At 75.1% G+C, this 55,156-nt stretch carries 45 protein-coding genes and 1 tRNA gene; 30 read left to right on the top strand and 16 right to left on the bottom strand.

Going from position 1 to position 55,156, the window contains the following annotated elements; genetic code table 11:
• Positions 1 to 249 precede the first annotated feature (249 nt).
• A tRNA-Ala gene (locus VKV23_10640) sits at positions 250 to 322 on the top strand.
• A gap of 174 nt (positions 323 to 496) precedes the next feature.
• On the opposite strand, the gene VKV23_10635 is transcribed toward VKV23_10640, so the two are convergent.
• From VKV23_10635 to VKV23_10620, 4 genes are all read right to left on the bottom strand, one after another.
• The gene (locus VKV23_10635; GenBank protein ID HLI16490.1) at positions 497 to 742 is read right to left on the bottom strand and encodes a type II toxin-antitoxin system HicA family toxin; all 246 of its coding nucleotides are present in this window, start codon (positions 740 to 742) and stop codon (positions 497 to 499) included.
• Positions 739 to 951, bottom strand: coding sequence for a hypothetical protein (locus tag VKV23_10630; GenBank protein ID HLI16489.1), 213 nt, complete (start codon positions 949 to 951; stop codon positions 739 to 741). Before VKV23_10630 ends, VKV23_10635 begins: the two co-directional genes overlap by 4 nt.
• Before the next feature lie 454 nt (positions 952 to 1,405).
• Positions 1,406 to 1,567, bottom strand: a complete 162-nt coding sequence (locus tag VKV23_10625; GenBank protein HLI16488.1) for a hypothetical protein — start codon at positions 1,565 to 1,567, stop codon at positions 1,406 to 1,408.
• A gap of 758 nt (positions 1,568 to 2,325) precedes the next feature.
• The gene (locus VKV23_10620) at positions 2,326 to 3,186 is read right to left on the bottom strand and encodes an aquaporin (protein ID HLI16487.1); all 861 of its coding nucleotides are present in this window, start codon (positions 3,184 to 3,186) and stop codon (positions 2,326 to 2,328) included.
• 374 nt (positions 3,187 to 3,560) lie between these two features.
• Here VKV23_10620 and VKV23_10615 point away from each other — a divergent pair, with 374 nt between their 5' ends.
• The gene (locus VKV23_10615) at positions 3,561 to 5,258 is read left to right on the top strand and encodes a glycerol-3-phosphate dehydrogenase/oxidase (protein ID HLI16486.1); all 1,698 of its coding nucleotides are present in this window, start codon (positions 3,561 to 3,563) and stop codon (positions 5,256 to 5,258) included.
• Entirely contained in the window at positions 5,255 to 6,748 is a 1,494-nt protein-coding gene (gene glpK, locus VKV23_10610) for a glycerol kinase GlpK (GenBank protein ID HLI16485.1), read from the top strand. The genes VKV23_10615 and glpK overlap by 4 nt, the downstream gene beginning before the upstream one ends.
• Before the next feature lie 324 nt (positions 6,749 to 7,072).
• On the opposite strand, the gene VKV23_10605 is transcribed toward glpK, so the two are convergent.
• Genes VKV23_10605 through VKV23_10580 form a run of 6 tightly spaced genes read right to left on the bottom strand, consistent with a single transcriptional unit; the run spans position 7,073 to position 14,504 of the window.
• Entirely contained in the window at positions 7,073 to 9,106 is a 2,034-nt protein-coding gene (locus VKV23_10605) for a proton-conducting transporter membrane subunit (protein ID HLI16484.1), read from the bottom strand.
• Positions 9,103 to 9,903 (bottom strand): ferredoxin, encoded by an 801-nt coding sequence (locus VKV23_10600; protein HLI16483.1) that lies wholly within the window; start codon positions 9,901 to 9,903, stop codon positions 9,103 to 9,105. Before VKV23_10600 ends, VKV23_10605 begins: the two co-directional genes overlap by 4 nt.
• Entirely contained in the window at positions 9,903 to 11,396 is a 1,494-nt protein-coding gene (locus VKV23_10595) for an NADH-quinone oxidoreductase subunit C (GenBank protein HLI16482.1), read from the bottom strand. Before VKV23_10595 ends, VKV23_10600 begins: the two co-directional genes overlap by 1 nt.
• Complete coding sequence (locus VKV23_10590) at positions 11,393 to 12,847, bottom strand: proton-conducting transporter membrane subunit (GenBank protein HLI16481.1); 1,455 nt, start codon at positions 12,845 to 12,847, stop codon at positions 11,393 to 11,395. Before VKV23_10590 ends, VKV23_10595 begins: the two co-directional genes overlap by 4 nt.
• A gap of 2 nt (positions 12,848 to 12,849) precedes the next feature.
• A complete protein-coding gene (locus tag VKV23_10585; GenBank protein ID HLI16480.1) occupies positions 12,850 to 13,542 on the bottom strand; it encodes a hypothetical protein in 693 nt (230 codons plus the stop codon).
• Positions 13,542 to 14,504, bottom strand: a complete 963-nt coding sequence (locus VKV23_10580; protein HLI16479.1) for an NADH-quinone oxidoreductase subunit H — start codon at positions 14,502 to 14,504, stop codon at positions 13,542 to 13,544. The genes VKV23_10585 and VKV23_10580 overlap by 1 nt, the downstream gene beginning before the upstream one ends.
• Positions 14,505 to 15,488: 984 nt before the next feature.
• Between VKV23_10580 and VKV23_10575 the strand changes: the two genes are divergently transcribed.
• Positions 15,489 to 16,598, top strand: a complete 1,110-nt coding sequence (locus tag VKV23_10575; protein HLI16478.1) for a cobalamin-independent methionine synthase II family protein — start codon at positions 15,489 to 15,491, stop codon at positions 16,596 to 16,598.
• A 1,407-nt stretch (positions 16,599 to 18,005) separates the two neighbouring features.
• Here VKV23_10575 and VKV23_10570 read toward each other — a convergent pair.
• Entirely contained in the window at positions 18,006 to 18,410 is a 405-nt protein-coding gene (locus VKV23_10570; protein HLI16477.1) for a hypothetical protein, read from the bottom strand.
• A 335-nt stretch (positions 18,411 to 18,745) separates the two neighbouring features.
• On the opposite strand from VKV23_10570, the gene VKV23_10565 reads away from it, so the two are divergent.
• The 7 genes from VKV23_10565 (at position 18,746) to VKV23_10535 (ending at position 27,648) form a co-directional block, all read left to right on the top strand.
• The gene (locus VKV23_10565; protein HLI16476.1) at positions 18,746 to 20,290 is read left to right on the top strand and encodes a S53 family peptidase; all 1,545 of its coding nucleotides are present in this window, start codon (positions 18,746 to 18,748) and stop codon (positions 20,288 to 20,290) included.
• A complete protein-coding gene (locus tag VKV23_10560; protein ID HLI16475.1) occupies positions 20,287 to 21,471 on the top strand; it encodes a PrsW family glutamic-type intramembrane protease in 1,185 nt (394 codons plus the stop codon). Before VKV23_10565 ends, VKV23_10560 begins: the two co-directional genes overlap by 4 nt.
• Positions 21,468 to 22,274, top strand: coding sequence for a hypothetical protein (locus tag VKV23_10555; protein HLI16474.1), 807 nt, complete (start codon positions 21,468 to 21,470; stop codon positions 22,272 to 22,274). The genes VKV23_10560 and VKV23_10555 overlap by 4 nt, the downstream gene beginning before the upstream one ends.
• Before the next feature lie 43 nt (positions 22,275 to 22,317).
• Positions 22,318 to 23,466 carry a zinc ribbon domain-containing protein gene (locus VKV23_10550; GenBank protein ID HLI16473.1) on the top strand — a complete coding sequence of 383 codons (1,149 nt, stop codon included), beginning with the start codon at positions 22,318 to 22,320 and terminating at the stop codon, positions 23,464 to 23,466.
• A gap of 27 nt (positions 23,467 to 23,493) precedes the next feature.
• Positions 23,494 to 24,291 carry a hypothetical protein gene (locus VKV23_10545; GenBank protein ID HLI16472.1) on the top strand — a complete coding sequence of 266 codons (798 nt, stop codon included), beginning with the start codon at positions 23,494 to 23,496 and terminating at the stop codon, positions 24,289 to 24,291.
• 98 nt (positions 24,292 to 24,389) lie between these two features.
• The gene (locus VKV23_10540; protein HLI16471.1) at positions 24,390 to 25,280 is read left to right on the top strand and encodes a potassium channel family protein; all 891 of its coding nucleotides are present in this window, start codon (positions 24,390 to 24,392) and stop codon (positions 25,278 to 25,280) included.
• Positions 25,281 to 25,284: 4 nt separating this feature from the next.
• Positions 25,285 to 27,648, top strand: a complete 2,364-nt coding sequence (locus VKV23_10535) for a hypothetical protein (protein ID HLI16470.1) — start codon at positions 25,285 to 25,287, stop codon at positions 27,646 to 27,648.
• A gap of 30 nt (positions 27,649 to 27,678) precedes the next feature.
• Here the strand turns inward: VKV23_10535 and VKV23_10530 are convergent, their stop codons facing one another.
• Positions 27,679 to 28,377 (bottom strand): zinc ribbon domain-containing protein, encoded by a 699-nt coding sequence (locus VKV23_10530; GenBank protein HLI16469.1) that lies wholly within the window; start codon positions 28,375 to 28,377, stop codon positions 27,679 to 27,681.
• Between the two features lie 103 nt (positions 28,378 to 28,480).
• On the opposite strand from VKV23_10530, the gene VKV23_10525 reads away from it, so the two are divergent.
• From VKV23_10525 to VKV23_10490, 8 genes are all read left to right on the top strand, one after another.
• Positions 28,481 to 29,311, top strand: coding sequence for an LLM class F420-dependent oxidoreductase (locus VKV23_10525; GenBank protein HLI16468.1), 831 nt, complete (start codon positions 28,481 to 28,483; stop codon positions 29,309 to 29,311).
• A gap of 11 nt (positions 29,312 to 29,322) precedes the next feature.
• Entirely contained in the window at positions 29,323 to 29,742 is a 420-nt protein-coding gene (locus VKV23_10520; GenBank protein ID HLI16467.1) for a TIGR03668 family PPOX class F420-dependent oxidoreductase, read from the top strand.
• Positions 29,743 to 29,825: 83 nt separating this feature from the next.
• The gene (ygiD, locus tag VKV23_10515; GenBank protein HLI16466.1) at positions 29,826 to 30,710 is read left to right on the top strand and encodes a 4,5-DOPA dioxygenase extradiol; all 885 of its coding nucleotides are present in this window, start codon (positions 29,826 to 29,828) and stop codon (positions 30,708 to 30,710) included.
• A gap of 52 nt (positions 30,711 to 30,762) precedes the next feature.
• Positions 30,763 to 31,233 (top strand): YbhB/YbcL family Raf kinase inhibitor-like protein, encoded by a 471-nt coding sequence (locus tag VKV23_10510; protein HLI16465.1) that lies wholly within the window; start codon positions 30,763 to 30,765, stop codon positions 31,231 to 31,233.
• Positions 31,230 to 31,463, top strand: a complete 234-nt coding sequence (locus VKV23_10505; GenBank protein ID HLI16464.1) for a hypothetical protein — start codon at positions 31,230 to 31,232, stop codon at positions 31,461 to 31,463. Before VKV23_10510 ends, VKV23_10505 begins: the two co-directional genes overlap by 4 nt.
• Before the next feature lie 161 nt (positions 31,464 to 31,624).
• Positions 31,625 to 32,749, top strand: coding sequence for a hypothetical protein (locus VKV23_10500; GenBank protein ID HLI16463.1), 1,125 nt, complete (start codon positions 31,625 to 31,627; stop codon positions 32,747 to 32,749).
• Positions 32,750 to 32,847: 98 nt separating this feature from the next.
• Positions 32,848 to 33,741 (top strand): FKBP-type peptidyl-prolyl cis-trans isomerase, encoded by an 894-nt coding sequence (locus VKV23_10495; protein HLI16462.1) that lies wholly within the window; start codon positions 32,848 to 32,850, stop codon positions 33,739 to 33,741.
• 103 nt (positions 33,742 to 33,844) lie between these two features.
• Positions 33,845 to 37,222, top strand: a complete 3,378-nt coding sequence (locus VKV23_10490) for a pyruvate carboxylase (protein ID HLI16461.1) — start codon at positions 33,845 to 33,847, stop codon at positions 37,220 to 37,222.
• 3 nt (positions 37,223 to 37,225) lie between these two features.
• Here the strand turns inward: VKV23_10490 and VKV23_10485 are convergent, their stop codons facing one another.
• The gene (locus VKV23_10485) at positions 37,226 to 38,404 is read right to left on the bottom strand and encodes an acetyl-CoA C-acyltransferase (GenBank protein ID HLI16460.1); all 1,179 of its coding nucleotides are present in this window, start codon (positions 38,402 to 38,404) and stop codon (positions 37,226 to 37,228) included.
• Positions 38,405 to 38,533: 129 nt separating this feature from the next.
• Here VKV23_10485 and VKV23_10480 point away from each other — a divergent pair, with 129 nt between their 5' ends.
• The 5 genes from VKV23_10480 (at position 38,534) to VKV23_10460 (ending at position 43,178) form a co-directional block, all read left to right on the top strand.
• Positions 38,534 to 39,886, top strand: coding sequence for a pyridoxal-dependent decarboxylase (locus VKV23_10480; protein ID HLI16459.1), 1,353 nt, complete (start codon positions 38,534 to 38,536; stop codon positions 39,884 to 39,886).
• Between the two features lie 28 nt (positions 39,887 to 39,914).
• Positions 39,915 to 40,916, top strand: coding sequence for an agmatinase (speB, locus tag VKV23_10475; GenBank protein ID HLI16458.1), 1,002 nt, complete (start codon positions 39,915 to 39,917; stop codon positions 40,914 to 40,916).
• Positions 40,917 to 40,961: 45 nt separating this feature from the next.
• A complete protein-coding gene (locus tag VKV23_10470) occupies positions 40,962 to 41,969 on the top strand; it encodes a GGDEF domain-containing protein (protein ID HLI16457.1) in 1,008 nt (335 codons plus the stop codon).
• 74 nt (positions 41,970 to 42,043) lie between these two features.
• Positions 42,044 to 42,502 carry an Hsp20/alpha crystallin family protein gene (locus tag VKV23_10465; protein ID HLI16456.1) on the top strand — a complete coding sequence of 153 codons (459 nt, stop codon included), beginning with the start codon at positions 42,044 to 42,046 and terminating at the stop codon, positions 42,500 to 42,502.
• Positions 42,503 to 42,506: 4 nt separating this feature from the next.
• Positions 42,507 to 43,178, top strand: coding sequence for an XRE family transcriptional regulator (locus tag VKV23_10460; protein ID HLI16455.1), 672 nt, complete (start codon positions 42,507 to 42,509; stop codon positions 43,176 to 43,178).
• Here VKV23_10460 and VKV23_10455 read toward each other — a convergent pair.
• Both VKV23_10455 and VKV23_10450 read right to left on the bottom strand, forming a co-directional pair.
• On the bottom strand, positions 43,118 to 44,641 hold the full coding sequence (locus tag VKV23_10455) for an MFS transporter (protein HLI16454.1): 1,524 nt from the start codon (positions 44,639 to 44,641) through the stop codon (positions 43,118 to 43,120). The two genes, VKV23_10460 and VKV23_10455, sit on opposite strands and share 61 nt — an antisense overlap.
• Positions 44,642 to 44,761: 120 nt before the next feature.
• Positions 44,762 to 45,769, bottom strand: a complete 1,008-nt coding sequence (locus VKV23_10450) for an acyl-CoA dehydrogenase family protein (GenBank protein ID HLI16453.1) — start codon at positions 45,767 to 45,769, stop codon at positions 44,762 to 44,764.
• A gap of 57 nt (positions 45,770 to 45,826) precedes the next feature.
• Between VKV23_10450 and VKV23_10445 the strand changes: the two genes are divergently transcribed.
• Entirely contained in the window at positions 45,827 to 46,513 is a 687-nt protein-coding gene (locus VKV23_10445) for a GNAT family N-acetyltransferase (GenBank protein HLI16452.1), read from the top strand.
• Between the two features lie 19 nt (positions 46,514 to 46,532).
• On the opposite strand, the gene VKV23_10440 is transcribed toward VKV23_10445, so the two are convergent.
• Entirely contained in the window at positions 46,533 to 47,957 is a 1,425-nt protein-coding gene (locus VKV23_10440) for a M20/M25/M40 family metallo-hydrolase (protein HLI16451.1), read from the bottom strand.
• Between the two features lie 81 nt (positions 47,958 to 48,038).
• Between VKV23_10440 and VKV23_10435 the strand changes: the two genes are divergently transcribed.
• The 5 genes from VKV23_10435 (at position 48,039) to mfd (ending at position 54,986) form a co-directional block, all read left to right on the top strand.
• Positions 48,039 to 49,175 carry an NTP transferase domain-containing protein gene (locus VKV23_10435; protein HLI16450.1) on the top strand — a complete coding sequence of 379 codons (1,137 nt, stop codon included), beginning with the start codon at positions 48,039 to 48,041 and terminating at the stop codon, positions 49,173 to 49,175.
• A complete protein-coding gene (locus tag VKV23_10430; GenBank protein HLI16449.1) occupies positions 49,166 to 50,137 on the top strand; it encodes a ribose-phosphate diphosphokinase in 972 nt (323 codons plus the stop codon). Before VKV23_10435 ends, VKV23_10430 begins: the two co-directional genes overlap by 10 nt.
• A 126-nt stretch (positions 50,138 to 50,263) precedes the next feature.
• A complete protein-coding gene (locus VKV23_10425; protein ID HLI16448.1) occupies positions 50,264 to 50,872 on the top strand; it encodes a 50S ribosomal protein L25 in 609 nt (202 codons plus the stop codon).
• Positions 50,869 to 51,492 carry an aminoacyl-tRNA hydrolase gene (gene pth / locus VKV23_10420; GenBank protein HLI16447.1) on the top strand — a complete coding sequence of 208 codons (624 nt, stop codon included), beginning with the start codon at positions 50,869 to 50,871 and terminating at the stop codon, positions 51,490 to 51,492. Before VKV23_10425 ends, pth begins: the two co-directional genes overlap by 4 nt.
• Positions 51,489 to 54,986, top strand: a complete 3,498-nt coding sequence (gene mfd / locus VKV23_10415) for a transcription-repair coupling factor (GenBank protein ID HLI16446.1) — start codon at positions 51,489 to 51,491, stop codon at positions 54,984 to 54,986. The genes pth and mfd overlap by 4 nt, the downstream gene beginning before the upstream one ends.
• The last annotated feature ends 170 nt before the right edge of the window (positions 54,987 to 55,156 follow it).

Genomic DNA, 55,156 nt, shown 5'->3' with positions numbered 1-55,156 from the left:
CCGACGAGCAGCATCGCGACGATCCCGATCGTGATGCGCAGCGCGGACAGCGGGTTGAGCGCGGAGGCGTCGAAGCGGAGGGACTCGCGCAGGGATCGAGCGAGGAAGTGCGGGACGCTGCGCTGGCTCCTCCTCCGCCGGGTGGCCACCAGGACATCGTCGCAGGCCGGGGCGCAGCAGGCGCCCGATGCGGTGTGGCTATCCTTTCCGTGGCTGCTGGGCGCACCCGCGCGCAGGAGCCGGCACCCCGGGGGTGTAGCTCAGCTGGTAGAGCGCCACGTTCGCAACGTGGAAGTCGGCGGTTCGAGTCCGCTCACCTCCACAAATTCGGCCAACACGAACCGCCCCCGGTGCGCGGCGCCGGCCGGCGCTCTTGGTGTTCAACGCCTCGACCGCGAGGACGTGACTTGACCCGCGACTAGGACAAATGCGCGCGTGGCCGGGGGGGGTGCACGAGCCACCGTGGGCGGCCGATGGCGGCGAAACCGGGCCTCGGCTATGCGAAGAGGCGCTCCTCGAGCTCGGCCCGCGCGATCCCGTGGTGCGTGGCGATGTCGCCGGGTATGGCCGCCAGGGTACCGACCCGCAGTGGGCCGCCAGCAGGCACGGTGACGCGGTGCTCGCCGTTCACCAGGGTGGACAATCGAAGATGGCTTCCGGACTGGCGGACGATCTCGTAGCCGAAGTGCCGCCGCAGCAGCGTCGACAGCTCGCGTCCAGTCAGGTCACGAAAAAGCCTCACACGGCGAGCAGCTCATCGCGAACAACGTGGAGGCGGATGAGCCGTGGACGCTCGTCTTCGTCGAAATGACAGACGACCGCGTCGCGCACCATCTCCCGGAGCGCGCCGAGGTCGTCGGCCTCGGTGACGATCGTCTCGCCGAGAGCGCGGGCGATATAGCCACCCTCCGGCGCCTCCTCCACGACGAACACGATCTCCTGCACGTCCATCATCCCCATGCTACCGCCAAGGGTCGCGGACGGCCGTGGCGTCGGCTCACCGCTTCCGGCCGAGGGTGGTGGCGTCGGATGTGAGGAGGAGCACCCGGTTCGTATGCTGTCTGCCGAGGTCCACCACGAGGGCGGTCCTTCTGGAGCACCGCACAGAGGCGCTCTGTCGTGTAGGTGATCTGGCAGTAGGTGAGCACATGCGGCCCGGCCCGCCAGGCGGCCACCACCCCGAGGCGTTCTTGGTCGCACCGATCGAAACCACAAAAGGCGGCGTGCCACCGCCGTGAGGTGCGCGCTCTGGTGGCCGGTCGCAAGGCAGAGGCGCATCCCGACAAGAAGCGTGCGCAGCGCGCACTGCCGGGGCGCACCCCGACCGGGAGGCGTGCCTCGAGCTCGGCGATCTCGCTGGCGAGCTGTGGCTCATCGAGCGCGGCCTCGATGCGCCCGAGCAGGTTCATCGTGACGCGCCGGCACCGAGGGACGCGCCGGCACCGAGGAGGGCCACGGCCGTCTCCTCTGGCGGGGGCTCGAGGTGGGCGATGAGGTCGCCGAGGCGCTGGGAGCAGGTGATCCCCGCCGCGTCCATGAAGGCCTGAAGCCCGATCGCCTTGGCCACAGCGACGAGGCAGCTCGAGCGAAGCCGCGCCGGCTCGAGGCGGGGCAGGTCGAGCGCGCCCGAGAGAGAGCGGATGAGCGGGTTCGTCGATCCCGATGCGCACGAGGCCGGCGAAGGGGCCGTGGCTCGCACGGCCGTCGGCGACGACGCGCTCGATGATCGAGCCGACCGTTCGCCACCCGACGCGCAGCAGCTCGCAGATCTTCGACTTCGCCGTGTGGGTGACGAGCCAGGCACCCGGTCGTCGAAGCCCGGGTGTGGCCCGCACCGTGACGCGCCCAGGGAACGAGCGCGACCGTCGGCCCGTGGGTGGGACAGGCCACCCTCGGGGCGTCGGCCTCGAGGAAGCACTGGAGGGTCCCGAGATCGAGACAGCGCCACCTGCGTCGCCCCTCGCCTTGGTCATAGCCACAAGCATGCGCCCCGCAGCGCCCGCAGCGGCGCCGGGCGCCCTTGCGAAGGCGCACGTGCACGACGACCGCAGCCGTGTTGCCCTCGCTTTCGAGCTCCACGTCCTCGATCACGACGTGGTGGTCGACACCGACGATCCTGCGCCATACGTTGGACCCGAGCCACGCCGTTCTCCTCCGCCTCTCGTCTGGACCTTTGAACAGCCCAGAACCTAGGCAGGAAGCAGCGTTCCTCGCCTTTCAGCTGGTCACGGCACGCACGGATACGACAGGAGAGCCTCCCTTTCGGTGGTTGGTTCCGTAGAGAACCCAAGGTTCTCACCGGGGGGAGGCCTCGCTTCATGGCATTTAGTTGTCGCGGCTGCTGCTCCGATCGGCTCCCGGTGCTCGGGATTCGGGGAGGTTGCCGCCGAGGGCTTCCCCTTGGGCCACGATGTTGGCGGCCAGGCTCGGAGGCCCCCGCAGGATCCAGGCGACGGCGACGGCGAGCAGGCCACCGGCGACCGGTCCGGCGACGTACGCCCACCAACTCGTCCAGTCGTCGGTGACGAGCTGCGGACCGAAGGAGCGGGCCGGGTTCATCGATGCTCCGCTGATGGGGGCCGCCCACAGACCAGCGAGGGCGATGTACCCGCCGACTGCGAGCGCGGCGTTGGCGCCCACGTTGCGTGCCCCGGAAGCGGTTCCGAGGATGACGCTAATGAGGCCGAAGGTGAGCAGCGTCTCGATGAGGAAAGCTGTGCCCGAGGAGATGCCCGGGCCGGGGAGCGTCGCGCCGAGATGACCGACGGTTCCGAACAGCGCCCGTAGGAGGAGCGACGCGGCGGTGGCACCGATCAGCTGGGCGAGGATGTAGCCCGGCACCCGGCCCCAGGGAAAGTTGCCCCGGACGGCGAAGGACAGGGTCACCGCCGGGTTCAGGTGGGCGCCGCTCACCATGCCCATGAAGTAGATGATCGCCATCACCATGAGGCCCGGCGCGACCACCTGGGCGTCGAGGGGAACCCGGCCGTGGGAGACGGCGTCGACGACCGGGGCGCCGGCGGCAACGACGACGAGCAGGAAGGTGCCGAGCACCTCCGAGAAGAGGCGCCGCCACTCGTGGCGCCTGGCGCTCGGGTTGCGTACCCAGGGCGGCTCCGCCTCGTGCGGTCCCCGGCCGAGGAACGTTCCTCGCTCGAGGCTCACCTGTCCGTGGTCGTCGACCATGCCACGACGCTACGCCCTCCTCTCCCTGCTGGGGGCCGGAGGATGTCCCGGATCGCGTCGAACCTCGGTCCGAATCGGGGAGCGCTCGGCGCGGCACCTACTCCTCCGTGGTCCCACCTCAGGGGTGACGACGGCTTCGAGGACAGCCCGCGGGGCTGGCAGGTGGCGCCCGCCCCGCACTCGGTGGAACTGCTCGTCGGCGCAGCGCATCCTCGCGCTGCGTCGGTGCAGCACCATCATCTCGTCCCGTGAGCGCTTGAAGTCGCCCGCGTCGCCTTGGGCTGAGGCTCCGTCTGGTCATCGTGGCCGGCGCCGGGCGGCTCGGCTGGCGGCACGGCCGGGCCGAGAGGCGCCGTCGTATGGTGGATGGCGCGATGGCGCATTCGGCCCTGTCACCGCAGCAGTGGCAGCGTGACGTCGGCGCGCTCGCCGACGGGCGGCTGCTCGACGTCCTCGTCGTCGGAGGCGGCGTCGTCGGTGCTGGAGCGGCACTCGACGCTGCCTCGCGCGGGCTCTCGGTCGCCGTCGTCGAGGCGCAGGACTGGGCAGCGGGAACGTCCAGCCGTTCGAGCAAGCTCGTGCACGGCGGGCTGCGCTACCTCAAGATGCTCGACTTCCGCCTCGTGCGGGAGGCGCTCGTCGAGCGCGCACGTCTCCTGCAGCTGGCGCCGCACCTCGTTCGCCTGACGCCTTTCCTCTACCCGCTCCGGCGGCCGAGCGAGCGAGCGCTCGTCGGGATCGGCGTGTCCCTCTACGACCTCCTGGCGCGCTCGCCGAGCGCGGCGGCTGGCGTCCCGCGCCACCGCCCGCTCTCGCGCGCCGAAGCGCTCGACGTCGCGCCCGCCCTGCGCGCCGACGGGCTGATCGGTGCGGTGCAGTACTACGACGCCCAGGTCGACGACGCGAGGCTCGTCTCGACGCTCGTTCGCACCGCCGTGTCCTACGGCGCGATCGCAGCGAACCGGGTGGCGGTAACCGAGCTGCGGATCGGTCGGGGTGGCACCGTCGAGGCCCGCCTGCAGCTGACCGATCAAGACGGCTCCTTCGACGTGCGTGCCCGATCCGTCGTCGTGGCGAGCGGACCGTGGGGCGACCAGATCTCACCGTTCGCGCGCGCCGGGTCCCGCTTGCAGCCGTCGAAGGGCGTGCACGTCGTCCTCGAGCGCGACTGCATCGCCTCGTCGAGCGCGCTCATCGTCCCCACCGACAAGAGCGTGCTCCTGGCCGTGCCGTGGAACGGCCACTGGCTCGTCGGCACGACCGACACGCCGTGGCGCCTCGAGGTCGATCGGCCGGTGGCGTGCCGCGCCGACGTCGAGTACCTCGTCGACTGGGTCAACAGGGTCGTCGATCCCCCCGTCGAGCGCGGGCACGTCGTCGCCGTCTTCGCCGGGATCAGGCCGCTCGCGGGCCACGCGCGCGCCGACACGGCGCACGTGTCGCGTGAGCACGTCGTCGACGTCCCTGCGCCGGGCTTCGTCGTCGTCTCCGGCGGGAAGCTCACCACCTACCGCGTCATGGCGCGAGACGCGATCGACGCCGCCGTGGGCTCGGCGCGCCTTCGCGCTGGACCGTCGCGCACCGCGGAGATCGAGCTGGTCGGCGCCGCCGGTCTGGACGGCGCGCGAGCCGCGCTCAGGGGTGCAGCGGGATCGGCCGACGTGCCCGGGCCGGAGCTCGACCGGCTGCTCAGCCGCTACGGCGCGCTGGCGTCGGAGGTGCTGGAGCTCGGCGAGCGCGACCCGGCGCTGCGCCGGCGCCTCGACGGCCGTATTGCCTACACGTGCGCCGAGGTCGTGTACGCGGCGACCCACGAGGGGGCTCGCCACGTCGACGACGTGCTCGAGCGCCGGACCCGCGTCGCGCTCGAGCTGCCCGATCGAGGCAGCGCCCTCGCCGACGAGGTGGCCAGGCTCCTGGCCGGGCCGCTCGGCTGGTCGGATGCGCGCCAGCGCGCCGAGGCCGAGGCCTACCGTGCCGCCGCACGCGCCGAGATGGCGGCGGCGCAGGCACCCGACGACGCCTCGGCGGAGGCGATCGTGCGCTCGGCCCAGGTCCCGCCGCCCCGGTGAGATCGCTCCTGCTCGCCATCGATCAGGGCACGACGAGCACCCGTGCCCTCCTCGTCGATCCGGCGGGCGGGGTGCTCGCGCGCTGCAGTCGGGAGATCCGTCAGTACTACCCGCACCCATCCTGGGTCGAGCACGATCCCGAGGAGATCTGGCGGTCGGTCCTCGAGTGCGCGTTCGAGGTTCTCGACCAGGCCGGCCGCAGCGCTCGCGACCTCGCGGGCATCGGGATCGCGAACCAGCGAGAGACCACCGTCCTCTGGGAGCGGTCGACGGGTCGGCCCGTTCAGCGGGCCATCGTCTGGCAGGATCGCCGGAGCACGGCGATCTGCGAAGAGCTCCGCGCGAGCGGCGTGGCAGAGACGATCGCCGACCGCACCGGGCTGACCGTCGACCCGTACTTCTCGGCAACGAAGCTCGCCTGGAGCTTCCGCCACGATCCGCTGCTCGTGCAGCGCGCGCGCCGCGGCGAGATCTGCTTCGGCACCATCGACGCCTGGCTGGTATGGAAGCTCACCGGGGGCGCGTGCCACGTCACCGAACCGACGAACGCCTCGCGCACCCTCCTCCTCGACCTCCGAGCGCTCGCCTTCGCCCCCGACCTGCTCGATCTCTTCGGCATCCCCCCGGAGGTGCTCCCGACGATCGTCCCGTCGGGGACGCCCACGGGCGAGCGACCCGACGCGCACCTCGCAGGTGAGTCCGTGCCGATCCTCGCCGTCCTCGGCGACCAGCAGTCCGCGCTCTTCGCGCAGGCCTGCCTCGAGCCTGGGCTGGCCAAGAGCACGTACGGGACCGGCTCGTTCGTGCTCGGCCACGCTGGCGAGGGACGCGTCGCAGGGGGCGGCGAGCTGCTGTGCACCGTCGCCGTCGGCGAGCGGGCGGGGCGCTCGACCTACGCGCTCGAGGGCTCGATCCTCAGCACCGGCTCGGCCGTGCAGTGGCTGCGCGACGGGCTGGGTGTGATCCGGGCCGCGGCGGAGACCGAGCAGCTCGCCGCGAGCCTCCCCGGCAACGACGACGTCTGGTTCGTCCCGGCACTTGCAGGGCTCGGGGCTCCCTACTGGGACCCGGGCGCGCGGGGCACGCTCCTCGGGGTGACCCGGGCGACGACGCGCGCGCACGTCGCGCGCGCGGTGCTCGAGGGCATCGCCTGGCGCACCCGGGACGTTCTCGAGGCGATGGCCCGCGCCGGATCCCCGGTGCGCGAGCTGCGAGCCGACGGGGGAGCCACGGCCAACCGGTGGCTCATGCAGTTCCAGGCCGACGCGCTCGGGATCCCGGTCGACGTCGCCGCGAGCCGGGAGGCGACCGCTCTCGGCGTCGCCTACCTCGCGGGGATCGTCGCGGGGATCTGGCGTCGCGAGGACGTCGCTCGCCTCCGTCGGAGCGCCGGACGCTTCGAGCCGAATGCCAGCGACGACGAGCGCGAGTCCGCCTACCGCCGGTGGCAGGAGGCCGTGGCGCGAAGCGCCCGCTGGGCGCGCCCGTGACGGCCGCGGCTCGTCCGGCGCGATCCGCCTCGTCGGGCGCGAGCGGAGGCGGTCGCTCGCGCCCGGGCACCGCTCGCCGCTCGGCGGTGCCGCCGGCCCTCGTTGCGCCTCGGCGAGCAGCGGCGCGGCCGTTGCCTCGAACGCGGCGTGGCGTCCTCGGCCTCGAGCCGTGACTGACCGACGCGACGATCACCGCCGTCATTGCACGCGGAGCGCCCCGAGAGGGTCCTCGTGGCGCGAAGCGCCCGAGCAGGTCCCTCCATCCAGCGAAGCCGACGAGGAGGGGTCCGAACGGCTTCCTGCCCGTTCGCCCCGCGCCCTCCCCTACCGCATGGCCGCGACGATTGCGATCAGCGTGCACAGCACCCCTAGGAGGTACCCGACGTAGGCGAACAGGTGGCCGGACTGGAGCCGCGTCGCGGCTGCCGCCAGCCGCAGCCACGCCGCGTGCGCAGGTCGGTAGAGGTGGGCTTCGACAGGCTCCACGAGGTCGGTGCGCACCTCGAGGTGGGCCGATCCGGCGGCTCCAGCAGGTTCGAGGGCGTCCGTGGATGCCGCAACCGTGTGCCGCGGGCCGAGGACGTTCGCGAGCACGTAGCGCAGGATGTTCGCGTACCCGAAGGCGCCGTAGCCGGTCGGCCCCGCGACGCCCGGCGTCGCCGAGCGCCACGCCGGCACCCGCCTGGGACGGGCCAGGCTACCGCGCGAGAGCGCGAGCGCCACCAGGCTCACCGCGGCGAAGCCGGCGGGCAGGACGAGCGCGAGCCACGACGGCGACAGGCTCGAGAATCCCGAGACGACGGGCTGGATCACCCAAGGCGTCTTGAGCGCGCGCAGCACCACCGTTCGGGGGACGACGGGAGCGAGGCCGTCGGCGACGAAGCGCAGCACCCACGGTGCCGCCGCGGCGAGCCCGAGGCACGCCGATGCCAGGAGGAGGAGGCCGCCTCGCCCCGCCGCGCCGCCGTCGAGCGGCGGGCTGGCGCGCCGGCGTCGGTCGTGGCGCCCGAGGACGACGAGGCCAAGGAGCCGGGCGAAGCACAGCAGCGCCACCCCGACGCTCAGCGCCACCAGCGCGGCTGCGAGGGCCATCGCGAGGCGCAGCGCCAGGTCGTGGATCCGGAACTGCTGCAGCAGCGCCTCCAGGATGAACCACTCGGAGACGAAGCCGATCGTCGGTGGCAGCCCGGCCAAGGTGACCGAGCCGAGCGAGAAGGCAGCTGCGCTGACGGGGTGGCTCCGGTGGATGCCGCGCAGCGACTCGAGCTCCTCGGTGCCGAAGTCGGCCTCGAAGAAGGCGGCCGAGGCGAACAGCGACGACTTGGCGACGCCGTGGGCGAGGACCTGGAGGGTCGCCGCCACGAGCCCGGCCGCGACGACCTCGACGTTGCGCGTGGCGCCTCCGGCCAGGGCCACGCCGTAGCCGACGGTGATCAGGCCTGCGTTCTCGACGCTCGAGTAGGCGATGGTCCGGTCGAGCCTGGACTGCACGCTGGCGAAGGCGCTGCCGAGGAGCGCGCTCGTTCCTCCGAGGACGAGCAGCGCCACGGCGAGCCAGGCAGGCGGCGGACCCAGCAGGCCGAGGAAGCGCCACAGCCCGTAGAAGCCGACGTTCGCCGCGACCCCGGCGAGCGCGGCGCGTACCGGACCGGGCGCACCGGGGTAGCCGAGCGGGATCCACACCTCGAACGGGACGAGCCCGACCTTCGCGGCGAAGCCGACGACGACGAGGGCGAAGGCGGCGTCGCGCCCCGCGCCGGAGGGGAGCCGAGACCAGGACGCGAAGGCGCCGTCGTGCGCCTGCGCGGCGAGCAGGAGGAGCCCGAGGAGCAGCGCCGCCCCGCTCAGCTTGCCGGCCCCGAGCGTCGCCCAGGCCGACCGCACCCGTCCGCTGCGCCCTCCCGAGCCGACGAGGAGGTAGGACGCCAGGGTCAGGGCCTCGAAGCCGAAGAGGAAGGTGAAGGCATCCCCGGCGAGGATCGTGCCGCCCGCCGCCGCGAGGAGCAGCAGGTAGGAGGCACCGGTGCCACGCGCCGGGACACGCCCGGCCGGTCCGCACCAGCTGACGAGGCAGGCCGAGACCGCGACGCCGAGACCGCCGACGAGGGTGAGGAAGAGGCCGGCCAGCGGATCGAGCCGGAGCGAGGTCGCCCCCGTGCCGAGCGCCGAGCCGAGCTCGGCGGTGCGCGCCGGGCCGAGCACCATCGCCACGCCCGCTGCCGTCGCGAGGGCGCTGCCCGCCGCGCCGGCGGCGAAGGGGAGGGTGCGCCGCCACCCTCGCCGGGACCGACTGGCGAGGTCGAAGGTTGCGCCGAGCGCGAGGACGAGGGCGGCCGCGACGAGGAGCGCCTCGGTCATCGCGGCCTCGAGCTCCCGAGCAGGCCGACGCCGAGGAGGATGCCGTGGAGCAGGCTGAACGGGCTGGGCGGCGAACCGGGCACCCAGACGTCCACCGGGACGACCGAATCGACGCCCGCCGAGGTCGCGTACGAAGGAGCGAGGAGGCCGCCGCTGGTTGCGTCGGTCCCCGCGGCGATGACGACCTTCGGATCCGGCATGGCCTCGAAGGTCGCGCGCAACGGCTCGGCCATGGCGAGGGTGCCGGCGCCGGTGACGAGGAGCACGTCGGCGTGCCGCGGCGACGCGGTGAAGAAGATCCCGAGGCGCTGGACGTCGTAGATCGGGTTGGTCAAGGCGGCGACCTCCCACTCCTCCGAGCCGTCCGAGCCGGCGTCGACGTGGCGGACGTGGATCGACCTGCGCAGGGCCCGCACCCGTCGCTGGAGCGCCTCACGCACCGCGACGAGCGCGCCGTCGTCCTCCTCGGTCTGCGGGACGACGAGGGCCGTGCGCGCGACCGCCGCCGCCTCGAGCGAGCTCGAGAAGGCGAAGACGTCGGGCCGAGCGGCGACGCACCGGCCGCAGAGGATGCAGCGTCCGCGATCGACGCGCACCTCCCCTCCCGACTCGGCGATCGCACCGGTCGGGCAGCGGAAGGCGGCGCTCGCCGCCGCGCGGTGGCTCGCGTCGCCGTGGGCGATGCCGTGGTCGACGACGACGATCGTGCCGTGGAAGCCCTCGCCGTAGTCGTCGGGGCGACGCGGGTAGCGCGTCGTGACGATGCCGTCGCGCAGGCCGCGCCAGACCCAGGCCATCAGCCGGCCACCCCCGCGATCGAGAGTCCGAAGCTGGCCTCGATGAACACGAAGTCCGTGAAGATGTCGCCGCCGAATGCCCGTGGGAGCAGTGCGAGGTTGTGGAAGGAGGCGGAGCGAGGCTTGACCCGTGCCAGCCTGCCCCCCTCCGCCTCGACGAGGTAGAGGAGCTCGCCCTGGGGCGCTTCGACGGAGGCGACGGCGACGCCGCTCACCGGGGGGACGGCGACTCGCCACGTCGAGCTCGCGCCGTCCACCAGCTCCTCGAGCGCCTGACGCGCGAGGTGGAAGGCCTGCCGGATCTCGGCGAGCCGGACGTGCTGCCGCGCGAGCGCGTCGCCCTCGGCGTCGGTCGCGGCGGGCTCGCAGCCGAGGTGGCGGTAGGCGCCGTAGGGTCGCTGGACGCGCACGTCCTCGCCCTGGCCCGAGGCGCGCCCGACCGGCCCGAGGGCGCCGTGCGCGGCCGCGACGTCGCGAGGCAGCACCCCGGTCCCGCGCAGCCGGTCGAGGAACGAGGGCGTTGCCATGAGCGCCCGCGCGTCCTCGGCGATCGCGGCCTCGAGCGCGTTCACGTGCGCCAAGGCTTGCTCGGGCTCGGCGCGCGCCGGTCCGGTCACGCCGCCCGGGACGACGACCCCCCGCCCGAAGCGGTGGCCGCACAGGCGGGCGCGCAGCCGGAGCAGCTCCTCGCGGTGTCGCGACATCCGGGCGTAGGCGACCGCCTGGCCGGCGCCCTCAGCGTGGCGGATGACGGAGTCGAGGTGCACCGCGACGCGCTCGAGCTCGGCGTGCAGCACCCGCAGGAGCTGCGCGGACCGGGGCGGCTCGATCCCGGCGAGCTCCTCGATGGCCTGGCTGAAGGCGAGGGCGTGAGCGACCGCGGCCGTACCCTCGACGCGCTCCGCGAGGAGGAGCGCGTCGTCGACGCCGAGTTCGCTGAAGCGACGGTCCAGGCCCCGATGCTTGTGGTACACGCGGGTGCGCAGGTGGGAGATCTCCTCGCCTCGCGTCTCGACGAGGTACTCGACGCTCTCGAAGACCCCCGAGCGCACCGGACCGTAGGGGATCGTGAACACGCCCTCGCCGCGCACGTGCGCTGGCAGCGGGGCAACGTCGAGCTCGATGCGGTCCGTCCCGGCCGGGTCGCCGGGCCGCGGACGGTGACAGCCGGCGCGAAGCGGCAGGACGAGGGGATCGAGCCGGCGGTGGCCGCTCGGCTCGATGCCGAAGAGGTCATGGATCTCGCGCTCGTACCAGGAGGCGGCGGGGACGAGGGGTGTGAGGGCGGGGTAGCGCGACTCGCCCGGGCCGAGCTCGGCCTCGGTGAGCACCAAGGAGCCAGCGCGCGCCACCACGGCGCGAAGCGTCGTCGAGCCGCCCGCACGGCCGGTCGCAAACAGGCCGGCGAAGCGCCCTCCGGCGCGGACCTCGTCGGCGACGGTCTCGGCCAGCTCCCCGGCCGCGACGCGCGCCGAGGTCGCGACGGCGCTCACGTGCCGCTCCCGAGCTCGCGCGCGGCCCGAGTGAGCAGGTCCGAGAGCTGGCCCGGCGGGTGGAGGCCGAGGAGCGTCAGCGCCACGAGTCCGACGAGCATCGCAGCCACGATGAGACGGCTCGTCTCGCCGGGTACGACGCCCCCCGGCGTCGCCTCGAGCATCGTCTGCGAGGCGTGCCAGGTGAGACCGAGGCTCGCGAGGGTCACGAGCACGACGAGGACCGCCGTCGCCGCGTCCGCGGGGTCGCCGAAGCCGCCGGAGACGATGAGGAACTCGCTGCGGAAGATCCCCGACGGCGGCAGGGCGCACAGGCCGAGCACGGCGAGCACCAGCATCGGGCCGCTCCAGGGGAGGGCGCCCAGCCCGCCTCGGATGCGGGTCATGTCCTTCGTCCCGAACTTGCGTAGCACGCTTCCGGCACCGAAGAAGGCGGTCCCCTTGGCGGCGGCGTGTGCGAGCACGTGGAGGAGCACGCCGACCACCGCCACGGGGGCCCCGAAGCTCATCCCGACGGCGAGCACGCCCATGTGCTCGATGCTCGAGTAGGCGAGGAGCCGCTTCAGGTCCCGCTGCCCGGCGAGGTAGAGAGCGGCGAGGCCGAGGGAGGCGACGCCGAAGGCGAGCAGGGCGCCGCGGGGGAACGCGGGTCCGATGGCCCGGACGGCGATCTGGTAGAAGCGCAGGATGGCGTAGAAGCTCACGGCGAGCAGCGAACCCGACAGCAGCGCCGAGACGGGTGTCGGCGCCTCGGAGTGCGCGTCGGGGAGCCACGTGTGCATCGGGACGAGCCCCATCTTGGTGCCGTAGCCGAGGAGGGCGAGCACGAAGGACAGCCGCACCGCCTGCGCCGGGAAGCGCCCGGCTGCAGCGAGCAGCTTCGGGTAGAAGAGGTCGTAGGAGCCCCCGAGGACAACGCTGCCGGCGTCGTACATGACCACGGTCGCGAGCAGGGCGACTCCGAGGCCCATGGAGGCGAGGAGCAGGTACTTCCAGGCGGCCTCCGTCGCCACGTCCGTCTCATCGATGGCGACGAGCAGCGCCGAGACGACCGTCGTCACCTCGATCGCAACCCAGAGGAGGGCGAGCTCGTTCACGACGAGGGCCATCGACATCGACCAGGCGAACAGGTTCAGGCCGGCGAAGAATCGCCGGCTGTAGCGCGCCCGGGCGTCGCGATGGCCCGCCGGCCGTAGGTATCCGAGCGCGAACAGCCCCGTGGCGGCGTACAGGAAGCTCACGGCCACGAGGAACACCGTCGAGAGGGCGTCGACTCGCAGCCAGCCCCCTGCAGCCGTCACCGAGCTCGCCGGCACGAGCAGCAGGGTGAGGGCGAAGCTCGCCGCGCCGCTCGTGACGGTCAGGGCTCGTCCTGCCGACGGCGGGACGAGCCAGCAGGCGACGGCGGCCGCGACCGGAACGATCGCGACGGCGAAGAGGTCCCAGCTCACCGCTACCCTCGCAGCCGGCCGAGCACGTCCGCCGACAGCGTCTTGGCGCGGCTGTGGTGTGCTCGCATCAAGATCCCGAAGGCGACGGCGGCGGCGAGCAGGTCGAAGAGGAACGCGACCTCCACGAGGAGCGGAAGCCCGCTCGCCACGACGAGGCCTGCCACCGAGACCCCGTTCTCGAGCGAGAAGAAGCCCACCGCCTGGGACACGACGTCGGCGCGCACGACGGCGAGGAGGAAGGCGACGAGGACGACGGCCGCCGCCATGCCGAGGGCGGGAGCGGGCAGCGACCCGCCGCCGATCGGCACCCTGCCCACGACGAAGAACCCGAACACCGAGAGCGCCAGGGCGACGAGCACCGTCGTCGCGACGCCGAGGCGGCTGCTCGTCGCGACGTCGGCAGGCGCGTCTCGCAGGAGGCGCAGCACGACGCGGGGGACGAGAACCGCCTTGAGGCTGAAGGACAGCGCGGCGAGCGCGTACAGGTCAGGCGCGTGCCGGGTCGACGCGAGGAAGATGGCGAGCGCGCTCACCGCCGTCGACTGCCACGCGTAGAGGCGCACCTGCGAGCGCGCCAACGGCGCGCGCAGCATGGCGAACTGGGTGAGCAGCACGACGAGCGCGATGGCGTCGGCGCCTCCCGATCGGGCGGGGGGAGCAAACGTCGCCGCGCCGAGGAGGCCGAGGGCGGGCACTAGCCGCCCCCCAGGTACAGGGCCAGGACGGCGAGCACCGCCACCAGGAAGGCCCCCGCCATGAACTCGGTGATCTTGAACAGGCGCAGCTTCGAGAAGCTGTTGTCGAGGACGGCGAAGATCGCGCCGACGCCGAGCGCCTTGGCGAGCAGGACTGGGATGGCGACGAGGACTGCTCCGAGCGCGGTCGTGCCGGCGAGGCCCCAGGGTGCAGCGAAGACGTCGACGAGGATCGTGTAGAGGATCAGCTGCTTCATGGCCGACCCCCACCTCGCCAGCGCGAGGAGGGGGCCGGAGTGCTCGAGCGTCCGTGCCTCGTCGATCATCCCGAACTCGAGGGTGCCCGTGTGCGTCTCGACGGGGATGCGCCCGGTGTCGCTGAGCACGACGAGGAAGAAGGCGATCGCCGCGAGCAGGTGCGCGGGGCGGAGCGCCTGGCCGAGCGAGGCGCGAGCCGCTGCCGCCTCGAAGTACGGCAGGTCGGTCGTGGTGACGAGGGCGACCGTGAACGTGACGAACAGGATCGACGGCTCGATCAGCGCGCCGAAGCTCATCGCGCGACTGCTGCCGAGCTGGGCGTAGGGGCTGCCGGTCTCCGCGGCGGCCACCGCCAGGGCGAATCCCGCCAGGCCCAGGATGAACCCGCCGCCGAGGATGTCGCCCAGGTAGCCGAAGGGCAGCGGGTAGGCCGTCAGCACCGGGATGAGGAGCGGGACGACGAGGTAGCAGGTGAAGGCGAGGAGGGGGCCGACGACGAACGCCCAGCTCGCATCGGCCGGGATCAGCGTCTCCTTGTGGAACAGCTTCGAGAGGTCGTAGTAGGGCTGGAGGATCCGCGGCCCGCGGCGTCCCTGGAGGCGGGCCTCGAGGTGGGCGATCGCGCCGCTCACGAGCGGCGCGCACGCGGCGATCGTGAGCACCTGGAGGGCCTGGATCTCGACCGGCGCCAGGTCTACCGCCACCGCCACCTCCACGACACGAACGTCCGTGCGTAGAGGCCATCAGCCTGGTGGCGGTTCGAGCGACCGGAACCCGGTCGCCCGCCGGAGCCTCATCCGGCGGGTCCACGATAGCGCCGCGCCACGCGCGGCCGCGACGTTCCGGGGGAGCGGCGTGCCGCCCGGCGCGAGCGTCGCGGTCGCGGGCTACCGCAGGACCTGCCGGTCGCTCGGCTCGTGGTCGGCGTCGCCGGCAGCCGGGCGGCGCGCGACCTCGGCCGGTACCTGCGACGCCGACCTTGCGTGCTCGTCGCGTGCGTCCGGCAAGGCGCGCCTGGCGACCTGGGCGACGCGGCGACGTCGGGTGCCGGCCGCCAGTCCTCCGAGGCCATGGTGTCGTCCCGATTCCCCGCGTGCGTGCCGAGGGGAGCCGCGCCGCTGCTCTCGCCTGCTCTCGCGAGGGCTGGTTCCGTGCGACGGCCGACCGCCGCGTCCACGCTGTGGCGTTCCTCGCGTGGCAGCTGGTCGATGCGCCGGTCTCGTCGCCCGGGTAGTGCGGGCCTGCCTGGCAGGGCGGCGTCGCGACGCGCCGTCGCGCCCGCCCGCCTGCAGGAGCCCGGTACGACGTCCCTCGACGCGTCGGCGCACGACCGAGGCGCGCCGACGCGGAGGGGACTGCATCGCTCGCACTCCGGCCGGTGGGACCCACCGACGAGCTGACACGAGGGCGCCGGCCAGGCGCCTTCTACTACGCTGCGGTGTGCTCGCATCCCGAAGGGACGAGAGGGCTCGTGCCACCCCTTGCAGCGCCCGTCAGCGACGGTGCCTCGCCACGAGCGAGTGCGCCGGGTGCGTCGTCGTACGGCCGCTCTCCCGCCCCGTCTGGCATCGCGAGGTACTGGGCGCGAGGACGCGCGGGCGGTGGACCGCCGACGAGCGCGCTCGGTGCATCCCCAACGCCGTCGAGCCGGCGGCGGCCGTCGACCGAGTGCAGGAGGGCGTCTGGGCATGGCAGCTAGCTACCGGGCGGAGGTCGTCGGTTCGCTCCTGCGCTCGCCGGCGCTGAAGCAGGCACGAGCCTCCTACGAGGCCGGTCGCCTCAGCGCGGCGGCGTTCAAGCGGATCGAGGACCGGTCCGTCGACGACGCGATCGCCCTGCAGGAGGAGGCCGGCGTCGACGTCGTGACGGATGGGGAGCTGCGGCGGAGCATCTTCATCGACTCGGTGGCCGAGGCCGTGGAGGGCATCACCCGGACGCCCGAGCCGGGACAGCGCGTCGTGTGGCACGGGGAGGGCGGGTCCGACGAGCAGCAGGTTGCGGAGTGGACCCTCGCCGTCACCGGCAGGGTGCGGCCCCGCCGATCGCTCGTCACCGAGGAGTTCGTGTACGCCCGGGCGCGGGCCGCGAGGCCCGTCAAGGTGACGCTCGTCAGTCCCATGACCCTGACGCTGCTGTGGCATCCGCGCTACACGCCGTCGGTCTACCCGGACACCTTCGAGCTCTACGAAGATCTCGCCGTGGTCACCCGCGCCGAGGTGGAGGCCCTCGCGGCGCTCGGGTGCACCTACATTCAGATCGACGCCCCGGACCTCGCGAAGCTCGTCGACGAGGAGGGCCGCCGTTTCTTCGCCGATGCCGGTGCCGATCCGGACCGGATCCTCACCGACGGCGTCGACTTGCTCAACCGGATTGTCGAGGGCGTGCCCGGCGTCACCTTCGGCATACACCTGTGCCGCGGCAACAGCCGGGGCAGGTGGCGCAGCAGCGGCGGCTACGAGGCCATCTCGAAGGCCGTCTTCAGGCGGGCGACCGCCTTCCAACGGTTCCTCCTCGAGTACGACGACGAGCGCTCCGGCTCCTTCGAGCCGCTCGCCGACCTGCCCGACGACAAGGTGGCGGTCCTCGGGCTCGTCACGACGAAGCGACCGGAGCTCGAGCGGACCGATGCGCTCCTGCGCCGCATCGACGAGGCGGCGCGCCACTTCGCGCGCGAGCAACTCGCGATCTCTCCTCAGTGCGGTTTCGCCTCCGAGATCGCCGGCAACCCGCTGAGCGAAGCCGACCAGCGAGCCAAGCTCAAGCTCGTGGCCGAGGTGGCCCGCCTCGCCTGGCCCTGAGGGCGCGCTCGTCGCCGCGTCGGTGCGGACACGGCCACCACCCGTCCCCGCCTGGTGCACGTCCTGCTGGCTCGGGGCCGGTGACGCCCCGATCGTGCCCGCGAGACGGATGGTTCGTCGATCGCGGTCGCGTGGACGGTGCTGGCACGGCGCGACAGGGCGAGGGCCGACACGGCCGAGTCGGCGGCGTCCTCGCTCGCGAGGGGTGATCGGCGGGGCGGCCGGGCAGCGACGGGGGCGCTGTCTCGAGGTCGGCGGCGCGCTGCGCCGGGCGCCGCACGCGACCGGCGCTTGAAGGACGCGCGGGTAGACCTCGACGAGGGTCCGTGCGCCGCGGGCCTCGGAGTGTCAATGTTGCAGCCGGTGCGCCGGAGCAACGGGAGGCACGGACGGTCCCGCCGACCGGCGGCTGCGACGGCGCCGCACCTTCGACCGTGGGAGACGGACTGCGAGTTGAGGACCTGGCGCCGCGGGATCCGCTGGAACAACGCGGGTACGGCGGACGGGTACGTCCTCACGGCTCGCGCCGACCGTAGAAGGCCGACCGGCAGCTCGCGAGCGGTTGCTCGCCCTCTGGGCGCAGGACGTCCCACGGGCCTGCGGCCTCGCCGGCGCCGCGCCGCGGCGCCGGGCGGGGAGCGAAGAGGCGAGGGCGAGGCCGACGACGAGCCGACCGGGCATCGCATCGGCGAGCGATACGAGCGAGGCGATCCCCTCCTCGGGCGTGCGCTCGCTGCGGGGGCCGACGAGCGCGCGCACGCGAAGCTGGACGAGCCGACGTGCGCTCGTGCGCGCCTCCGGCGGTCAGGCCCGTCGACGGCAAGGCACTCCACGGCGTCGCACACGGCGCCCGAGGGCCAAGGTGCGGGCGGGGTGGCGTTCCGGCGTGGACCGGCGGGCGTCGGATGAGCGCTACCGGGCGAGCGAGCTCGTCGGGGGAGCAGAACCGAACCGCTTCCCCTAAGCAGGTGAGGGACCTCGAGCCAGGCACTGCGCTCTGGCCGGCGAGCCGGGGCTCGCGGGTCACCGCCATTGACTCCTCGTCGGTTGCGCTCTCCACGGCACACCGTCTCGCGGCCGCGCGCCGCGTCGTGGTCGAGTGCGTTGAAGCCGACCTCGAGACCTGGCCCGCCTCACCGGCGCGGTCGCGCCCGGAGGCACGACGCTCTCATCGGTCACGACGCGTCGATCCTCACCGAGGGCTACGGCGGACCTCCAGGACTCCTCGGTGCGTACGGGTCCGAGGGCATCGTGTCGGACCGCTCGCCGGCGGTCGCGGTGGAGCACGCCGGACGCGTCGTTCGGACCGTCGAGACCGAAGCCGGCGCGCGGCAGGCGATCGACGTCCTCGTCCGAGCGAGCCGGCCGAAGCAGACGCGCGAGGCGCCGGCGCTCTCGAGCGTCACGTCACGCCGTGCCGGCGGGCGCGCCCGACGGAGGCTGCGCCGATCCCCGTTGCGCGTCGGCCGCCTCGACGTCGCCGTAGAAACGGCGGTGCACCCACGTCGGCCTCCCGTCGCCGAGGTTGAGGCGCGACCACAGCGCGCCCGTCGCCGGGCCGAGCTGGGTCGTGCGCGGCAGGCGGTCGAGGACGCCCTTCGGGACCGTCTGGCGCCAGCCGGCGCGCAGCACGACGATCGCCCGGTCGGTCACCGCCACGATCCTGAACTTCGTGACGAGCAGCGTGAGGAACGTGAGGAAGGTCAGGTTCGGATTCGGGCCGGACTGCGCCAGGAAGACGTGCTCCACGCGCTCGCCGGGTTCGAGGAATCGCTGGACTCGTGCCGCCAGCTTCTCGCGCAGGGGCGCCATGGGCGGGAGCGTACCGAGTTGCGCCCGGCCTGTCGAGACTCTGCGGCAATCCTGCGAGGAGTGCTTGAACGACGATTGAACAAGGTGATTGAAGGAGGACGCGGCCGCTGGTATCGTGCCGACCGCTAGAGCCGGGCCGAGATCTGCGAGGCGCGGCCAGAGCTCTGGAGGGAGGGCTGCGTGGAGTCGCTCGTGGTCGCGACCGCGCTCCGGTGCGAGCGTGGCCGGCAAGGCGGCAGGGGGGTCGGCAGCCGTTCGAGTGCTGTGACCGCGACCGGTCACTGTCAGTAGGGATGCAGCATCCCACCCCGCGCGCTTCGCGCGCGCTCTGCGCGGTGCTCGTCGCGTTCGTCGGCGTCGCCGCCGTCCGCTCGAGCGCCGTAGCCCGACAGCACGCGCCCGCCGGATCGGCGTGGCAGCGCCTGCTCGCCACCTCCGAGGATCTCGGGCCGAGCCGTGCACGCGCGGCCGAGGTGCTCGTCACGCTGGCTGGGTGGCCGCCCTCGAGCGCGCGGCGCCTCGAGCGGTGGGCGTCGGGCAACGGGCTGCTGGCTCACTGGTTCCCCGGACAGCGGTGGGCCACGCTGAGTGGTCCGCCGACCACGCTCGGTGTCAAATTCGGCGTCTCCGTGCACGATTTCTCGGCTCGCAGCGGAGAGCGCTTCTACGCCAGCCTCCAGGCCCCGAAGGTGCCCCCCGCACTGCACAGCGTGCTCGCGGGGATCGGGCGGATCAGCTCCTACAGCCGACCCGTCACCGCCTACGTGCCCGACGGTGGCCTCACGCCCACGGGCCTCGACCGCGCCTACGACGCGACGCCCCTGATCCAGCGGGGGGACCAGGGCCAGGGCGAGACGGTGGTCTTCTTCGAGTTCACGCCCTTCTCCCAGGCCGACCTCAACCAGTTCGCCAAGAGGTTCGGCCTCCCGCCCTTCGACGTCGCCACGGTCAACGGCATCGCTCCGGGCGGGTCGGGCTCGCTCGGGGAGGCCGACATGGACATCGAGACGGTCCACGAGATCGCCCCCCGCGCGAGGCTCGTCTACTACAACATCGGTGACGTCGGGACGGCCACCGACGCGCAGTTCTCGGCCGCGCTGGCCTCGGCCTTCGCCGACGCGGCGCGGCGGTTCCCCGGCGCCGTGTGGAGCCTGAGCCTCGGCAGCTGCGAGCAGGCGGTGTCGAGCACGGACCTCGCCGCGATGGACGACGCGGTGGCGAGCGCGGAGTCGACCGGGACCACGGTCTTCGCGTCGAGCGGCGACACCGGCGGCTCCGACTGCGGCCAGTTCGGGGAGGACTCGGTGTCCTCGGGCAAAGGAGTCTGGTACCCGGCGGTGCTCCCGGCCGTCACCGGCGTCGGCGGGACGTCGCTGAGCGTGACGACGAGCGGCGACTACCTCGGCGAGACGGTGTGGTCGATGCCGATGATGTCCCAGGGATCCGGTGGCGGCGTCTCGACGGTGATCCCTCGCCCCTCCTGGCAGGTCGGGACCGGTGTGGGGCAGTCGCCGTACCGGGAGGTGCCCGACGTCTCCGCCGTCGCCGACCCCACGACGGGGAACGCGATCGTCGTCGGCGGGAGCGGCGAGACCGGCGGCGGGACGTCGCTCGCCGCGCCGGTGTGGGCCGGGTTCACCGCGCTGATCGACGAGTACCTCGCGGCGTCGGGCGCCAAGCCGATCGGCTTCGCCAACCCGGTCCTCTACGAGCTCGCCAACGACCACCGCCTCTCGCCGCCGCCCTTCCACGACGTCACCGTGGGGAGCAACGACTTCTACGCCGCGGGGCCGGGCTACGACCCGGTCACCGGGCTCGGCTCGCCGGACGTCGCCGCCCTCGCGCAGTACCTCCTCCAGATCGAGCGGGGTGGAAGATGAGCGACGCGATCCCGTCCCTGCCCGAGCTGCCGACGGTCGTCTGCCCGCACTGCGGGACGGTCGTGCCTGCCGGCCACTTCTGCGGCAGGTGCGGCGCACACCTCACGCACCCCGGTGGCGCCCAGGCGCAGGCTCGCCGCGCCCATGCGTACGCGGCGGCCCCCGACGAGCCGATCCTGCGGCTGTCGGTCGTCACCTCGCTCTTCCCCCACCTCAGCCGGCGCTCGCTCGCGCCGTTCCGCATCGCCGTCGGCACCATCGGCCTCCTCCTCCTCGTCCTCGCCGTCGCCGGTCTCGAGGTGCCGCTCGTCGCGGTGAGCGCGCTCGGCATCCCGCTCCTGTTCCAGCTCTACGTCCACGAGACCGGCCACTACGGCGACGACGCACTCGTCGCCTCGCTCGTCACGCTCGGCCTCGGCGGCGGCCTCGGGGTCGCCTGGGCCGAGCTCGGCGGGCCGTACGTGGCGCGAGCGCTGCTGCCCGCCCTGTCGGCGTCGCTCACGAGCACCGAGTCGCTCCTGGCGGCAACCGTCGTGCCGATCGTCGGTCAGCTCCTCATGCTCGCCCCGCTCGCCGTGATGGTGCCTCGCCGCTCGCGCCACCCCGAGTCCCTGGACGGCTTCGTCATCGCGGCGTCGGGCGCCCTCGGCTTCACCTTCGCCGCCACGATCGTCGACCTCGCGGGTCGGCTGCCCGGCGGCATCCTCGCCCACGAGCCGGTCACCGCCACCCTCGCCGAGGCGGCGATCCGCGGCCTCGGCGTGCCGCTCGTCGGCGCGCTCGCCACCGGGATCGTCGGTGCTGCCGCCTGGACCCGCCGAAGCGCCCGCTCGAGCGCCGGCGGACGCTGGCTCACCTCGCCGTTGGTGGCCCTCGCCGTCGCGCTGGCGGTCGACGTCGGTCTCGGGTTCGCAGATCTCGCCCGGCTCGGGGACCTCGCCCTCATCGCGGTCCACCTCGGCGCCATCGCCACCTTCGTCGTCGCTGCCCGCGTCGGGCTCCACCACCTCCTGTTGCACGAAGACCACGACTTCGCGGTGGGTCCACCGGTCGTCTGCCCGAGCTGCCACCACATCCGGCCGGCGATGCCCTTCTGCCCGCAGTGCGGGGTCGCGACCCACGCCACGGCGAAGGCGCACCGCCGCCACGAGCTCGCGCGCATCGGAGCGGGCGAGCCGTGAGCACCACGACGGGGCCCACGCCGGGCGGCTGGCGGCTCGCCGTGCCCGGTGCGAGCGCGGGGACCTGCGCGTTCCCGGCGGCCGCGCCCGACCGGGTGGACGCGACCGCCCGCCTGCGCCACCGGCGGCTCCTCGCCCTCCTCCTCGGCGGCCTCGCCGGCTTCGTCGGCCTCCTCGTCGTGGTCGCCGTGCTCACCCGCCTCGGGCCACCGATGACCTGTCGGCAGCTCGTCTGCGGTGTCCACGCGCCCGTCGGCAGTCCCGTGACGAGCGGCACGCTCTTCGTCGACCCGAGGACGGGCTTCTCCGTGCGCTACTGGCAGGCGTCCTCGGTCTCGACGAGCGGCGGCGTCCTCCAGCTCGACTACGAGAACGGGGCCGGCTTCCCCGACAGCTCGACGCCGGCTGGCACCTACCGCGGCGAGCTGCAGTTCGCGGCGATGAAGACGGCCACCTCGCCCGACCAGGTCGTCGCCGACGTCGCCAACCAGATCGCGCCTGGGGCCCAGCTCGCCTACGTGGTGCCGAATGCGAGCGTCGGCTACCAGGCGGGGTACGGCGCCGCCTACGACTACTACCCGAACTCGGGCGCAGGGAACGGGCAGCGGTTCCGGCTCGTCGTGCTCGCCGCGGTGCGCGCCGGACTCGCCGTCGTCGTCGTCGCCGACGGGCCGTACGTCGACTTCAGCCAGCCGGCGCTCGCCGGCTCGATCTACCACCCCGCCATCGCCGACGTGTTCCCCGCGCTGTTCGCCGACCCATCGATCGACAGCGTGCTGTGGCCCGGCGAGCGCGCGCCGTGACCGGGGTCTCGTCGATGCCCACCCACCCGAGGGAGATACGCCCATGACCTGTCCCCGCTGCTCGACGGCGAACCCCCCTGCCTCCCGCTTCTGCCACCGCTGCGGCGAGCCGCTCGGGTCGTCGCGGGCGCGCGCCGCGCACTACGCGGCGCACCCGGCCGAGCCGGTCCGCGCGCTCGCGCTCGTGAGCACGCTCTTCCCCCACGTCTCCGGCCACCGCCACGCCGCCTACCGAGCCGCGCTCGCGCTCGCGCTCGTGGCGACGATCGTCGCCGGGGCGTTCGGGGCGCTCGCCGTGGCCCTCGTGTGCGCGGCGATCGCCCTCCCCACGGTGGTGCTGCTCTACCAGCACGACCACGACGTGTGGATCGACGTGCGCCCGGCGCTGCTCGGCGCCGTGTTCCTGGCGGCGCTCGGCCTCGGGATCGGGACCGGCATCCTCGCCGTCCACTGGGGCACGCCCTCGCTGCTCACGAGCATCTCCCACGACCTGCCGCCCGCCGGCACGGTCCTCGAGCTCGGCGTCGCGCTCCCGGCCATCGCCGCGGCCATCCTCGGGGTGCTCACCCTCGGCCTGCTGCGCCGTCCAGCCTTCGCCCACGCGGTCGACGCGGTGAACTTCGGTGCCGTCGTGGGGACCGCCTTCTCGCTCGGCGAGAGCGTCGCCATCCAGCACGGCGCGTTCCAGTCGATCGGCCTGTCGGCGACGAACCCGGCCCAGGACACGCTGGTCGCCATCACCCTCGGTCTGGCCAAGCCGGTGCTCTACGCGGCCGGCACAGCCCTGATCGCGCTCGGCCTGCTCGGCCGGCGCGGCGCGAGCCGGCGCCTCTGGGCCTCGATCACCGGGCTCGCGCTCATCGTGCTCTTCGACCTCGAGGTCGTCCTCCTCGCGCCCTACGGGGGGCGGGGCGTGACCCTCAGCTTCCTCCTCACCGCAGTCCTCGCGGCCGCTGGCCTCGTCGCCGTGCGCGACGCCGTCCACGGTGCGCTCGTCGACGAGGCGATCGACGCGGTGCGCCAGGGACGGGGCACCCTCGTGCGCTCCGCCGCCGGGGACGTCTGCGAGAACTGCGGGATGCCCCTGCTCGACGGGGCGGCCTTCTGCGTGGCCTGCGGGGTGTCCGTGGCCACGCTGCCCAAGGGTGCCCTCCGCTGGTCGGCCGCGCCGGCCCTGGCCGAAGACCGCTAGCCCACGACACGACGAAAGGTCGGGACCATGACCACCACCTCGACGCCTCCCCCGGTCGACGCGAACCCCGCGGCCACGCCCCCGCCGCCGCGGCACGAGGGCGCGAAGCTCTCCCCGCGGACCCTCGCGATCGTGACCGCGGTGATCGTGGTCCTCGCCGGGCTCGTCGTCTACCTGGGCTTCCTGCGCGGCGGGCCGACGAACGCGGCACCCGTGGCCAACCTGCCGACGACGCAGGCCACCTCGCCCCCACCCAGCGCGCCCCCACCCAGCGCGCCGCCGACCACTGCGCCGCCGCCCAGCGCGCCGCCGACCACTGCGCCGCCGACGACCGCACCGCCGTCCACCTCGCCGGCGCCGGGTGGCTCGTCGGGAGCGATCCCGCTCGGCAACGGCGTGGCGCTCGTGCTCGCCAGCGGGTGGTCGGTGGCGAACCAGGGACCGCCGCTCGTCCTCACCTACGCGAGCCCGCAGGCTGCGTGCCTCGTCAACCTGGACCAGTCGAGCGCCTCGGACCCGGGCGCCGCCCTCGATGCGGAGCTCCAGTCGCTCAGCGCGATCACCAACGTGACGATCACCGGGTCGACCGGCGTCCAGCACCTGGGCGGGAACGTCAACTTCCAGGCGGCCATCGCCCAGGGATTTACCGGCACGCTGTCCACCAACCAGGGGACCCAGCCGGTGGCCGGGGAGTTCTTCGATCTCCTCGACGCCCAGACGGGGGCGAACGCCTTCGTCGTCGCCTTCTCCGACTCGGCGAGCGACTTCAAGAGCGTTTCCTCCTCGGTCCTGCAGATGGTGAACTCACTCCTCCAGCCGGCGTGACGTCCGGACGCCACGTCCAGGAGACGCGCGCGCGCTGAGGCGTGAGGTCCGTGGCGGTGCAGCGGGGCGCGGCGTTCGAACGACCGTCGGGCTCGCCCGTGAGCACGCCGGGTGAGGTCGCGGCGCGCGCGTACCTCTACGAGCGCGTGGAGCGATCGCTCGACCTCCCGATGCTCGTGCTGTCCCTCGCGCTCGTCCCCCTCCTCGTCGTCCCGGTGGTCGAACCGCACCTCGCGCCGTCGGTGCGCAGCTGGTTCGACGTCGGCGACTACGTCGTCTGGGCCTGCTTCGCGCTCGAGTACGGCCTGCTCCTCGCGCTGGCGCCCGACCGGTGGCACTTCGTGCGCACGCACGTCCCTGACCTCCTGCTCGTCGCCGTCCCGATCCTGCGCCCGCTGCGGATCGTGCGCACGGCGCGGGCGCTGCGCCTCGATCGCCTCGTGCGGACGGGCGCGAGCGTCGCCTCGGCGAGCGGGCGGTCGCGCCACCGGCTCGCCGCGAGGACCGCCGCCTGGGCCGGGCTCGTCACCGCTGGCCTCGTCCTCGTCGGCTCGCTCGTCGAGCTCGACTTGGAGCGGGGAGCGCCGCACGCCACCATCACGTCCTTCGGGGACGCGCTGTGGTGGGCCATCGCCACGGTGACGAGCGTCGGCTACGGCGACCTGTTCCCGGTGACTCCCGCCGGACGGGCGGCGGCGACCCTGCTCATGGTGGCGGGGGTCGGCCTGCTCGGCACGGTCACGGCGAGCCTCGCCGCCTGGCTCGTGCGAGCCGAGGAGCGAACCGGCCCCGAGGCGGAGCTTCGCGCCGAGGTCGCGGCCCTGGCGAGCCTGGTGGGCGAGCTGCGCGACCGGCTCGCCCGCCTCGGGGGGGAGGGGGCCGGGCTGCGCTCCGCCGTGGCCGAGCCCGAGACGACGGTGACAGGCGAGGCGTCGGCGCGCAGCGGCGAGCAGGTCGCCGGGGGGACCGGCGCGCGAGAGGAGTGGTAGGCGCGTGGAGCGGGAACGGGTCGCCGCGCAGCTGCGCGAGGAGGGTGCCGAGCTCGTCGAGGAGGCCGAGGCGCTCGAGGAGCACGCCGCCGTGTCGCTGCGGCGCCTGTTCGCCGACCGCCGACTGTCGGTGCGCACGATGGACCGGCCGCTTCGCGTCGCGAGCGCCGGGGCCCTCGCGGCCGTGCTCGCGACCTGCGCCTTCGTCGTCCTGCGCGACGTCGGGGGTGCGGGCGTCCCGCTCGGCACGTCGAACGGCGCCCCGACGATGATGGCGACGCCGGTCTTCGTCGCCGTGCTCGCGCTCGTCTCGATCGGCTTCGGCTACGTCTTCACGGCGGTCGCCACCGCGAGCGCACGCGTCGCCGTGCCGACGATGCTCCTCCTCCTCTTCCTCGTCGGCCTCTACACGGGTTCGTTCGGCCAGCTCATCGGCGGCCTCGACCTCATGGCGACCCTGCCGCGCTGGGCACCCTGGGTGGCGCGGGGGCTGCTCGCCGTCATCCTCGCCCTCGCCCTCGCCGTCCAGGCGCTCGAGGCGCGCGCCGGGCGCGCCCCGGGTGCCCGCCGGGCGCGCCTCGGGCTCCTCGCCGCCTTCAGCCTCCTCACGGCCGGGTACTTCTTCTCGCAGCGCGTCGCCTCGCCGACGATCGGTGGGCTCAACCTCTTCGGGCCGGTGATCTCGCTCATCCTCGGCTTCCTCGTCTTCTTGATGTACCCGATCCTCCAGGTAGCCGCCGTCGACTTCGGCGAGTGGGGCGAGCTCGTCGGTCGCCGGCTCGTGTCGGTGGCAGGCTCCTCGACGTGGCGCCTGTGGCTCCTGGCGGCCGCGACGGCCGCGGCGACGAGCGTGCTCGGCGGCTTCGAGATGGCGGCCGGCGGTCCGCGCTGGCCCGAGCTCGCCCTCCACGCGCTGCGCGGCACCGTGCTCCTCGGGGTGGTGCTCGCCGGGACGGCGGTGATCGGGGTGCTCCTCCGGGCTCGGGCGCGGCCGAGAGAGCTCTCGTTCGCGACGCTCGTGGCCGTCTCGGCCGTCTCGGCCGTGCTCGTGCCCCCGTTCGCCCTCTGGCTCGGCGGCGGGCTGTCGCACGTCGCGGCGCCGAGCCTGACGACCCCGTCCGGCACCTTCGCAGCGGGAGCCGACGTCGTCGTCGTCCGCGCCGGCGTGGGCTCGACCGCGTTCAGCTTCCAGGTTCCTCGCGGGTGGGCGGTGCGGCGGCTCGGGGACGCGGCGGTCGTCGTCTCCAACTACGACGGAAGGGGCGGCTTCGAGCGCGTCCTCGCGCTCGAGGTCCCGGTGCCCGCCGACCTCCCGCTCATCGCGCGCACGCTGAAGCTCGACGCGGGGCCGGCGCGCGTCGTCGGGCACCTCGAGGTGGCCGACTTCACGGCGGCCGCGCTGCGCGGCGTCCTGTGGGTCGAGCCCTTCGACCGGCCGACGCCGGGTACCTACGTGATCGAGGCGCAGGTGCACGGCGGCTTCACCCTCGCCGGCGCGCGTCCGTTGTTCCTGGCCGTCGTCCACTCCTTCCGAGGCTTCGGCGAGCGTCCGGCCGCGCTGCCCCCGCCCGCCGAGACAGCCTCGAGCCAGGCGTCGCAGGACAAGCAGCTCGCGCTCGACACGGGCCTCACCGCCGCCCTCGCCGCCGCCGCCGTCGCGCTCGTGGCGCTGCGCCGACGGCGTGCGGCGCCCCAGCTCGTCGGGGGGGCGCTCCTCCTCGTCCTCGTCGCGCTCTTCGACGCGGCGGTGTTCGCGACGGACATCGGCCACTACCTGTTCGGGGCGCACGTCCACCTCCCCTCCCTCGACGTCGCCGGGACCGTGTTCGGCTGCGGGGTCCTCGGCCTCGGGGTCCTCGCCGTGGCGAGAGCCGCGGGGTGGGGCGCCGGCGCGCGCGGGCGCCGCCTCGTCGCGGGCGTCGTGGCGCTCGAGGCCGCCGTGGCCGCCCTCCGGTGCATGTACTGGCTCTACGGGCGCGCGCTGTCCGCGAGCCGCATCAGCATCTGGGCCGCGATCGTGCTCCTCGTCGCGGTGACCTGGGACGTCGCGATGTCCGGGGAGTCGCTCACGAACCGGTCCACGGCGCACCTGCCACGGGCGACGCGCCTGCTCGCCGTCTACGGCTACGCCATCCTGCTCGCCGGCAACGTCCTCTTCTACTCGGCGGAGAAGGTCACCGCCACGGGCCGCGCCGCCGAGTCGCTGTTCGAGCCGGAGGCCATCACGCAGGACGCCCTGTTCCGCTTCGCCCTCCCGGTCCTCTTCCTCGTGCTGCTCTTCGAGGTGGCAGGCGACGTCCTCCGCCGCCAGGCGACGGCGCGCGCTCCGGCCGGCCTCGAGGCGGGAGGAGCGCCGCCCGGGGGCTGAGAGGGACCGGAGCGGGAGGGGGGCAGCGCCTCAGCCGGGCGCGTCGAGCGGTGCGCCGCACGACGCGCAGACGTCGCCGGAGCCACGCGGCGCGTGGCAGGCCGGGCAGTGGCCGGTCGCCGTGGCGGCACGCGCGGCCGGTCGCAGCGCGCCCGGTGCCCGGCGGAGAGCCCTCGCGTTGCCGGCGAGCGCCGCGAGGCCGGCGAGGAGGCCGAGGTAGGCGCCGAAGGACCACGACGTTGCCCCGGGGACGGCGACGAAGGCGATCAGCAGGAGCAGGGCGTTGAAGCCCGTGGCGAGGGCGACCGCCTGGTGGTGGGGGAGGGGGAGCCGGACCCGCACGGACAGGGCACGCCCGGCGAGGTAGGCGAGGAGGGCGAGGTCGACGAGGAGCACGAGGTAGGTCCAGGCGTGGCCGCTCAGGACGCTCTCGCTGTAGGAGGTGGACGAGAAGCTGTCGAACCAGCTGTACCACGGCAGGAAGAGGGCGAGGAAGGCGACGAGCGTCGCGGCCGCGACGACCAGGTCCCCGAGCGTCCACCGTCGCAGGTCGAAGCGGAGCGCACCGGTGCCGCCGCTGGCCGCAGCGGCGTCCCTGCCCTCGCCGGTCGTCGGCGCTGCAGCGCCGCAGCCCGGGCAGAAACGGGCCGCGATCGGCAGCTCGGCACCGCACTGCGAGCAGAACAATGCATCCCCTCTGGCGTAGAGCCTGGTGGAGTGTAGCTGCACGGCACGTGATCGCAGTGGATTGTGCGCCGAGCGACCAGACCCAGGGCGCAGTCGCTAGCCTCGGCCGCGCGCGTCCGGCGCGGTAGCTCGCACAGGAGGCCCCATGGACTTCGGCGTGGCGATGTTCCCGACTCACGACGCCATCGACCCGGGCTCGCTCGCCCGCCTCGTCGAGGAGCACGGGTTCGAGTCGCTCTTCTTCCCCGAGCACACCCACATCCCGGCGAGCCGCCGCACGCCGCCCCCCGCCGGTGGCGAGCTGCCCCGGCGCTACGCGCACACCTTCGACCTCTTCGTGGCGCTGACGGCAGCGGCGGCAGCGACCAGCAAGCTCCGCCTCGGGAGCGGCGTCTGCCTCCTCGTCGAGCGCGACCCGATCATCACCGCGAAGGAGGTGGCGAGCGTCGACGTGCTCTCGGGCGGGCGTCTCGAGTTCGGCGTCGGCCTCGGCTGGAACCGGGAGGAGATGGAGAACCACGGCACGGACCCTCGCCGGCGCCGTGCCGTGCTCGCCGAGCGCGTCGGTGCGCTGAAGGCGATCTGGACCGAGGAGGAGGCGAGCTTCCAGGGCGAGCACGTGTCCTTCGAGCGCATCTGGTCCTGGCCGAAGCCGGCGCAGCGGCCGCACCCGCCGGTCCTCGTGGCGGGGCGCGGTCCGACGGTCGTCGAGCGCGTCCTCGCCTACGGCGACGGGTGGCTGCCGAACTACGCGTCCGAGGGGATCCTCGAGCGCGCCGAGGAGATCTGGGCGAAGGCCGAGCGGCCGATCGAGTGCACCCTCATGTCCGCCCCCGCCGACCCACGCGTGCTCGAGGTCTTCGAGCGCGCCGGCTTCCGCCGCGCGGTGCGCTGGCTGCCTTCCGCCGGCAGGTCGCGAGTCGAGGCGGAGCTCGAGCGCTTCGAGGCGGCGATCGCCGAGCTGCACGGCGAGTAGGCGGCGGCGCCGTGAGCCCGGCCGAGGCGCGGCGGCGCTTCGCGACGGCGCGGGTCGCCCGCCTGGCGAGCGCCGACGCGTCGGGGCGCCCGCACCTCGTCCCGGTGGTCTTCGCGCTGGCCGGCGACTGCATCTACAGCGCCGTCGACGCCAAGCCGAAGCGGTCCGCGTCGCTGCGCCGCCTCGCCAACGTCGCGGAGAACCCCGCGGTCGCCCTCCTCGTCGACCACTACGAGGAGGACTGGTCGGCCCTGTGGTGGGCGCGGGCGGACGGCGTCGCCCGCCTCGTCGACGCCGGCGCCGAGGAGGGCGCCGGCGCGCTCGCGCTCCTCGCCGCCCGCTACCCCCAGTACCGCGAGCAGCCGCCGCCCGGCCCGGTGCTGGCGGTCGACGTCCGGCGCTTCAGCGGCTGGTCGGCGCGCGTCGACTGAGCGGGTGGCTGGCGCCGGCCCGGTACGGTGGAGCTCGACGCGGCGGGCGGCGCCGGTGGGTTGGGGGAGGACTGGTGGACGAGGTGACCAGGCCGCGGCGGCAGCCGGCTGCCTTCCTCGGGCACGGCAGCCCGATGAACGCGATCGAGGAGAACCGCTACACGGCCGCGTGGCGCGCGCTCGGGGCGTCGCTGGAGGCGCCCCCGCGCGCCGTGCTCGTCGTCTCGGCGCACTGGTACGTCGACGCCACAGCGGTGACGGCCATGCCCCGGCCGCGCACGATCCACGACTTCTACGGCTTCCCCCCCGAGCTCTTCGCGTTCGAGTACCCGGCGCCGGGCGCGCCCGAGGTCGCGGAGGAGGTCGTTGCGCTCGCCCGCCCCGCGCGCGTCGGGCTGGCGCGCGACGGCTGGGGGCTCGACCACGGCGCCTGGGTGGTGCTGTGCCACCTCTTCCCGAAGGCGGACGTGCCCGTCCTCGAGCTCTCCGTGAACGCCCTCGAGCCCCCCGAGTACCACCTCGAGCTCGGGTCCCGCCTCGCGGCGCTCGGCGAGCGCGGCGTGCTCGTGCTCGCGAGCGGCAACGTCGTGCACAACCTCCGCGCGCTCGCCTGGCGGCGTCCGGAGGCGGCGTTCGACTGGGCGCTGCGCTTCGACGAGGCGGCGAGGGCCGTGATGACCCAGCGCCCGAGCGAGGCGCCCGGCCTGTCGGCGCACGCCGACTTCCACCTCGCTGCGCCGACCCCCGACCACTTCCTCCCGCTCCTGTACGTCGCGGGGATCGCCGCGGCCCGTGGCGAGCGCGCCGAGGTCCTCGTCGAAGGCTGCACGATGGGATCCCTCTCGATGACCGCCTACACGGTCGGGGTGGCGGGCGCCCCGGCCGGGGCGGCCGGCGAGGCCGGCTCGTCGCCGCCCGACAGCGACGGCAGCGGCGCCGGTGGCGTGCCGCCCGGGGCGCTAGGTTGAGCGCGCGCCCGCCGGCCAGGCGGTGCCGCCGCTGGGACGAGGGGAGGGTGTGATGGCCGAGCAGACGCTCAGCGTGACGAGCCGGCAGTTCGCCGACGGCGGCGTGCTGCCGATGTCGGCGGTCCACACGAGCGCTGGCGGGGAGAACCGCAGCCCACAGCTCGCCTGGAGCCCCGGACCGGCGGGGACGAGGAGCTACGCGCTCACCTGCCACGACCCGGACGCGCCGACGGGCGTGGGCTTCAGCCACTGGGTCCGCTTCAACCTCCCTGCCTCGGTGCTCGAGCTGCCCGAGGCGGTCGGCGCCGAGCCCGGGATCGACGGCCTCAACGACTTCGGCGAGCGCGGCTACGACGGCCCGGCGCCGCCGCCCGGGCCCCCGCACCGCTACGTCTTCACCGTCTACGCCCTCGACGTCGACGCGCTCGAGGCCGGGGAGCGGACGACCTACGCGCTGCTGCGCTTCCTCGTGCGTGAGCACGTGCTCGCCAGCGGGACGCTTACGGGGACCTTCGGCCGGTGACGGGGCTCGAGCCCCCGGGCGAGGAGGAGCGCGCCGACGAGGCGGTCGCCGGCGTTCCCGGGCTCGACGTCGAGCCGGAGGTGCCCGAGGCCGACGCGCTCGAGCAGCTCGAGCCGGTCGCCGAGGAGGCTGCGCCGCCGTGGCCGCCCGCGATCGCCGCCGAGGTGCCCGAGGCGGACGCGCTCGAGCAGGCGCGCCCGGAGCCCTACGACGACGAGGAGCTCCGCTAGCGCTCGCGCCGGGCAGGTCGCGTCGTCGCAGGCCGGCCGGTCGGTACGAGGCTCGGCCGGCGCAGCCCCTGGCGGCGCGGGCCGAGCCGGTGACATCCTTGGCTCGGCGCGGCCCCGCCGACCGGTGCGGGCGGCGGTGGCCGGTGGCAGGGAGGTTCGGCATGGATCGAGTGACCGACCAGACGGCCCCGCCAGGCGGCGCCCGGCTCGACGCGGCGCACGCCCGGCCCCTCGGGGGGGCGGCCTTCCAGCTCGGCTGGCTGCTCGCCGACCTGTGCGGCCCGCTCCTGCACCGGGGAGGGGCGCCTCGTCCCGGCCTCCCCGGCCTGGAGGACCTCGCCTCCGCGGAGCGGGTGCCCCTCGCCCTCGAGCAGGTCGACGGCGAGCTGGCGAGGATCGCACCGGTGCTGCGCGTCGAGCTCTCCACCGACGACCTGCGCCGCGCCTGGGCGGACCAGCGCGGCTTCGTCGGCGCGGTGCGCGAGCTGTACCTCGCCCTCCTCGCCCGCCTCCTCGTCGACGAGCCGAGGCTGGCGAGCGCCTTCAACCTCGGGCGCTACCTCCACGACCTGTGCTGGGGCACGCTGTCTGTGGGCGACTTCGCGGCGGCGTTCGGGCCCCGGCAGGCGGTCCTCGCCACGAGCTGGCTGCAGGACGCGGACCCGCTCCTCGCGCCTGGCGCGGCAGCTGCGGTCGCCGCCTCCCTGGCGCGCTGGCGGGAGCGCTTCGCGGCCGGCCCGGGGGCGGTCGCGGGCGGCGACATCGTGGGCGACGACGTCGAGTCCCTGCGGGCGCAGGGCGAGGTCTGGCGCTCGGTCCTCGCGGGGGAGAAGCCCGTCGGCCGTCTCGCCGGACGCGCGCACCTCGCCGAGGCGGCGAGGGGCGCGCTACGCCGCTCGGCTGCGGTCGTGCGCGAGGTCGCGCTGCGCTCGGCGGCCGAGCTCGCCGTGCTCGGCGCGCTGACCGGCTACCTGCTGTACGTGGCGGCGAGCGACGCGGCCGGCGCGGCCCGCGTCCTGGCCTCCCTGCTCGTCGCGCTCGTCGGGTTCGGCGCGATGGGCCGCCTCGTCGCCGGCCGGACGCGTCGCCTCGGCACGTCGCTGTGGGCGATCGACGAGGCCGACGCCTGGGCCGCGGCGATCACGGTGCTGCCCGGCCGGCGGCCGGCACCGCCGTCGCGGCCGGTTCCTCGCGCCGAGGTGCGCGAGCGGCCGGTAGCCGGCGAGGACGCGCCGACGCTGCCGATCGCCTTCGGCCCGAGGGACGACCCCGGCGCGCACGGCTGAGCGCCCGTCCGCCCGCCGCCGAGGCCGCGCCGAGCCGCGTGGAGGCTAGGCTGGCTGTCTTCCCGCCGACCGCCTCCTCGCCGACCGAAGGTCCCGCCGTGCGACGCATCGCCCTCCTCCTCGTCCTCGCCCTCGTCGCCGGCCCGCTCGCCGCCTCGGTCGCCGCGGCCTCGCGTCCGCCCGCGCTGCCGTCCGTGCACGGTGGATTCGGGCACGCGCCGACGATCAGCTTCCCCAGGGCGGCACCGCCCGCCTCGCTCGAGGTGCGGGTACTGCGGGACGGGACCGGCGCGCTCGTCCGGCGCGGCGACCTGGTCGTCGCCAACTACGTCGGGCAGATCTGGCGCGGCAAGGTGTTCGACTCGTCCTTCGGCCGGCTCGCGGCCGCGTTCCCCATCGGCGTCGGCCAGGTCATCCCCGGCTGGGACCGGGCGCTCGTCGGGCGGCGCGTCGGCAGCCGTCTCCTCCTCGTGCTGCCGCCCGCCGACGGCTACGGCAAGGCCGGCAACCCGCAGGCGGGCATCACCGGCAGCGACACGATCGTGTTCGTCGTCGACCTGCTCGCCACCTACGGCCGGGGGGCGGGCGCCGACCCGCGCGCGGTCTTCCTCGCGCGCTCTGCCCACGGCGTGACGGTCACGGGCCGGCCCGGCAAGGTGCCCACGGTCTCGGTCGCGCGCGACGCCCCGCTGCCGAGGGCCGTGTCCGTCGCCGTGCTCGACCGGGGCCACGGGCGCAAGATCGTCCCCGGGCTCGTCGTCTTCCAGTTCGTGGCCGTGAACCTGTCGAGCCGCAAGGTGGCGACCTCCACCTGGAAGACGGGCATCCCCGAGGATGCGCCGGTCGGCGATCCCGCGCAGCCGAGCGCCCTCGACGTCCTCGCCGGCGTCCGGGTCGGCAGCCGGGTCCTCCTCGAGATCCCGAAGAGCTCGTCGAACCCCCCCTACGCCCTCGCGATCGACATCGTCGCCGAGCCCGCCACGCTCGGCTGACGCTCGTCGTCGACCTCGGCGGCGGCGCCGACGAGTACCGTAGGCTCGTCGAAGCGAGGTGGAGCCCTCCCCCCGAGGAGGCAGGCGTGCGCGCGGAGGCGCCTTGATCACGAAGCTGCTCGTTGCCAACCGTGGCGAGATCGCGATTCGCGCCTTCCGTGCTGCCAACGAGCTCGGGATCCGCTCGGTGGCCATCTACCCCTACGAGGACCGCCACTCCCTGCACCGCCAGAAGGCCGACGAGAGCTACATGATCGGCACGCCGGGCCATCCGGTGCGCGCCTACCTCGACGTCGAGGAGATCGTCGGCCTCGCCCGGCGCGTCGGGGCCGACGCCATCTACCCGGGCTACGGCTTCCTCTCGGAGAACCCCCACCTGGCCGAGGCGTGCGCCGCGGCGGGGATCGTCTTCGTCGGGCCGAGCGCCGAGGTGCTGCGGCTCGCTGGGAACAAGGTCGCTGCCCTCGAGGCGGCCCGGGCGGCCGGGCTGCCGGTGCTCGGCTCGGTCCCTCCCCAGCGCGACGTCGCCGCGCTCGTCGCCGCAGGCGAGGAGCTCGGCTTCCCCCTCTTCGTCAAGGCCGCGGCCGGCGGCGGCGGTCGCGGGCTGCGGCGCGTGGCGCAGCCGGCGGAGCTCCCCGACGCGATCGCGGCGGCGATGCGCGAGGCGGCGTCCGCCTTCGGCGACGACACGGTCTTCCTCGAGGAGGCCGTCGACAGCCCGCGCCACGTCGAGGTGCAGGTCCTCGCCGATCAGGTGGGCAACGTCGTCCACCTCTTCGAGCGCGACTGCTCCATCCAGCGCCGTCACCAGAAGGTGGTGGAGATCGCCCCCGCCCCGAACCTCGACCCGGCGCTTCGCGAGCGGATGTGCGAGCACGCCGTCGCCTTCGCCACCTCGATCGGCTACACGGGCGCCGGGACCGTCGAGTTCCTCGTGGACCCGCGCGGCCGCCACGTCTTCATCGAGATGAACCCGCGCATCCAGGTCGAGCACACCGTGACCGAGGAGGTCACCGCCGTCGACCTCGTCCAGGCCCAGCTGCGCATCGCGTCGGGGGAGACCCTCGCCGACCTCGGCATCAGCCGCGACTCGATCCGCCTGCAGGGCGCCGCCCTCCAGTGCCGCATCACCGCCGAGGACCCGGCGCACGACTTCCGCCCGGACACCGGGATCATCACCACCTACCGCACCCCCGGCGGGACCGGGATCCGCCTCGACGAGGGCACCGCCGCCGGGACCGAGGTGCTCCCCTACTTCGACTCCCTGCTCGCCAAGCTCACCTGCCGCGGCCGGACCTTCGACGAGGCGGTGGACCGCGCCCGGCGCGCGGTCGCGGAGTTCCGCATCCGCGGCATCGCGACGAACATCCCCTTCCTCCAGGCGATCCTCGACGACGAGGACTTCCGCGCCGGACGGCTGTCGACGGAGTTCATCGCCCGCAAGCCCGAGCTGCTCCACTCCCGCCAGAGCGCGGACCGCGGGACGCGCCTGCTCACCTACCTCGCCGAGGCGGTCGTGAACCGGCCGCACGGCGAGCCCCCCGCGGTCCCGGCCGCGCGCTCGAAGCTCCCGCCCCTCGACCTCGACGCGCCGGCGCCGGCGGGGAGCCGCCAGCTCCTCGACGAGCTCGGCCCGGACGGCTTCGCCCGGCGCCTCCGCCACCAGCGGGCGATCGCGCTCACCGACACGACGTTTCGCGACGCCCACCAGTCGCTCCTCGCGACGCGCCTTCGGACCTACGACATGCTCGTGGCGGCCCCCTACGTGGCACGCCTCCTCCCCGGGCTGCTCAGCCTCGAGTGCTGGGGCGGCGCCACCTACGACGTGGCGCTGCGCTTCCTGAAGGAGGACCCCTTCGAGCGGCTCGCGGCGCTGCGGGAGGCGGTGCCCAACCTCTGCCTGCAGATGCTGATCCGGGGCCGCAACACGGTCGGCTACACCCCCTACCCCGACGAGGTCGGCCACGCCTTCGTCGCCGAGGCGGCGGCCACCGGCGTCGACATCTTCCGCGTCTTCGACGCCCTGAACGACGTCGACCAGATCCGGCCCGCCGTCGACGCCGTGCTCGAGGCGGGCAAGATCGCCGAGGGGACGCTGTGCTACACGGGCGACCTCGCGGACCCCGCCGAGCGGCTCTACACCCTCGACTACTACCTGCGCCTCGCCGAGCGCCTCGTCGGCTGCGGCGTGCACGTGCTGTGCGTGAAGGACATGGCTGGCCTCCTGCGGGCCCCGGCCGCCGCGATCTTGATCCGCGCCCTTCGCGAGCGCTTCGACCAGCCGGTGCACCTGCACACGCACGACACGGCCGGCGGCCAGCTCGCCACCTACCTCGCGGCCGTCGAGGCGGGCGTGGACGCGATCGACGGAGCGATCGCCCCCCTGTCGGGGATGACGAGCCAGCCCTCGCTCGCCGCGATCGTCGCGGCGACCGACCACACCGAGCGGGCGAGCGGCATCTCGCTCGACGCGCTCTTGGACCTCGAGCCCTACTGGGAGGCCGTCCGCCTCCTCTACCGCCCCTTCGAGTCGGGACTGCCCGCCCCGACCGGGCGCGTCTACCGCCACGAGATCCCCGGGGGCCAGCTCTCCAACCTCCGCCAGCAGGCCATCGCCCTCGGCCTCGGCGATCGCTTCGAGGTGGTCGAGGACCTCTACGCCAAGGCGAACGACATCCTCGGCGACATCGTCAAGGTCACCCCGACGAGCAAGGTGGTCGGCGACCTGGCGCTGCACCTGGCTGCCCAGGACGCGGACGCGGCGGCCTTCGCCGAGGACCCGGCCCGCTTCGACATCCCCGACAGCGTCATCGCCTTCCTCCACGGGGAGCTCGGCACGCCGGCGGGCGGCTGGCCCGAGCCGTTCCGGACCAAGGCGCTCGCCGGGCGCCCGCCCCTCGCCCGGACCCAGGAGCTCTCCGAGGCCGACAAGCAGGCGCTCCACGGACCCGAGCGCCGGCGCGTCCTGTCCGAGCTGCTCTTCCCCGGTCCGGCACGCGACTACGCCGAGGCGCTCGAGCGCTACGGCCACCTCGGCGTGCTGCCCACCGCCGCCTTCTTCTACGGTCCGCGCCTCGGCGAGGAGATCGAGGTCGAGCTCGAGCCGGGCGTGGCGCTCTACCTCGCCGTCGACGCGATGACCGAGCCCGACGAGCGGGGCTTCCGCACCGTCTACTGCAGGATGAACGGCCGTCCCCGCTCGGTCGTCGTGCGCGACCTCGCCGTCGAGGCGCGCAAGCCCTCCGGCGAGAAGGCGGCGCCCGACGACCCGAACCAGGTCGGCGCGCCCTTCAGCGGCGTCGTGTCCGTCGCCGTTCGCCCGGGCGAGCGCGTCCAGGCCGGTCAGGTCATCGCCACGATCGAGGCGATGAAGATGGACGCGCGGGTGACGACGCCGGTCGGCGGCGTCGTGCAGCGCGTCGTCGTCCCCGCCTCGGCGCGCGTCGAGGCGGGCGACCTCCTCGTCGTGCTCGGACCCTGAGGCTCAGGCCACCCGCAGCAGGAGGGCGTCGCCCTGGCCGCCCCCGCCGCACAGCGCCGCCGCGCCGACCCCGCCGCCCCGGCGGCGCAGCTCGTAGGCGAGCGTGAGGGCGAGCCGAGCGCCGGACATGCCGATCGGGTGGCCGAGGGCGATCGCCCCCCCGTTCACGTTGACGACGTCGTCGGGCACGCCGAGGTCGGCGATGGAGGCCGCCGAGACGGCGGCGAAGGCCTCGTTGATCTCGAACAGGTCGACCTGCGCGAGCGTCATCCCGGCACGCCCGAGCGCGGCGCGCACCGCCCGGGAGGGCTGGGTGAGCAGGGAGGTGTCGGGGCCGGCGACCTGACCGTAGGCGAGGAGCTCGGCGAGCGGCTGCACGCCCAGGCGCGCCGCGGCGTCCGTCGACGCCACGACGAGGGCGGCCGCACCGTCGGAGATCTGGCTCGCGTTCCCCGCGGTGATGGAGCCGCCGGCCGCGAAGGCGGGCTTGAGGGCGGCGAGGGAGGCCAGCGTCGTGTCGGGGCGGATCCCCTCGTCGTCGCGGACCTCGACGGTGCCGGCGCGCCCCTCGAGGTGCACGGGGACGATCTCCTCGGCGAGGCGCCCCTCCTTCTGGGCCGCCGCGGCGCGCTCGTGGGAGGCGAGGGCGATGGCGTCCTGGCGCTCCCGGCCGATGCCCGCGGCCGCGGCGTCCTGCTCCGTGGCTGCGCCCATCGACTGGTGCCCGAAGGCGCAGGTGAGGCCGTCGGCCATGATGGCGTCCTCGAGCTCGCCCGAGCCGAAGCGCAGGCCGCGCCGTCCGGCCGCCAGGAGGTGGGGCGCGTTCGTCATCGACTCCATCCCACCGGCCACGACGACGTCGGCCTCGCCGGCGGCGATGAGGAGGCGGGCGTGCTGGATGGCGTTGAGCCCCGACAGGCAGACCTTGTTGAGCGTCGCCGCCGGGACGCTCATCGGGATGCCCGCCGCGATCGCGGCCTGGCGGGCGGGGTTCTGACCCTGCCCGGCCTGGAGGACCTGTCCCATCACGACGTAGTCGACGGCGTCGGGGGCGACGCCAGCTCGGTGCAGGGCCTCGGCGATCGCAACGGCCCCGAGCTCGCTGGCGCGTCGCGCGCCGAGGGCGCCTGACAGCTTCCCGATGGGGGTCCGGGCCCCTGCGAGGACGACCGAGTCCGGCATCGCTCCCTCCTCCCCGGGCGGCGAGCCGCCCTGGCGACCGCGTCGCGCTCCAGGCTAGGTCGCCGGCGCTCCCGCCGGGCGCGGGCCACCGGCTCGCGAGGAGGTCCCCTGCCCGTAGGCTCGGGACCGGTGCACCGCTGGGGCGAGGAGCTCGAGGAGCTCGCCGACGCCGTCTTCGCGTACGCCCGCGAGCGCCTTCGCCTCGACCCCGTCCCGCTCGACGGCCCGCGACCGCTCGCCGAGCTCGCCGCGGCGGCGGGGCAGACCGTGACGCCGGCCGGCATCGGGGGCAAGGCGGCGCTGGAGCTGTTCGCCGAGGTGCTCGCCCCCGCCTGCATCTCGATCGACCACCCTCGCTACCTCGCCTTCGTCCCCTGCGCGCCGACGAAGGCAGCCGCGCTCTTCGACCTCGTGGTCGGCGCCTCCTCGATCTACGCGGGGAGCTGGCTCGAGGGGGCCGGGGCCGTCTTCGCCGAGAACGAGGCCCTGGCGTGGCTGCGCGACCTCGCCGGCCTGCCGCCGGGAGCCGGCGGCACCTTCGTCCAGGGGGGCACGCTCGGCAACCTGTCGGCCCTCGTGGCGGCGCGCCACGCGTACCGGGATGCCGGCGGGTCTCGTCGGGCGCGCCTCGCCTTCGTGGCGAGCGACGAGGCGCACGCCTCGGTCGCGGCGGCGGCACGTGTGATGGACGTCGAGGTGCTCGAAGCGATCCCCGACGAGCACGGCCGGCTGCACGGCGCGGCGGTGGCAGCGGCGATCGACGGGCGTCCGCGCGGGACCGAGGTCTTCGCCGTGGTGGCGAGCGCGGGCGCGACGAACCTCGGCGTGATCGACGACCTCGGGTCGGTCGCCGACGAGGCGAGCCGGCGCGGGCTGTGGCTGCACGTCGACGCGGCCTACGGCGGCGGCGCGCTCGCCGCCCCGAGCGCCCGCGCGCGCTTCGCCGGCATCGAGCGCGCCGACTCGGTCGTGATCGACCCCCACAAGTGGCTGTTCGCCCCCTTCGACTGCGCCGCCCTCCTCTACCGGCGCCCCGAGCTCGCCCGCGCGGCGCACGCCCAGCGCGCCGACTACCTCGAGGCGGTCGAGCGGACCGGCGAGTGGAACCCGTCCGACTACGCCATCCAGCTCACCCGCCGGGCTCGCGGGCTGCCCTTCTGGTTCTCGCTCGCGACGCACGGCACCGACGCCTACGTCGCGGCGATCGAGCGCACCCTCGAGGTGGCGCGCCAGGCCGCCGCCGCGATCCGGGAGCGCCCCGAGCTCGAGCTGCTCGACGAGCCGGAGCTGACGGTCCTGTGCTTCCGCCGGCACGCCTGGCGCGAGGCGGACTACTACGCCTGGTCGGAGCGCCTGCGCGCCGCGGGGACGGCCTTCGTCACCCCGACGAGCCACCGCGGCGAGCCGCTCGCCCGCCTCGTGGTCGTCAACCCGCGCACGACGCTCGAGGACATCGAGCTCGTCCTCGACACGATGCGCTAGCCGGGGCCTCGTGTGCTACCAATGGCGTGTGGCCGGCGCCGACCCAGCCTGGCGCGCCCCGGACCGCGGCGACGCCCCCTCCTACGAGGGCCCCGCCACCTTCGCCCGGCGCCCGCTCCTGCTCGAGCCGGCCGAGCTCGACGCGCGGCGCCCCGACGTCGCGGTGGTCGGCGCCCCCTGGGACGGGTCGACGACGCACCGCCCCGGCGCCCGCTTCGCGCCCCGGGCGCTGCGCGCCCTCGCCTACCACCCGGGCAGCTTCCACCTCGACCTCGGGATCGAGCTGTTCGAGGCGCTCGACGTCGTCGACTACGGCGACGCCGCCTGCCCCCACGGGCTCGTCGAGCCCTCGCACGCCGCCATCCGCGCGCGCGTGGCGGAGGTCGCCGAGCGGGGGATCTTCCCCGTCGTCCTCGGCGGGGACCACTCGATCACCTGGCCGTCGGCGACCGCCGTGTCGGCCGCCCACGGCTTCGGGACGATCGGCGTCGTCCACTTCGACGCCCACGCCGACACCGCCGACTCCATCGACGGGAACCTCGCGAGCCACGGCACCCCGATGCGCCGGCTCATCGAGTCGGGGGCGGTCGCCGGCTCGAACTTCGTCCAGGTCGGCCTGCGCGGGTACTGGCCGGACGCCGCCACGTTCGCGTGGATGCGCGCCCAGGGCATGCACTACCACCGCATGCAGGAGGTCGTCGAGCGCGGCCTCGACGCGGTCCTCGACGACGCGCTCGCGCAGGCGACGGCCGGCTGCGACGCCGTCTACCTGTCGGTCGACATCGACGTGCTCGACCCCGGCTTCGCCCCCGGCACCGGGACGCCCGAGCCCGGTGGCCTCTCCCCGGTCGAGCTGCTGCGCGCCGTCCGGCGCCTCGCGATCGAGGCGCCGCTCGTCGCGCTCGACGTCGTCGAGGTCGCCCCGCCCTACGACCACGGCGAGGTCACGCTGAACAACGCCCACCGCGTCGTGCTCGAGGTGCTCGCCGGCCTGGCGGCGCGCCGGGGCAGCCCCGTGCGGCCGGCCTGAGCCGCGATCCTGGCGGGCGAGGCCGCCGTGGGCTGGAATTGGCCCGTGCCCGCCGTGGAACCTCGCCGGCCCGCCGCCTACGGCCGCCTCGCCGCCCTCGCGCCGCGCGGGGGCGTCGAGGTGCGCGTCCTCGTCCTCCTCGAGCTGCTCGCCGCGGTGGCCTGCCTCGGCTCCTTCGCCGTGCCGACCTCCCGCCTCGAGGTGGTCGACCTCTACCTCGCGGTCGGCCTCCTGTGCGCCGCGACGGCGGCCGTGCTCTGGCTCGCCGGGGGGCGCACCGGCCCGGCGACCTGGGCTGGCGTCCTCGCGTGCGGCGTCGTGCTCAACAGCGTCTTCGTCGCGACCGCGCGGACCCCCCAGGGCAAGGTGCTCACCACCTTCCCCTTCGTCTCGATGGCCGTCTACGCCGCCTCCTTCCTCCCGCGCCTCGCCGTGCTCGCCGAGCTCGCCCTCATCAGCGCCGGCTGCGCGGCCGGCCTCGCGGCGAACGGGCTGGCGCGCTGGGGGGTGGTCTGGGCCGTCGTCGCCGGCACGATCGTGATGACCGGCCTCGTCCTCGAGCGCGCCGTCGGCCGGCTGCGCCGCCAGGCGGACACCGACGTCCTCACCGGCGTGCTCAACCGGCGCGGCTTCCAGCGCGTCGCCGAGCTCGAGCAGGCGATCGCCGACCGCCTCGAGCGGCCGCTCGTGCTCGCGGTGATCGACCTCGACGACTTCAAGCTCGTGAACGACGTGGAGGGCCACGAGGCGGGGGACCGCCTGCTCGCCGAGGCGGCGCGGGCGTGGCTGGCGGTGCTCGGGGCCGACGCGGTCCTCGGCCGGCTCGGCGGCGACGAGTTCGCGTTCGTCGCCCGGGCTCCCCTGGCCGGCGCCGAGCGCCTCCTCGCTCGCCTGCGCGCGGGGCACCCGATCCGCTTCACGGCCGGCGTCACCGAGCTCGAGCCGGGCGAGGGCCTCCAGGCGGCGCTGCGGCGTGCCGACGAGCAGCTCTACGTGCGCAAGCTGCAGCGGCAGCCACCGGCGAGCGACCAGGCGGCGCGCCGAGGCCCCTGATCGGGCACCCGGCTCGTTCACGATTCACAGCTGCTGCTCTAGAATCGTGAACGAGACGCCGCGAGGTGGTGCCGATGTTCGAACCCGACGTCCCCTGCTACGTCCAGCCGCTCGCCGACGAGGCGGACGGCGTCTCGCCCGCTCGCCGGCCGCCGCTCGCCTACGACGCCTACCTCGCCCGGGGTGCGCTCCACCTCGAGTTCGACGTCCCCGGCGTGCCCCGCGACCGCCTGCGCGTGCGCCTCGAGTCGCACGTGCTCGTCGTCGAGGCCGAGCGGGTCCTCGCCGAGGGGGCGCGCATCGACCCGCTGATCAGCGGGCGTCCGCACGGCTCGGCCCGGCGGAGGCTGCTGCTCGGCGACGCCTGCGACGTCGACCGGCTCGAGGCGAGCCTCGAGGCCGGCGTGCTGTCGATACGGGTGCCCCTCGTTCGCTCCCGCCCGACGCGCCAGGTGCCGGTGCGCGAGCCGTCGGCCACCCCGCCGGCACCCCGCGAGCGGGTGCCGGCGGGCGAGGTGCCGAGCGGCGCCTGAGGACGTGGCCGACGAAGCGCCGGCCGGCACGCCGCCCGGCGCGCACCGCGTCGAGGCCGACGTCGCGCGCCTCGCCGCCGTCATCGGGGCGCGCACGCGCGAGCGGCGCATGGACCGGGGGCTGTCGCTCGCGGGCCTCGCCCGGCGAGCCGGGCTCTCCAAGGCGGTCGTCTCGAAGGTCGAGAACGCCCAGGGGGCGGCGAACCTGCAGACGCTCGCCCGCCTGGCGGCCGCGCTCGAGGTGCCCGTCACCTCGCTGTTCCAGGGGCTCGACGAGGAGCGCGACGCCCTGTTCACCCGGGCGGGCACCGGCCCGGAGCTCGTGCGGCCGGGGACGGCCTCCGGCCACCGCTACCAGCTGCTCGGCTCGATGCGGGGGCCCGCCAAGCGGATGGAGCCGATGCTCGTCACGCTCACGAGCCGCCGCGAGGTCTTCCCCCTCTACCAGCACCCGGGCACCGAGCTCCTCTACGTGCTCGAGGGCGTCGTCGACTACTCCTACGCCGGCGCCGTCTACCACCTCGAGCCCGGCGACGCCCTGCAGTTCGACGGCGAGGTCGCGCACGGCCCCGCCGAGCTGTGCGAGCTGCCGGTGCGCTTCCTCTCCGTCATCGCCTACGGATCCGTCGCTACCTCTGGACGCGAGCCGCCGCGCTCGAGCCCGAGCTCGCGCTGAGCACGGCCCAGGGTGGCCGGAGCCGGCGGGCGCCCGGCTCGCACGACGACGAGGGCGATGACGCTACCGGCGAGGAGGAACGCTCCGGCGACGAGGAAGGCGCGCGAGTAGCCGGCGGTCAGCGCCGCGGCGGTCGCGGCCCGGCTGCGAGCCGCGAGGAGCCGGGGACGGGTCACCGCGGTGGCGATCGTGACGAGCACGGCGAGCCCGAGGGAGCCCCCGAGCTGCTGGCCCGTGTTGAGCAGGGCCGAGACGAGGCCGGTCTCGCCCGGCCTGGCGCCGGCGACCGCGGTGAGCGTGAGCGGCACGAAGGTGAGGCCCATCCCGATGGCGATGAGCAGCTCGGGCCCGAGCACGTCGCCGGTGAAGGTGCTCGCCGGGGTCACCCGGGAGATCCACGCGAGGCCGGCCGCGCTGACGAGCGGCCCGGCGGCCAGGAGGGGGCGGGCGCCGATGCGCCCGACGACGCGCGAGCTCAGCCCGGCGCAGGCGGCGATCGTGAGGGAGATCGGCAGCGAGACGAGGCCCGCCTTGAGCGGCGAGAAGCCGAGGATGTCCTGGACGAACAGCGTCAGGTAGAAGAACATCGCGAACAGCCCGGCGCCGATGATGAGCATCATCCCGTAGGCGCCGGAGCGGTTCCGGTTGGCGAAGACGCGCAGCGGCATGAGGGCGTGCGTCGAGCGCGCCTCGATGGCGAGGAAGGCTGCGAGCAGGACGGCCGCTCCGGCGAGCGAGCCGACCGTGAGCGGCGTCGACCACGACGCCGAGGCGGCGTGCGAGAGCCCGTAGACGAGGAAGGACATCCCGGCGGTCACCGAGACGGCCCCGGGCAGGTCGAGGCGGCCCTGCCGGCCCTCGGTCTCGCCGAGGACGAGCGGCGCGGCGATGACGACGAGGGCGCCGATGGGGACGTTGACGAAGAGCACCCAGCGCCAGCTGGCGAGGTCGGTGAGGATGCCGCCGAGGAGCAGGCCGATCGAGGCGCCGGCGCTCGACATGGCGGCGTAGACGCCCATCGCGCGGTCGCGGCTGCGCCCCTCGGGGAAGGTGCTCGTGACGAGCGAGAGCGCCGTCGGCGACGCGATGGCGCCGCCGACGCCCTGGACCATGCGCGCCGCGATGAGCCAGACCTGGGTCGTGGCGAAGCCGCCGGTCAGCGAGGCGGCGGTGAAGAGCGCGACCCCGGCCATGAACATGCGCCGCTTCCCGTAGAGGTCGCCGGTGCGCCCGCCGAGGAGGAGGAGGCCGCCGAAGGCGAGGGCGTAGCCGTTCACCACCCACTCGAGGCCGGTGGCCGAGAAGTGCAGGTCCCGCTGCATCGAGGGCAGGGCGATGTTCACGATCGTGGCGTCGAGCACCACCATGAGCTGGACGGTGCTGATGAGGGCGAGGGCGAGGCCGAGGTGGCGGTGCCCGTGCGCCGTCGTCGCGGGCGCGCTCGCCGTCGTCGTTGCCTGCACGGTCTCCTCCGGCTCGGCCCGCCGCGCGCGGGCTGGGGTTCGTCGGGAACGGTGTCGACCCGAGGTCTCGGGCTGCGCACGAGCAAGCATAGGGGCGCCGCGGCCGAACCCGGCCGTGCGTCAGGTCGGCGCCCGGCGCGCGAGCCGGTGGCGCAGCGCCTCCCGGATCGCCGGGGTCTGGCCGAAGGCGAGGAGGACGAGCGCCTCGCGCCCGAGGCGCGCCGCGTGCGACGAGGCGAGGGCGCCCCGGGCCCCCTCGGCGGCGAGCAGGGACGACGCCGCCCGCGCGGCGAGCTCGGCCGCCCAGGCGCGCGCCTCGGGCAGCTCGGCGGGCGAGGAGGCGTCGAGCCGCTCGCGGCAGGCCTCGACCTCGGCGGCGAGGGCGCCGAGGCCGCCGAGGGCGGCGGCCCGGCGTGCGACGCCGAGCGCGAGCGAGCCGTTCGGTCGCAGCCCGAGCGCGTCGCGCCGGCGCCAGGCCTCGAGGGGCTCGACGAGGGTGACGCGCTCGGCCGCCAGGCGGTGGCCGGCGAAGGCGAGCTCGACCGTCCCGCTCGCCCCGAGCGCGAGGAGCGGGAGCGGCCGCGCGACGAGCGTCGGGCCCTCGGCCGCGTCGACGAGGCCCCACACGACGCGCCCGTCGTCGGTGAGCGCCGCCACGTGCACGACGTCGACGAGCCCGAAGCCCGAGACCCACGGGGCGCGCCCGTCGAGGACGAAGCTCGCGCCGACCGGCCGGGCGCTGAGCAGCGGCGGGCCGGGCCGGCGCAGCGCGGAGTAGGCGACGCCGGCGCGCACGTCCCCGCGGCACAGCGGTTCGAGGAGCCGTCGGGCCGGCAGGTCGGCCGGCGCGCCGGCGAGGGTCCGCACGGCGTTGTGGTGCTGCGCGAACACGAACGCCGTCGTGAGGCAGCCGGACGCGAGCGCCTCGAGGACGCGGCAGAACGTCGCGAGGTCCGGGGCCCCGCCGAGCTCGCGCGGGCCGGCGACGCCGTAGAGGCCGGCGGCAGCGAGCGCGTCGAGGCGCGCCCTCGGCAGCAGCGGGGCGGCGTCGGTCTCGAGGGCGCGGGGGAAGAGCTCCTCCTCGGCGAGGCGCGCCGCGCGCGCCACGGCGTCGTCCGGCCCTCGCATGCGGCCGACGGTAGTCGGCGGCCGGTAGGCTCACCCACCGCCGAGCGAGGGTGGGGCATGGCAGAGGCGACCGCTGCGGCAGCGCTCGAGAGCCGCCTTCGCGCGCACCTGCGCCACTTCCTCGGCGCGTGGCCCCCGTCTCGTCCGCTCGAGGTCGTCGGCTCGCCGCTGCGCGAGCGGCCCGGCTGGGACGGGGCCGTGCGGCCGGCGGTCGGCGTGGCCACGCCGGCCGGGGCGGTCGTCTCGGTGCCGCCGGGCAGCGTCGGCGAGGTCGCCGCCGCCGCGCGCCGCCTCGGGCTCGAGGGCCTCGTCGAGCGGCTCCCGGCGCTCCTCGGCGTACCGGAGCGGCGCGCTGCGCTCGGGGTGTTCCGCGCCTGTCGCGAGCTCGTCGACCTACCGGACGCCGGCGCGTGGCTGGCGCCCGACGACGCGCGCGTCCCGGCGTGGCTGCGCCCGTTCAACGGCGAGGTGCTCGTGGCCTTCGACGCCGCCGGGCGCTACGCCGCCGGCGTCGGCCGCAAGCGCCACGACGCCCTCGGCCAGGAGCTTGCCGTCGCCACCGAGCCGGCGCACCGCAACCGAGGCCTCGGGCGCCGCCTCGTCGCGCAGGCGGCGCGCCGCGTCTACGCCGAGGGCGCCGTCGCGCTCTACCTGCACCGGCCGGACAACGCGCCGTCCGCCGCGCTCGCGTCGGCGGCGGGCTTCCCCGACCTCGGCTGGCGCGCCGTCGTGCTGGCGAGCTGAGGAGGGCGCGCCCGCCTGGCTAGGGCGCCGCGGCGAGCAGGGCCGCGAGGACGGCGGTGAGCGACACGGCCGTCGGCACGTGGAGGAACTCGTCCGGTCCGTGGGCGCCGGACCCCGGTCCGAGGACACCCGTCGCGAGCAGCTGGGCGTCGGGGAAGCGCCGGGCGAGGGCGGGCAGGAACGGGATCGTCCCGCCGAGTCCGAGGGCACCGGGCGGGGCGCCGAAGGCCGCCCGGCTCGCTGCGTCGAGCGCCGCGGCGAGCCACGGGGCGGTCGGGGGGGCGTCGAAGCCCTCGGCCACCTCCTCGACCTCGAGGGTGACGGCGGCGCCGGCCGGCGGGTCGGCCGTGAGCGCCGCGCCGAGCGCCTCGGCGGCACGGGACGCGTCGCAGGTGGGCGGGAGGCGCAGCGACAGGCGCAGCGCCGTGAGGGGCCGCAGCACGTTGCCCGCCTCGAGCCGACCGGGCAGCCCCTCGGCGCCGGTCACCTCGAGCGCGGGGTGCCAGGCGAGGCGTTCGAGCCGCTCGGCCGGGCTGGCGCCGGCGAGCTCGAGGCCCGGGACGGTCGGGAAGCTGCCCGCCGCGTCCTCGCCGAGCTCGGCGGCGAGCGCGGCGATCTCGGCCCGGCGGTGCTCGGGCGGCGTCACCCGGCACGGCGCGAGGCGGACCTCGCCCGTGGCGCCGTCCTCGACGCGCTCGAGGAGGTGGCGCGCGAGGCGGAACGAGGAGGGGACGACGCCGCCCGCGAGTCCGCTGTGCACGCCCTGCTCGAGGACCCGCACGGTGAGCGTCGCGTTGACGAGGCCGCGCAGCGACGTCGTCACCCAGAGCCGGTCGTAGGTGGCGGCACCGGAGTCGAGGCAGACGACGAGGCCCGGCGAGCCGATGCGAGGCGCGAGGGCGTCGAGGTAGGCGGCGAGGTCGGGGCTGCCGCTCTCCTCGCTCCCCTCGACGAGGAGGACGACCGGGCCGCGCCGCAGCCCGGCCTCCTCGAGCGCGCGCAGCGCGAGGGTGGCGGCGATCGCGGCGTAGCCGTCGTCGGCGACGCCGCGCCCGTAGAGGCGGTCGCCCTCGCGCGTCGCGGCGAACGGGGCGAGGCCGTCCCGCCAGGGGCCGAGGGCGGGCTGCTTGTCGAGGTGCCCGTAGACGAGGGTGGCGGCGCCCGCGCGCGTCGCGGGGAGGTGCGCGAAGAGGAGGGGGCTGCGCCCGGGGAGCTCGAGCACCTCGACGGCCGCTCCCGCGGGACCGTGCCGGCGCACGAAGCCGGCGAGGAGCTCGGCGGCGCGCCGCAGCTCGCCGTGCTCGGCGAAGGCGGGGTCGAAGGCGGGCGAGAGGCAGGCGATCGCCACGTACTCCTCGAGCGCCGGGAGGCCGAGCTCCTCGAAGGGCCGCTCGAGCAGCGCGCGCAGGCCGCCTGCCACCTCGCCGCCGGGTCGCTCGCCCACGGACGAAGACGCTAGGCGCCCGCTCGGGGAGGCGGCCACGGCGGGCCTGCACACCGCGGCCTCGTCGGCGAGAATGGGCCGGTGCCGAACCGACCGCTCTCGGCCATCGTGCTCGCCGCCGGCGAGGGGACGCGCATGCGCTCGAGCCTGCCCAAGCCGCTGCACCGGCTCTGCGGGCGGCCGATGGTCCTCCACGTCCTCGACGCCCTCGCCGAGCTCTCGGTCGAGCGGGTCGTCGTCGTCGTCGGGGCGCGCGCCGTCGAGGTGACGAAGGTGATCGGCGCCGAGGCGCCGGCGCACCTCGCGCTCGAGTTCGTCGACCAGACCGAGCCGCGCGGCACCGGCGACGCGGCGGCGGTGGCGCTCACCGCCTTCCCCGAGGGCGCCGACCTCGCCGCCGGCGACCTCGTCGTGCTGCCCGGGGACGCCCCGCTCGTGCGGCCGGCCACCCTCGCCGCCCTCGTCCGGGCGCACCGCTCCTGCGACGCCGCCGCGACCTTGCTCACGGCCCGTCTCGAGGACCCGACGGGCTATGGGCGCATCGTGCGCACGAAGGACGGGCGGGTCGCCCGCATCGTCGAGGAGGTGGACGCCTCGGAGGACGAGCGGGCCATCGACGAGGTGGCCACCTCCATCTACTGCTTCAAGCACGCGGTCCTGGCGCCGGCGCTGCGCCGGCTCTCCCCGGACAACGCGAAGGGGGAGTACTACCTCACCGACACGATCGCCGTCCTCCACGACGCCGGCTACCCCGTCGTCACCCAGGTCGCACCGGACCCGATCGAAGCGGCGGGGGTGAACGACCGTGCCCAGCTCGCGGCGGCCGAGGCGGAGGTGCGCGCCCGGATCAACGAGCGCTGGATGCGCCGTGGCGTGACGATGGTCGATCCCGAGGCCACCTACCTCGACACGACGGTGGAGCTGGCCGCCGACGTCACCGTGCTCCCCGGCGCCGTGCTCGAGGGGCGCACGGTGGTCGGCGAGGGCGCCGTCGTCGGGGTGGGCTGCCACCTCGTCGACTGCGAGGTCGGGGCGGGCGCGCGCCTCGAGCACGTCGTCGCCCGGCAGGCCGTGATCGGCGAGGGGGCACGCGTCGGCCCCTTCGTGCACCTCGAGCCCGGCACCCGCGTCCTTGCGGGCCGTGTGGTCGGCCCCGGCACGCCGATCGAGGGCGCGTCCGACCGAGCCGAGGAGCGAGAGGAGCGTCGATGGAGCTAGTGGCGAGGCAACGGCTCGAGCTGTTCACCGGGCGCGCCCACCGCGAGCTCGCCGAGGAGATCGCCCGCTGCCTCGGCGTCTCCCTCGGCGAGGCCAACCTGCGGGAGTTCGCCGACGGGCAGATCCACTGCCGCTACGACGCCTCGATCCGCGGCGCCGACGTCTTCATCGTCCAGACGCACGCCAGGCCCGTGAACGACTCGGTGATGGAGATGCTCATCATGATCGACGCCGCGAAGCGCGCGTCGGCCCGGCGCATCACGGCCGTCTGCCCCTACTACGGCTACTCCCGCCAGGACCGCAAGGCAACCGGGCGCGAGCCGATCACCGCGAAGCTCCTCGCCGACCTCATCACCGTCGCCGGCGCCGACCGGGTCGTGAGCGTGGACCTGCACTCCGGCCAGATCCAGGGCTTCTTCGACTTCCCCGTCGACCACCTGACGGCGATGCCGGTCCTCGTCGAGTACCTCCGCCAGTTCGACCCGAGGGACCTCACGGTCGTCTCGCCCGACGCCGGCCGGGTGAAGGTCGCCGAGCGCTTCTCCCAGCGCCTCGGCTGCGACCTCGCCTTCGTCCACAAGCGCCGGCCGCCGGGCGCGGCGGGCGCCGTGGAGGCGCTCGAGGTGATCGGCAACGTCGAGGGGCGGCGCTGCGTCGTCATCGACGACATGATCGACACCGCCGGGACCGTCTGCGCCGCCGCCGAGCGCCTCGTCGCCGAGGGCGCGCGCGAGGTGATCGCCATGGCGACGCACCCGGTCCTGTCCGGCTCGGCGCTCGACCGGCTGAAGGCGTCCCCCCTCGCGCGGGTCGTGGTGACGAACACGCTGCCCCTTCCCGAGGAGCGGCGCATCGACAAGATCGAGGTCCTCTCGGTCGCCCGGATCATCGCCGACGCGATCGACGCCGTGTTCGAGGGCACCTCGGTCTCGGAGATCTTCGGCGGCCAGAACCTCTCGTGAGCCGCCGCCGGCCTCGCGAGCCGGTGGCGCCGCCGCCCTACACTGGGTCGAGCCGGACGAACCGGCTCTCGCGCGCCCGGAACCGGGTCGCGCGCCGCAGGAGAGCGCGACGAGGAGCCCGCCACGATGGCTGAGATCGCCCTGGTCACCGAGGTCCGCACCGAGCGCGGCAGCGCGGCGTGCCGGCGGCTGCGGGCCGCCGGACGCGTGCCTGCCGTCGTCTACGGGCGCGGGCTCGCCCCCCTCGCCGTGAGCGTCGACGCGCGGGCGCTGCGCGCCGCGCTGTCGACGGAGGCGGGGGCGAACGCCGTGTTCAACCTGCAGGTCGGCGGGACGTCCCACCTGGCGATGGCCCGCGAGATCCAGCACCATCCGGTGCGCCACACGGTCACCCACGTCGACTTCCACGTCGTCGCGCGCGACGAGCTCGTCAGCGCCGAGGTTCCCCTCGTGCTCACCGGCGAGGCGGTCGCGGTCCAGCGCGCCGGGGGGACCGTCGAGCACCTCCTGCTGGCGGTGCCGATCAAGGCGAAGCCGGCCGACATCCCGGCCGCCTTCGAGGTCGACGTCTCGGCGATGGCGCCCGGCGACACGCTCGACCTCGCGAGCCTCGCGCTGCCCGCGGGCGTGCGCCTCGAGGCGGACCCCGCCACCCTCGTCGCCGTGGCGCACGCCGGCCGGCTGGCGGCCGCTGGCGCCGGGGAGGCGGCCGAGGCGGAGGGCGGTACGAGCTGAGGCGCCCCCTGCTGCGCGCCGGCACCGGCGCGCCGTCCGCCCGGCCCGTCGACCTGCTCGTCGTCGGGCTCGGCAACCCCGGCCCGGAGTACGCCGGGACCCGCCACAACGTGGGCGCCGAGGCGGTCGAGGCGCTCGCGGCGCGCCTCGGCGCGCGCCTGCGGCGCGAGCGCTCCACGCACGCGCGCGTCGCGCTCGTCCGGCGCGACGAGGAGGTCCTCGTCCTCGCCGTGCCCGAGACGTACATGAACGAGTCGGGGGTCGCCGTCGCCGCCCTCGTCCGGCGCCACCACCTCGCCGACCTCGAGCACCTCGTCGTCGTCCACGACGACCTCGACCTGCCGACGGGCGCGCTGCGGGTGAAGCGCGGCGGCGGCACGGCCGGGCACAACGGGCTGCGCTCGATCGAGGCGCACCTGCGCTCGCTCGAGTTCGTGCGCGTCCGCATCGGCATCTCCAAGCCGCCGGGGCGCATGCCCGGCGCCGAGTACGTCCTGCGTCGGCCGGGGCGCGCCGAGGCCGAGGCGCTCGCCGTGGCGCGCGAGCTCGCCGCGGACGCCGTGGAGCTCATCGCCGCGAAGGGGGTGGAGCCGGCGATGAACGCGCTGAACGGGCGGTGAGCGCGCCCCTCGCCCCCCTCGTCGGCCGCCTCGGGGCCCTGCCGGTCGTCGACGAGCTGGCCGGCGGCACCGACGCCCTCGTGGCGGTGCCGGAGGCGGCACGTGCCCCGCTGCTCGCGGCCCTCGCGCGCCGTGGGCGCACCCTCCTCGTCGCCACGGCGACGGGTGCCGAAGCGCAACGCCTGGCTCGGGACCTCGGCGCCTTCTGCGGCGACGACGAGGTCGCCGAGCTCCCGGCGTGGGAGACGCTCCCCTTCGAGCGCGTCTCGCCGAGCGTCGAGACGATGGGGCGTCGCCTCGAGGCGCTGTGGCGCCTGGCCGGCGACGGCCGCCGGGGGATCGTCGTCGCGCCGGTGCGGGCGCTGCTCCAGCGCCTCGCGACGACCCCCGAGCGCGCGGCGCCGGTCGTCGTGCGGCGAGGTGCCCACTGCGACCCCGAGGCGCTGCTCGAGCGCCTCGTCGCCGCCGGCTACCGACGCGAGTACCAGGTCGAGCACCGCGGCGAGGTGGCGCTTCGCGGCGGCATCCTCGACGTCTTCCCGTCCACGGGCGAGGCGGGCGTGCGGGTCGACTGCTTCGGCGACGAGGTGGAGCGCCTGACGGAGTTCGACGTCGCCGACCAGCGCTCGGTGCGCAGCCTCGAGGAGGTGGCGATCTTCGGCTGCCGCGAGCTCGTTCCCGACGCGGCGATGCGCCGGCGCGCCGCCGCCCTCGCCGCGGGCGGCGGCTTCGCCCGCGACCGCTTCGCCCGCCTCGCCGAGGGCGAGCTCTTCGACGGCATGGAGTCGTTCCTGCCCTGGCTCGTCGAGGAGGAGCGGCTCGTGACCGACCTGCTCGGCGCGCCGGACCTCGTCGTGCTCGTCGAGCCGCGCCGCCTTCGCGACCGGGCGAGCGAGCTGCTCGCCGAGGAGGAGGCGCTCGCCGCCTCCCTCGCCGCCACCTGGGGCGACGGCGTGGGCGACCCGGTGCGCCTGCACGCCGGCTTCGACCGCCTCCTCGCCGCCTGCCCGGCGCGCGTCGCCTCGCTGCCCGCCGTGGCGGAGGGACCCGGCGTCCCCTCGGTGCGCGCCGCCGGCTGGCCGCCGGCGCGGGGGGACGCGGCGGCGCTCGCGCGGCGCGCCGGCGAGCTCGCGCGCGCCGGGACCGCCGTGGCGGTGTGCGCGGAGGGGCCCGGCAGCGCCGAGCGCCTCGCGGCCGTCCTCGAGGAGGAGGGCGTCGAGGTGGACCGCCTCTGGGGCCTCGACGACCGGGCGGCGACGCGCCTCGTCGCCCCCGGCGTGCACGTGGTCGTCGCGTCGCTCGAGCGGGGCGTCGTCCTCGAGGAGGCCGGCGTCGCCCTGCTCGCCGAGGCCGACGTGACGGGCCGCCGCCGTCCCCACCGCGCGCCGCGGGCCGCCACCCGTCCGGTGGAGGGGTTCTTCGACGACCTCGCGCCCGGCTGCTACGTCGTCCACCACGTGCACGGGGTGGCCCGCTACGGCGGGATGGTGACGCGCTCGATCGGGGGCGCGGCGCGCGACTACCTCCTCCTCGAGTACCGGGGCGGCGACCGGCTCTACGTGCCCTCCGACCAGATCGACGCCATCACCCCCTACTCCGGCGGGGAGCAGCCGACGCTCAGCCGCCTGAACGGGAGCGACTGGCAGCGGCAGCGGGCCCGGGTGCGCAAGGCGGTGCGCGAGGTGGCCCAGGAGCTCGTCGTCCTCTACCGGCGGCGGCTCGCCGCGCGCGGCCACGCCTTCTCGCCCGACACCCCCTGGCAGGCCGAGCTCGAGGCCGCCTTCCCCTACCCCGAGACCCCCGACCAGCTGCGGGCCATCGCCGAGGTGAAGGCGGACATGGAGCGGCCCACCCCGATGGACCGGCTCGTGTGCGGCGACGTCGGCTTCGGCAAGACCGAGGTCGCGGTCCGGGCCGTGTTCAAGGCGGTGCAGGACGGCAAGCAGGCCGCGGTGCTCGTCCCGACGACGATCCTCGCCCAGCAGCACTACCAGACCTTCGCCGAGCGCTACGCCCCGTTCCCGGTGCGCGTCGAGGTGCTGTCGCGCTTCCTCACCCCCGCCGAGACGCGCGCCGTGCTCGCCGGCCTGGCCGACGGCTCGGTGGACGTCGTCATCGGGACGCACCGCCTGCTCGCCGACGACGTCTCCTTCGCCGACCTCGGCCTGCTCGTCGTGGACGAGGAGCAGCGCTTCGGCGTCGCCCACAAGGAGGCGATGAAGCGGCTGAAGGTCGGCCTCGACGTCCTCACCCTCACCGCGAGCCCGATCCCGCGCACCCTCGAGATGGGCCTCACGGGGATCCGCGACCTCTCGGTGATCGACACCCCGCCCGCCCGGCGCCAGCCCATCCTCACCTACGTCGGCGAGCTCGACGAGCGCGCCATCTCCGAGGCGATCCGCCGGGAGCTGCTGCGCGAGGGCCAGGTCTTCTACGTCCACAACCGGGTGCACGACATCGAGCGGGTGGCGGCGCGCCTGCGGGAGCTCGTGCCCGAGGCGCGCCTCGCCGTCGCCCACGGCCAGCTGGACGAGGGCAGCCTCGAGCAGGTCGTCCTCGACTTCGCGGCGGGGCGCTACGACGTGCTCGTGTGCACGACGATCATCGAGTCGGGCATCGACATGCCCGCCGTGAACACCCTCGTCGTCGACCGCGCCGACCTCCTCGGCCTCGGCCAGCTCCACCAGCTGCGCGGGCGCGTCGGGCGCGCCGGCCAGCGTGCCTACGCGTACCTGTTCCACCCCCGCGACCGCACGCTCTCCGAGCAGGCCTACGAGCGGCTGCGCACGATCGGCGAGCACACCGAGCTCGGCTCGGGCTTCAAGATCGCGATGCGCGACCTCGAGATACGCGGCGCGGGCAACCTGCTCGGCAGGGACCAGTCCGGCCACATCGCGGCGGTCGGCTACGACCTGTACGTGCGCATGGTGGCGGAGGCGGTCGCCGAGCTGAAGGGCGAGGAGGTGCCCGAGCCCGCCGAGATCAAGCTCGACCTCCCCGTCGACGCCCACCTGCCGACCGGCTACGTCGAGCGCGAGGACCTGCGCCTCGAAGCCTACCGCCGCCTCGCCGCCGTCACCGACCCCGCCGAGGTCGACGACATCGCCTCGGAGTGGCTCGACCGCTTCGGCCCGCTGCCGGCGCCGGCGGCGGCGCTGCTGTCGGTCGGACGGCTGCGCGCCTGGTGCGTGCGCACGGGCGTGCGGGAGATCACCGCGGTGCCGGTGCGCCCGGGCTCGCCCGGACCGGGGCGGCCGGGCGAGGTCGTCGCCCGGCTCGGGCCGCTGCGGCTGCGCGCCTCGGCGCGCGTGCGCCTCGCGCGCCTCGCGCCGCGCGCCGTGTACAAGGAGGAGCCCGGCCAGCTCGTGGTCCCCCTGCGGGCCGGGCCGGGTCTCCCCGACGAGCTCGCCGCCCTCCTCGCCGGCCTCGCGGCCGACGCCGGGCCCGCCGAGGCCGTCCGCCCGCCGAGCACCGGCTCGAGCTCGGCCGGCTGAGGGCTCGCCTGGCCCCCGGGCCGCGGGCCCTCCTAATGGGAGCGGAACGGCCTCCGGTGGGAGGCTGGTCTCCGAGCCACCTGGCGGTGAGCACTGCGTGCTCCCGAGCTTCGAGCTCTACTGCTAGAGCGTGCCCCGCCAGGCGGTGAGGAGTTGGACGGCTGGTGGGG

This window comes from Acidimicrobiales bacterium, from assembly GCA_035294085.1.
Classification (GTDB): Bacteria; Actinomycetota; Acidimicrobiia; order Acidimicrobiales; family Bog-793; genus DATGLP01.
This window is presented reverse-complemented; position numbering and strand designations above follow the sequence as displayed.

Coding starts and splice junctions, on each gene's coding strand:
- VKV23_10630 (HLI16489.1), bottom strand. CDS start 951: ATGGACGTGCAGGAGATCGTGTTCGTCGTGGAGGAGGCGCCGGAGGGT.
- VKV23_10620 (HLI16487.1), bottom strand. CDS start 3,186: ATGGTCGACGACCACGGACAGGTGAGCCTCGAGCGAGGAACGTTCCTC.
- VKV23_10615 (HLI16486.1), top strand. CDS start 3,561: ATGGCGCATTCGGCCCTGTCACCGCAGCAGTGGCAGCGTGACGTCGGC.
- VKV23_10605 (HLI16484.1), bottom strand. CDS start 9,106: ATGACCGAGGCGCTCCTCGTCGCGGCCGCCCTCGTCCTCGCGCTCGGC.
- VKV23_10600 (HLI16483.1), bottom strand. CDS start 9,903: ATGGCCTGGGTCTGGCGCGGCCTGCGCGACGGCATCGTCACGACGCGC.
- VKV23_10575 (HLI16478.1), top strand. CDS start 15,489: ATGGCAGCTAGCTACCGGGCGGAGGTCGTCGGTTCGCTCCTGCGCTCG.
- VKV23_10570 (HLI16477.1), bottom strand. CDS start 18,410: ATGGCGCCCCTGCGCGAGAAGCTGGCGGCACGAGTCCAGCGATTCCTC.
- VKV23_10560 (HLI16475.1), top strand. CDS start 20,287: ATGAGCGACGCGATCCCGTCCCTGCCCGAGCTGCCGACGGTCGTCTGC.
- VKV23_10550 (HLI16473.1), top strand. CDS start 22,318: ATGACCTGTCCCCGCTGCTCGACGGCGAACCCCCCTGCCTCCCGCTTC.
- VKV23_10545 (HLI16472.1), top strand. CDS start 23,494: ATGACCACCACCTCGACGCCTCCCCCGGTCGACGCGAACCCCGCGGCC.
- VKV23_10525 (HLI16468.1), top strand. CDS start 28,481: ATGGACTTCGGCGTGGCGATGTTCCCGACTCACGACGCCATCGACCCG.
- VKV23_10510 (HLI16465.1), top strand. CDS start 30,763: ATGGCCGAGCAGACGCTCAGCGTGACGAGCCGGCAGTTCGCCGACGGC.
- VKV23_10500 (HLI16463.1), top strand. CDS start 31,625: ATGGATCGAGTGACCGACCAGACGGCCCCGCCAGGCGGCGCCCGGCTC.
- VKV23_10485 (HLI16460.1), bottom strand. CDS start 38,404: ATGCCGGACTCGGTCGTCCTCGCAGGGGCCCGGACCCCCATCGGGAAG.
- VKV23_10465 (HLI16456.1), top strand. CDS start 42,044: ATGTTCGAACCCGACGTCCCCTGCTACGTCCAGCCGCTCGCCGACGAG.
- VKV23_10450 (HLI16453.1), bottom strand. CDS start 45,769: ATGCGAGGGCCGGACGACGCCGTGGCGCGCGCGGCGCGCCTCGCCGAG.
- VKV23_10445 (HLI16452.1), top strand. CDS start 45,827: ATGGCAGAGGCGACCGCTGCGGCAGCGCTCGAGAGCCGCCTTCGCGCG.
- VKV23_10430 (HLI16449.1), top strand. CDS start 49,166: ATGGAGCTAGTGGCGAGGCAACGGCTCGAGCTGTTCACCGGGCGCGCC.
- VKV23_10425 (HLI16448.1), top strand. CDS start 50,264: ATGGCTGAGATCGCCCTGGTCACCGAGGTCCGCACCGAGCGCGGCAGC.